This window comes from Rheinheimera sp. NSM (assembly GCF_052380015.1).
Lineage (GTDB): Bacteria > Pseudomonadota > Gammaproteobacteria > Enterobacterales > Alteromonadaceae > Alishewanella.
Map to the genome: position 1 here is coordinate 1 of NZ_JBQTCI010000011.1, position 57,671 is coordinate 57,671.

Annotated in this window: 44 protein-coding genes, 1 tRNA gene and 1 pseudogene (1 of these 46 running past the window's edge); 12 read left to right on the plus strand and 34 right to left on the minus strand. The window is 52.1% G+C overall.

Features of this window, described 5'->3' with window-relative positions:
• Both ACTZWV_RS19300 and ACTZWV_RS19305 read right to left on the minus strand, forming a co-directional pair.
• Positions 1–5,460: chitobiase/beta-hexosaminidase C-terminal domain-containing protein (locus ACTZWV_RS19300; protein WP_444788162.1), on the minus strand; the 5,460-nt coding region annotated here is incomplete at its 3' end.
• Positions 5,461–5,769: 309 nt separating this feature from the next.
• Positions 5,770–6,918, minus strand: a pseudogene (locus ACTZWV_RS19305) (fibronectin type III domain-containing protein); the annotation flags it as partial.
• A gap of 259 nt (positions 6,919–7,177) precedes the next feature.
• Here ACTZWV_RS19305 and ACTZWV_RS19310 point away from each other — a divergent pair.
• Together ACTZWV_RS19310 and ACTZWV_RS19315 are read left to right on the plus strand one after the other, a co-directional pair.
• Complete coding sequence (locus ACTZWV_RS19310) at positions 7,178–7,795, plus strand: TetR family transcriptional regulator (RefSeq protein ID WP_444788120.1); 618 nt, start codon at positions 7,178–7,180, stop codon at positions 7,793–7,795.
• Between the two features lie 170 nt (positions 7,796–7,965).
• The gene (locus tag ACTZWV_RS19315; protein ID WP_444788121.1) at positions 7,966–10,659 is read left to right on the plus strand and encodes an Ig-like domain-containing protein; all 2,694 of its coding nucleotides are present in this window, start codon (positions 7,966–7,968) and stop codon (positions 10,657–10,659) included.
• A gap of 102 nt (positions 10,660–10,761) precedes the next feature.
• On the opposite strand, the gene ACTZWV_RS19320 is transcribed toward ACTZWV_RS19315, so the two are convergent.
• On the minus strand, positions 10,762–13,878 hold the full coding sequence (locus tag ACTZWV_RS19320; protein ID WP_444788122.1) for an efflux RND transporter permease subunit: 3,117 nt from the start codon (positions 13,876–13,878) through the stop codon (positions 10,762–10,764).
• Between the two features lie 12 nt (positions 13,879–13,890).
• Complete coding sequence (locus tag ACTZWV_RS19325) at positions 13,891–15,036, minus strand: efflux RND transporter periplasmic adaptor subunit (RefSeq protein ID WP_444788123.1); 1,146 nt, start codon at positions 15,034–15,036, stop codon at positions 13,891–13,893.
• A gap of 201 nt (positions 15,037–15,237) precedes the next feature.
• Here ACTZWV_RS19325 and ACTZWV_RS19330 point away from each other — a divergent pair, with 201 nt between their 5' ends.
• Entirely contained in the window at positions 15,238–15,636 is a 399-nt protein-coding gene (locus ACTZWV_RS19330; protein WP_444788124.1) for an OsmC family protein, read from the plus strand.
• Positions 15,637–15,685: 49 nt separating this feature from the next.
• Here ACTZWV_RS19330 and ACTZWV_RS19335 read toward each other — a convergent pair whose 3' ends face one another.
• Positions 15,686–17,380 (minus strand): methyltransferase domain-containing protein, encoded by a 1,695-nt coding sequence (locus tag ACTZWV_RS19335; protein WP_444788125.1) that lies wholly within the window; start codon positions 17,378–17,380, stop codon positions 15,686–15,688.
• Positions 17,381–17,842: 462 nt separating this feature from the next.
• On the opposite strand from ACTZWV_RS19335, the gene ACTZWV_RS19340 reads away from it, so the two are divergent.
• Positions 17,843–18,349, plus strand: a complete 507-nt coding sequence (locus ACTZWV_RS19340) for an AAA family ATPase (RefSeq protein ID WP_444788126.1) — start codon at positions 17,843–17,845, stop codon at positions 18,347–18,349.
• A 125-nt stretch (positions 18,350–18,474) separates the two neighbouring features.
• On the opposite strand, the gene ACTZWV_RS19345 is transcribed toward ACTZWV_RS19340, so the two are convergent.
• Entirely contained in the window at positions 18,475–18,624 is a 150-nt protein-coding gene (locus tag ACTZWV_RS19345; RefSeq protein ID WP_444788127.1) for a hypothetical protein, read from the minus strand.
• A 139-nt stretch (positions 18,625–18,763) separates the two neighbouring features.
• On the opposite strand from ACTZWV_RS19345, the gene ACTZWV_RS19350 reads away from it, so the two are divergent.
• The 4 genes from ACTZWV_RS19350 to ACTZWV_RS19365 all read left to right on the plus strand — a co-directional run bounded on the left by ACTZWV_RS19350 (position 18,764) and on the right by ACTZWV_RS19365 (position 20,765).
• Positions 18,764–19,051 (plus strand): hypothetical protein, encoded by a 288-nt coding sequence (locus ACTZWV_RS19350; RefSeq protein WP_444788128.1) that lies wholly within the window; start codon positions 18,764–18,766, stop codon positions 19,049–19,051.
• 275 nt (positions 19,052–19,326) lie between these two features.
• Positions 19,327–20,121 (plus strand): hypothetical protein, encoded by a 795-nt coding sequence (locus tag ACTZWV_RS19355; protein ID WP_444788129.1) that lies wholly within the window; start codon positions 19,327–19,329, stop codon positions 20,119–20,121.
• A 110-nt stretch (positions 20,122–20,231) separates the two neighbouring features.
• The gene (locus ACTZWV_RS19360) at positions 20,232–20,471 is read left to right on the plus strand and encodes a type II toxin-antitoxin system ParD family antitoxin (protein WP_444788130.1); all 240 of its coding nucleotides are present in this window, start codon (positions 20,232–20,234) and stop codon (positions 20,469–20,471) included.
• 3 nt (positions 20,472–20,474) lie between these two features.
• Positions 20,475–20,765 (plus strand): type II toxin-antitoxin system RelE/ParE family toxin, encoded by a 291-nt coding sequence (locus ACTZWV_RS19365; protein ID WP_444788131.1) that lies wholly within the window; start codon positions 20,475–20,477, stop codon positions 20,763–20,765.
• Positions 20,766–20,875: 110 nt separating this feature from the next.
• On the opposite strand, the gene ACTZWV_RS19370 is transcribed toward ACTZWV_RS19365, so the two are convergent.
• Positions 20,876–21,502 carry a hydrolase TatD gene (locus tag ACTZWV_RS19370; protein WP_444788132.1) on the minus strand — a complete coding sequence of 209 codons (627 nt, stop codon included), beginning with the start codon at positions 21,500–21,502 and terminating at the stop codon, positions 20,876–20,878.
• Positions 21,503–21,686: 184 nt separating this feature from the next.
• Here ACTZWV_RS19370 and ACTZWV_RS19375 point away from each other — a divergent pair, with 184 nt between their 5' ends.
• On the plus strand, positions 21,687–21,872 hold the full coding sequence (locus ACTZWV_RS19375; protein ID WP_444788133.1) for a YgaP family membrane protein: 186 nt from the start codon (positions 21,687–21,689) through the stop codon (positions 21,870–21,872).
• A 412-nt stretch (positions 21,873–22,284) separates the two neighbouring features.
• Here ACTZWV_RS19375 and ACTZWV_RS19380 read toward each other — a convergent pair.
• A tRNA-Arg gene (locus tag ACTZWV_RS19380) sits at positions 22,285–22,361 on the minus strand.
• A gap of 168 nt (positions 22,362–22,529) precedes the next feature.
• On the opposite strand from ACTZWV_RS19380, the gene ACTZWV_RS19385 reads away from it, so the two are divergent.
• Positions 22,530–24,461 (plus strand): ATP-binding protein, encoded by a 1,932-nt coding sequence (locus ACTZWV_RS19385; protein ID WP_444788134.1) that lies wholly within the window; start codon positions 22,530–22,532, stop codon positions 24,459–24,461.
• Positions 24,462–24,599: 138 nt separating this feature from the next.
• On the plus strand, positions 24,600–26,768 hold the full coding sequence (locus ACTZWV_RS19390; RefSeq protein WP_444788135.1) for a M3 family metallopeptidase: 2,169 nt from the start codon (positions 24,600–24,602) through the stop codon (positions 26,766–26,768).
• Positions 26,769–26,945: 177 nt separating this feature from the next.
• On the opposite strand, the gene pmbA is transcribed toward ACTZWV_RS19390, so the two are convergent.
• Positions 26,946–28,292 (minus strand): metalloprotease PmbA, encoded by a 1,347-nt coding sequence (pmbA, locus tag ACTZWV_RS19395; protein WP_444788136.1) that lies wholly within the window; start codon positions 28,290–28,292, stop codon positions 26,946–26,948.
• Between the two features lie 116 nt (positions 28,293–28,408).
• Here pmbA and yjgA point away from each other — a divergent pair, with 116 nt between their 5' ends.
• Positions 28,409–28,927: a ribosome biogenesis factor YjgA gene (gene yjgA, locus ACTZWV_RS19400; RefSeq protein ID WP_305556639.1), complete on the plus strand. Its 519-nt coding sequence runs from the start codon at positions 28,409–28,411 to the stop codon at positions 28,925–28,927.
• Between the two features lie 227 nt (positions 28,928–29,154).
• On the opposite strand, the gene ACTZWV_RS19405 is transcribed toward yjgA, so the two are convergent.
• The 25 genes from ACTZWV_RS19405 to ACTZWV_RS19525 form a co-directional block, all read right to left on the minus strand.
• Entirely contained in the window at positions 29,155–30,150 is a 996-nt protein-coding gene (locus ACTZWV_RS19405) for a branched-chain amino acid aminotransferase (protein WP_444788137.1), read from the minus strand.
• A gap of 175 nt (positions 30,151–30,325) precedes the next feature.
• Positions 30,326–31,765, minus strand: coding sequence for a metalloprotease TldD (gene tldD / locus ACTZWV_RS19410; protein WP_444788138.1), 1,440 nt, complete (start codon positions 31,763–31,765; stop codon positions 30,326–30,328).
• On the minus strand, positions 31,762–32,607 hold the full coding sequence (locus tag ACTZWV_RS19415) for a carbon-nitrogen hydrolase family protein (RefSeq protein ID WP_444788139.1): 846 nt from the start codon (positions 32,605–32,607) through the stop codon (positions 31,762–31,764). The genes tldD and ACTZWV_RS19415 overlap by 4 nt, the downstream gene beginning before the upstream one ends.
• Complete coding sequence (locus ACTZWV_RS19420) at positions 32,600–36,475, minus strand: YhdP family protein (protein ID WP_444788140.1); 3,876 nt, start codon at positions 36,473–36,475, stop codon at positions 32,600–32,602. Before ACTZWV_RS19420 ends, ACTZWV_RS19415 begins: the two co-directional genes overlap by 8 nt.
• On the minus strand, positions 36,475–37,941 hold the full coding sequence (rng, locus tag ACTZWV_RS19425) for a ribonuclease G (RefSeq protein ID WP_305556650.1): 1,467 nt from the start codon (positions 37,939–37,941) through the stop codon (positions 36,475–36,477). The genes ACTZWV_RS19420 and rng overlap by 1 nt, the downstream gene beginning before the upstream one ends.
• Positions 37,938–38,567, minus strand: coding sequence for a Maf family protein (locus ACTZWV_RS19430; protein ID WP_444788141.1), 630 nt, complete (start codon positions 38,565–38,567; stop codon positions 37,938–37,940). Before ACTZWV_RS19430 ends, rng begins: the two co-directional genes overlap by 4 nt.
• Complete coding sequence (gene mreD / locus ACTZWV_RS19435; protein WP_444788142.1) at positions 38,510–38,992, minus strand: rod shape-determining protein MreD; 483 nt, start codon at positions 38,990–38,992, stop codon at positions 38,510–38,512. The genes ACTZWV_RS19430 and mreD overlap by 58 nt, the downstream gene beginning before the upstream one ends.
• Entirely contained in the window at positions 38,992–39,849 is an 858-nt protein-coding gene (gene mreC, locus ACTZWV_RS19440) for a rod shape-determining protein MreC (RefSeq protein WP_444788143.1), read from the minus strand. The genes mreD and mreC overlap by 1 nt, the downstream gene beginning before the upstream one ends.
• A 29-nt stretch (positions 39,850–39,878) precedes the next feature.
• Entirely contained in the window at positions 39,879–40,922 is a 1,044-nt protein-coding gene (locus tag ACTZWV_RS19445; RefSeq protein ID WP_008219881.1) for a rod shape-determining protein, read from the minus strand.
• A gap of 228 nt (positions 40,923–41,150) precedes the next feature.
• Positions 41,151–45,407, minus strand: coding sequence for a DUF6701 domain-containing protein (locus ACTZWV_RS19450; protein ID WP_444788144.1), 4,257 nt, complete (start codon positions 45,405–45,407; stop codon positions 41,151–41,153).
• A complete protein-coding gene (locus ACTZWV_RS19455) occupies positions 45,404–45,817 on the minus strand; it encodes a type II secretory pathway component (protein ID WP_444788145.1) in 414 nt (137 codons plus the stop codon). The genes ACTZWV_RS19450 and ACTZWV_RS19455 overlap by 4 nt, the downstream gene beginning before the upstream one ends.
• Positions 45,807–46,601, minus strand: coding sequence for a PilW family protein (locus ACTZWV_RS19460; RefSeq protein WP_444788146.1), 795 nt, complete (start codon positions 46,599–46,601; stop codon positions 45,807–45,809). Before ACTZWV_RS19460 ends, ACTZWV_RS19455 begins: the two co-directional genes overlap by 11 nt.
• On the minus strand, positions 46,601–47,152 hold the full coding sequence (locus ACTZWV_RS19465; protein WP_444788147.1) for a type IV pilus modification PilV family protein: 552 nt from the start codon (positions 47,150–47,152) through the stop codon (positions 46,601–46,603). The genes ACTZWV_RS19460 and ACTZWV_RS19465 overlap by 1 nt, the downstream gene beginning before the upstream one ends.
• Complete coding sequence (locus tag ACTZWV_RS19470; protein ID WP_444788148.1) at positions 47,146–47,589, minus strand: prepilin-type N-terminal cleavage/methylation domain-containing protein; 444 nt, start codon at positions 47,587–47,589, stop codon at positions 47,146–47,148. The genes ACTZWV_RS19465 and ACTZWV_RS19470 overlap by 7 nt, the downstream gene beginning before the upstream one ends.
• 103 nt (positions 47,590–47,692) lie before the next feature.
• Positions 47,693–48,205, minus strand: a complete 513-nt coding sequence (locus ACTZWV_RS19475) for a prepilin-type N-terminal cleavage/methylation domain-containing protein (protein WP_444788149.1) — start codon at positions 48,203–48,205, stop codon at positions 47,693–47,695.
• Between the two features lie 15 nt (positions 48,206–48,220).
• Positions 48,221–48,769, minus strand: a complete 549-nt coding sequence (locus ACTZWV_RS19480) for a prepilin-type N-terminal cleavage/methylation domain-containing protein (protein WP_444788150.1) — start codon at positions 48,767–48,769, stop codon at positions 48,221–48,223.
• Between the two features lie 93 nt (positions 48,770–48,862).
• Entirely contained in the window at positions 48,863–50,089 is a 1,227-nt protein-coding gene (locus ACTZWV_RS19485) for a type II secretion system F family protein (RefSeq protein WP_444788151.1), read from the minus strand.
• A 4-nt stretch (positions 50,090–50,093) separates the two neighbouring features.
• Positions 50,094–51,824, minus strand: a complete 1,731-nt coding sequence (locus ACTZWV_RS19490) for a GspE/PulE family protein (RefSeq protein ID WP_444788152.1) — start codon at positions 51,822–51,824, stop codon at positions 50,094–50,096.
• Positions 51,825–51,828: 4 nt separating this feature from the next.
• Entirely contained in the window at positions 51,829–52,941 is a 1,113-nt protein-coding gene (locus tag ACTZWV_RS19495; protein WP_444788153.1) for a hypothetical protein, read from the minus strand.
• Entirely contained in the window at positions 52,938–53,825 is an 888-nt protein-coding gene (locus tag ACTZWV_RS19500; RefSeq protein WP_444788154.1) for an ExeA family protein, read from the minus strand. Before ACTZWV_RS19500 ends, ACTZWV_RS19495 begins: the two co-directional genes overlap by 4 nt.
• 32 nt (positions 53,826–53,857) lie before the next feature.
• On the minus strand, positions 53,858–55,522 hold the full coding sequence (mshL, locus tag ACTZWV_RS19505) for a pilus (MSHA type) biogenesis protein MshL (protein ID WP_444788155.1): 1,665 nt from the start codon (positions 55,520–55,522) through the stop codon (positions 53,858–53,860).
• Positions 55,512–55,835 carry a hypothetical protein gene (locus ACTZWV_RS19510; RefSeq protein ID WP_444788156.1) on the minus strand — a complete coding sequence of 108 codons (324 nt, stop codon included), beginning with the start codon at positions 55,833–55,835 and terminating at the stop codon, positions 55,512–55,514. The genes mshL and ACTZWV_RS19510 overlap by 11 nt, the downstream gene beginning before the upstream one ends.
• Positions 55,813–56,463: a hypothetical protein gene (locus tag ACTZWV_RS19515; RefSeq protein WP_444788157.1), complete on the minus strand. Its 651-nt coding sequence runs from the start codon at positions 56,461–56,463 to the stop codon at positions 55,813–55,815. Before ACTZWV_RS19515 ends, ACTZWV_RS19510 begins: the two co-directional genes overlap by 23 nt.
• Complete coding sequence (locus ACTZWV_RS19520; RefSeq protein ID WP_444788158.1) at positions 56,460–57,056, minus strand: PilN domain-containing protein; 597 nt, start codon at positions 57,054–57,056, stop codon at positions 56,460–56,462. The genes ACTZWV_RS19515 and ACTZWV_RS19520 overlap by 4 nt, the downstream gene beginning before the upstream one ends.
• Positions 57,053–57,671, minus strand: partial view of a hypothetical protein gene (locus ACTZWV_RS19525; protein ID WP_444788159.1) — the 3' portion only. It continues 296 nt past the right edge of the window; 619 of the gene's 915 nt are visible here — the last part of the coding sequence; its start codon lies beyond the right edge, outside the window; its stop codon occupies positions 57,053–57,055. The genes ACTZWV_RS19520 and ACTZWV_RS19525 overlap by 4 nt, the downstream gene beginning before the upstream one ends.

A 57,671-nucleotide genomic window follows, 5' to 3' on the forward strand; every position in this document is an offset into this window, starting at 1 on the left:
ACCCGCTTTACTCTCAGTAACATTACCAAAGGCATCCATAGCAATAATGTTCTGGTATCTTACACTGTAAGCCTTGTCGATACCGTAGCGCGCTTCCCATACCGCTTTGCTGTAGCCATTTTGGTACTGGTACTGCGTGCCGTAACTATTGCCACCGGCATCAAATAGCTGAAACACCCGGCTGTACTGGTCATAGGTGGTGCGCTCAACCAGCGTTTCCCCCTCGATCACCAGCTCGTTGCGTTCCAACCGGCCCAGTGCATCGTAGTCAAAACGGCGTAAGGCACCGCCCGCTACCTCTTCGCTTACCACCAGGTTGCGCACTGTGTGGCCGGCTTCATCACTGTAACCCCACTGCGTGCTGCGCAGTGTTGCGGTGCCATGCAGGATATTTTCCGTTACTTTGCGGCCAAAATCATCATACCAGGTCTGGGTGATATGCATTTTAGGGCTGGTTTGCTCAACCAGCTCACCCAAGGCATTGTATTTGTACGACCAACTGCCGCTATCCGGGTCAACCATAGTTTGTTTATGGCCACGGCTGTTGTACGTCATTGTCGTAGCTTCGCCGTCAACACCGCTAACGTGCAGCAAATTGCCCGTTGCATCATACTGGTAGCTCATGGTACCGGCTGCATCTGTTACACTACGCAGTTGACCAAAAGCGTCTTTTACTTCTGTTTTGCTTTGTGCTGATGCCCCGGCCCAAAAGCCACTCACCTTAGACGTAACCGCCAAACCACTGTAACTGATATCGGTGCGGGTACCGTCTGCGGCCAACAGCAATACCGGCCGGCCAAAGATATCGTAGTCACTCTGGTTCCAGACAACGCTACCGGCGTTAAAGGCTGGCTGTGACACCCGCATCGGCCGGCCCATTGTGTCATATTGCGTCTGGCGCACTATGTACTCATCGCTGTTAAAGGCTTCGGTTATCGTAGCCAGCTCGCGGCCTGCCGCATCGGCTACTTTCCATTGTGTCGGTGCGCCGCCCTGCTTCACTCTTTCATAGCTGTAGCCGCTGACCCCAACTGACGGCAAGCCCACAGCCGTTGTTGTATAACCGCGGGTAATAATGCTGTAACGGCCGCTAACCGCGCCGCTCGGTGTTTGCTCGCGACTAAACACCGGCTGACCAAAGGCATTAAAGCGTAAAACACTGCGGATACCGTTTTCGGTAACCGTTTGCGCCTGACCCAAGGTATTAAAACTGCTGTAACTGGCTACAGTTTGGTCATTGATATTTTTCGAGATGAGGTAGCGACCGGCACTGTCATAAATATTCTCGCTATATCGGCTAATTCTGAACAGTTCGCCAGCGCCAGCTTTACTACTAACAGTGGTTGTTTCCAGATTACCCAAGGCGTCATAGGTATAGCTGGTTTTCAGATAGCTTTGCGCATCGCCATCAGGCTCGGTGATTTCGTCTTTTAATAAACCGCTGGGGTAGTAGTCAAAAGCGGCTGTACGCATTACCGTTGCGACAGGGTCTGCATTCATGCTATTTGTTATAGTGAAATTGTTTCCTGGCTCAGTACAAGTTACACAATTATCATATGCTGACAACGTCCCCTGGCCTTGTTGATGTGTGACGGCACTTCGGGACACACGGTTAATCAACCATTTGCTGATATCATCATGGTCGTAATCATTAACGGTTTGCACCGTCCTGACCAAGCCGCTGGCTTTGTCGTAAGTTGCCACGGTTATTTCATCAAGGGCAACATACCGGCCCGCTACAGCAGAGTAGCTGTTTTCGGTAGTGACTTTCGACACAAACACCGGATTACTGTAGCTGCCATTGAGGTAGTCAACAGCATATTTGTCCTCCGCAGAGCGTTTCAGGTAGGGGTATACTGTTTTTCCACTATTCAGCGCAATTTTCTCGTACATATTTCTGGCAAAACTGATTGTCTTACCGTTGTATTCTTGTTTTGTATACGAGGGCATACCAACGAATGGAAAATGTTGCAAATATTTAGTCGTGCTTATAATGCCTGTTTGACTGTCTACTGACGTCAACTTTTCATAACCAAGAAAGCCTCGCCCTCCGGCTTGAATTCTTGCACCTTCATATTTATATGTTACCCCCACCGCCCCTTGGCCAGTGTCAGATTGCACGGCAGATACAACAGGTATGCTGCCACCAATGTTGAAGACTCGCGCCAGATCTGTACTACTGGCCAGGTTAAGACCAAATCCGCGTGTGTATACCTGGCTGTTAGTTAAAAAGCTGTAGCTCACTGCTGTACTTAACCCATGACCATCGATAAATCGACGGACTGTGTCCTGAGTGCGGTTTGTCACGCCCTGGTGCTGCACCGCCGCCTGGTTTGCAGCCGACATGATATAAGGCTGCGCCGACGTGCCCTGTATTATTTGGCAATCCTGGCCCGGCAGACAGGGCGGCAAGCAATCAGGCAAACAAGGATCAGCTTCAGGCGCCTGTGCACCAAAACCAAACCATTCCAATCTTTTATTGCCAAAATCGGTTACCGCAATGCCTGGTTTTCCCTGCCCGCGCAGATCCGAAAAAATGGCGCTTTCAACGTTGACATTAATGACTGGCCCAGCCGTAGCAACCGGCGCACCCGAATATGGATGCCGTAGCATGCGCCAGCCACTATGGTAGTACACCAACTCATTGATGCCGTTACCGGTGACATCTACTGCCTGGATAAATTTGGCATTGTCTGCATTTGGTACTGAGCTTGGCAGTGTAACCAACTCAATGATCTCAGCTTTCTGATTATAAAACCGTATGTGCCATCTTCCTGCTTCAAAATACAGCAGGTCTGCCAGACCATCACCATTTAAATCGGCTAATTGCAAGTTTGCTGCCGTATTGATATCCGTTGTTACACCACCCAATGTGCCGTTCAACCTGAATCTGACACTGTTGCCAGCCAGTTGCTCAGCCAAAAAAATCCCCCAATACCTGGCAGCCCGGTATCCCCGACAGTCTTCGGTTTGCGGATTACATTTTTCACGGATCTCTGCAACAAAGTCGTTTAAACCATCGCCGTTGATATCAAAAGCAGATAATTGCTGCAACGACGTTAGCTCTGTCGAACAAATAATATTGGAACCTGTCTGACCAGAGCACTTAATAGGCCCTCCTTCCTGATTTACCAGGGATAACGGAGCATTAGCACCAAACTCTGTATGAAAAGAATTACAACCGGGCGATAAACAAAATACGTTTCTGGATTTATTAAGTTTGTAATAAGTCTTGGTAATAATATCAGCCTGGCCATTACCGGTAATGTCGTGCAATGCAATATCTTTTTCTGTGATATCGGTGGCAAAACAAGTTACTGCCCCTAAAGCACAAATAAACCATTTATTGGTGTAGTACAGCAGTGATGTCGAGCCGTCACCATAAATATTCGCCAACCGGAATTCCGGCGCCGCTGTTGATGAAAACGCACTGCTCATTGATACAGCTGCCCTGAAGCCAGCGCCGGTTCCTTGCAGATAATAAGCCTGATAAATATTGTGACTGCCTTTGGTTACATATACCCAGTCGGTCAAACCATCACCGTTAATATCTGCAGGCTGACTAAAAACAATCTCATTTGAACCCAGGGTTTGGCTTATTGCGACGTTAGTCTTGAAACCCGGGGACGATTCAGCTGCTTCATTCCATTCGAGCAGCAGGGGCTTCAAACAACTGCCGCCAACACCGCACTCGGTAATTTTCAGCATCCTGGCAACGCCTGACAACGGCGCAGTATCATGCTCCAAACGTAATTCACGTACCAGAGCATTAGTGTGGTTGGTAACCGATATGCTCTCCAGCAAAGACGACGGCATAACATTGACACCAAAAATGTGCATCTTGGGTCGATCTGTTCTGGCTGCAGTATCGTAATGGAATCTAACTTCGTTACCACTGTAGATGACTGAAGAAATGAGCTGCTCGTTGCCTTCATTAACATAGTTGTAATAAATTTTGTTGCTCTGGACACCCAGAAGATCTGTCACTTCACTTATTGCCCAACTAATAGCCGGCCCGCTGGCTGCACTAAAACGGCTGTCTTCAGCATTACCGTAGTAACTAATAGAGCCATCTGGTCTTCGCACTTCAAAGTACTCCGGCCCACCATGCAGGTTCCCCACGGCTGTTACTTTAACCTGACTATCAATTTCGGTAGCATACACAGAACCTGCTGCACCATAGCTGCCGGAAACCACCACCAGCCGCTGCCCGTCCAGACATAAACGATCACTATTTGTTAACGTTACCGCCTTAAATGCGCCATCCTGTACCGGCGTTTGCCGACAACGTTCAATGCTGGACAGCCCGCCAATACTCCAGCCAATCCCCACCGGCCCATTCCCGGCACTGGAATGGTAGTTTAACGACAGTTCCGGCGTATTACCGGCTATCCCTGTCGGTAACTGCAACGCAATGCTGTAAGTCGCCGCGCCACTTTCATCAACCCGGAACGCACCGCTGGTACCGCCAATAACAGCATTGTCGGTAACAACATTTTGAATGTGGGCTTCCGGCGCTTCATCAGGTGTTGCCGGAGGCAGTGCCGTTGTATCAATTAAATCTGTGGTTGCAGAAACTGCAGAACAATTACCCGGCACTGGGTTGCAGGCTCTTACCCGGAACTGATACTTACCAGGTGCCAAACTGGAGTAACTGTGCCCAGTGCCGTTATTACTGGTTACAAAGGCGCTCCAATCTGTAGTTGCGCTTTTATACTGTATTTGATAACCCAAGGCGCTGGTAACGTCATCCCATACCACATTGATCATAGTGCCAGAAACATTGACCAACGGCTTTGACGGTGCCGGCGGCACTATGGTAAACACTTTGGTCGTTTCACCACTATCAGCCATCCCGGCTTTAAAGGCTTTCGCACGTATAGTCGTGCTCTGGCTTAGCGGTATGGTCGCTGTATATTGCGCAGAACTTGCCGTGACGGCAGTATTATTCAGCGTATAACGTATTACCGCGCCGGCTGTTGCCGTACTCAGTGTTACGTTAACTTGCCCACTATGAGTACCGCCATTAGGCGTAGCAGCCGGTGTAGCAACCTGACTAATCGTAACCGTGTTGCTTAGAGCGGTATAAGCAGAGCAACCACTGCTGTTACAGCCGCGGACTTTGAAGGTATAAGCTCCGGGCTGACTCCAGGTGACAGAGCGCGAGAAGCCGTCAATGTTGATAATTTCACTGCCCCAAACTGCGCCATCCTTATAACCTTGTAGCCTGTAACTCACCGCACTGCTTTGCGCCGTGACCGACTGTTCGCTGTCTTTTAGCGCTGCAATCTGCGGCGGTTCCGGATTGTCCAACGGCTGACAAGGGCCATAGTCATCACAATGACAGGTGCCGGTGATCTGACACGGCTCTGGCTCTGGACCCGGTGAGGTATTGCTATACCAACTTACAGTTATACTGTTAGCGCTTGTCACTAAACCAGCGCTTGGTACTCGCGGCACAGCAGGCACCTGCGGTGGCGTCACACTGCTTGTCGCTGCAGACCAGGCTGAGCAGCCACTGGTACCACAGGCCCTTACCTGATATTGATAGCTGCTGCCCGGTGTCACTGTAAACGAATGGCTGCGCGTGCTTCCCTTATTAATTTCAGTCTGCCAGCTACCGTTCACACTCTGCAGGATACGATACGAGGTAGCATTGCTCGCTGCATTCCAGGCCGTATTTATTGTTAATGCTGATAGCGGCGCAGTTAAACCACCCGGTACCGCAGGAACTGCCGGCGGCGTAATCGACGCTGTTGCCGCTGACCAGCCGGAGCAACCACCGGCATTACAGGCTCTTACCTGATATTGATAACTGCTGCCTACCGCCACATTAAATGCATGTGTCCGGTTGATGCCTTTATTGATTTCTGTTTGCCAGTTGCCATTAACACTTTGCCGGATGCGATATGACGTAGCGCCTGTCGCCGCATTCCAGTTGGTATTTATCGTCAGGAGATTTTGTGTTGCGCTAAGCCCTGTCGGTACAGCTGGCGGCGCAACAATCGTAGTGGCCGCACTTATACCCGACCAATTAGAACAGCCACTGCTGTTGCAGGCCCGGACACGGTAAGTGTAACTCCCTACGGTTAAGCCGGTGTATGTATGGCTTGTTGCGGTACTCTTATTAATTTCGGTTTGCCAGGATCCACTTCCTAACCGTTGCTGGACGCGGTAACTCACGGAGGTACTTTGAGCAGTCAACACATCATCGTCTGCTTTAAGGGCCATCACCTCTGGTGTCGGCTCACCCAAAGGTATACAAGGTTGTCCATCCTGACAATGGCAAGTACCGGTAATCTGACATGGCAGCGGCGTTCCACCGCCGCCACTGCCGGCCCAACTGACACTGATACTATTACTACTCTGTTGGCTGGATGAAGGTGTCGGCGGTACAGTTGGCACGGGGGGCAAGCTTACTGCACGTACGGTTGAGTACGCTGAACAAGCATTGGCATTGCAAGCCCGAACCCTGTATTGGTAGCTGTTACCGCCTGTACCACTGAAAGTATGGGCTCGTGTTGTTCCCTTATTTATTTCAGCTTGCCAGCTACCGCTATTGACCCGTTGCTGAACACGATACGAGGTCACCCCACTAACTGCACCCCAACTAACGTTTATATTGGTGCCACTAATGCTGGCTGCCGGCTGCGAAGGCGTTGCCGGGCCCGGAGGAGGAGGTGGTGGTGGAGGTTCCCAACCGGGATCACACAACGGAGTGTAGTCATTTTCCGCCTTTTCTTTATCCTGTTCTGACAAAGGAATACACGGCGGATTGTACTGCACACCCGGATCAGTAGCGCTTTTTAGTGTCGAAGCAAAAGCAGGTATATGAGACGAGAGCAGGTAAACAATAAACAGTACTACCTTAACCAAACGAAAATCATCCATGACAACATACCGAACATAAATTAACATTTGAATGAAAATTAAACAAAATAAAAAAATAAATCAACTTAAATAACATTGAAAAAACAATAAAAATACAACATAAGCGATAGAGCTGCCGAATTCACTACTTCAGGTTAATTACCGCCTGAAGACACCCTCAGGATAATTAACAAATAAAATTGCTGATTTTTAAACATCTCATCTCAGGTTGGGTTAGGCCGAAGCTGTTAAGTTATGTTAAAATTGCTGCCGTATTAAGCAGATAACATGGTTAAGAGACAGCAAGATGGTAAGACGTACTAAAGCCGAAGCCGAAAGCACCCGCGCAGCTATTTTAGATGCGGCAGAGGTGTTGTTTTTTCAGCACGGTGTATCCCGTACTACGTTGGAAAAAATTGCTGTGGCTGCCAATGTTACCCGCGGTGCCATTTACTGGCATTTTCAAAATAAAGCGGATTTATTCAATGCCATGCTGGAGCGGGTGCGCTTGCCGTTTCAAACCATGCTGGCCGAAATAGATAACAATGTCACCGCAGAGCCGTTTGCACAGTTGCAGCAATTATTTACCAATGGCCTGCAACTGATTGCCGCCAGCGAACAAAAACAGCGCGTGCTTACTATAGTGTTTCACCGCTGTGAATATATCGACGAGCTAAACCCCGCCGTAACCAAACAAGATGAATTAGACGAACAAACGGTCGCGGTTATGCAACGCGCCTTTGAACGTGCCGCCGCGGCCGGTACTTTGCGTGACGGTGTGTCGCCCAGGTTAGCGGCCAACGCTATGCATATGTACGTTGGCGGTATTATCAGCACTTTCTTATTACGGCCACAACAGTGTGATTTGCAACAACACGCGGCAGCACTGATTGATACCATGCTGCAGGGTCTGAAGCGGATTTGAAACAGACCGGCAAAAAAGTAATTTCCACGCCATTTACTTGACATTATTTAATTGCTAGCATTCCGGCAGCTTTAATAAGCTACATAACAATAAAATGGACGCCCTTTGCCAATGATGGCGAATGCACTTTGTTTCGGCTCCGCAGTTAATAACCAATATCAGGATTTCAAATGATGCGAACCGTTTTTCTAGCCGGTGCGTTGCTCGCACTGTTGCCAGCGCAGGCAGCGACAACGTTGGCCCCGCAGTTTATTGCTAACCATACCGCACAAAGCCAAGACTATCTGGGTGAGTCTATTACCTTAACGCTGGACAGCGAACTGACGGAAGGCATTCTTGGCTACGCCAATATTGTGGCTCAGGGCAACAAAGTAACGGCTATCGCCAGCCAACAAGGTATAGCCATCTATAGTGTAGAAAACAATAAATACCAGTTATTACACGAAGTAAGGCTCGCGGAGCTTGGCCTTAATTATAATGACCACATTGAATCTCTCATCATATCAGAGGCTGATTTATGGCTGATTTACGTGGTAAATGGCAAAGCCATTACCTTAACTTTGGATCAGCAGTATAAGCCACAGCTTAATTCGCGCAGTGAGTTTGAAATTGGTTACGTCAATAATATACAAATCAGTAATGGCGTTTTAGCGCTTAATTACGGCCACCAGATAAACACCTTTGCCATAGACAATAGCACTGGCGTGATAACGACGCTGGATACATTAAATTTGTCAGATTATGCCTCACACATGGGCCTGGCAAACGGCGTATTAACCTTTACGCAGTATGATTCAGACACCTCACAGCATAACCTGCAGTTGTACCGCTTAGACAATAGCGGGCAATGGCAACAAAGTGCCAGTCACACCCTGCCGCAAGGGCCTCATGGCGGCTATAGCCCGAATTATGCCATTATCAGCCCCAGCGGACAGAACATCATTTACGGTAACAGTGAATTAAGCATTGCCTTATCATATGCCGCGGAGACCAATCAGCTTAGCGAAACATTTTCCGGCGATTTCCTTACCGGATATTATTATGATATCCGCTTCCTGGACGAGGTGAATATTTTACTGTCCACAGGCGACCAACTCGCTGTTTTTGATAGCCAAACCTTACAAACCAAAAGCAGCTATAACCTGGATCAGTTTAACAATAGCTTTAATAACGTAGCCGTTCACAACGGAAGTATTGTACTGTTAAATGAATCGGGCCTTACACAACTATCACCTGATACGCTGCAGGTTAGCGCGGCCATAACCGCCAGCCAACAAGGCCGGATGCTGAACTTTGTCAACTATGATGATTTAACTGCACTGAACAACGACTTCATGCTGAAAATTACCGGCAATCAGGTTCAACTGTTTCAGCCAGATACAACCGGAATACCCAAGCTGACGCAAAGTGGTTCAACACTAAAAATGCTGGGATTTGATCGGTATTATTCGCGCTATAGCAGCCACCATTTTGGCGATAATGTCTATGTCATCTTAGGTAACAACAGCTATTCGGTGCTGAAACTTAATACCGAAACAGCACAGCTGCAGTTACTGAACAGCGGAACTTTACGCGGCAGAAATGCCAGCCTGCTTTACAGCTATCGCGATAATGTAACGCATAGCGGCAACTATCTGCTGCACGCCCACTACGACACCTTAACCTTGCTACAGCTAACGTCAAATCACCAAATACAATTTGTTGACGCCGCGGTAAATGGCGCCTCGGGTATAAACGGCATTACCAATATACAGCTGTTGTTTAGTGTTGATAATCATATTTACGCTGCAGATGCGCAAAACCAACAAATTGCTCACTTCACTATCGACAACAACCGTTTACAGCAGAAAAATCTTTACTCTGACCTGTACTTGCCTTACCTGTCCGGCAAGATAGTGCACGGTAATGTTGTCACCTTACTTGGCTACCCCGATATACATAGCTTTAGCGTTGCCGCAGACGGCACACTGTCGCTGAATGCAAACCAGAATCTGCCGGAAGCCATTACACAATGGACAACGATAGGTCAGCGTTTTATGGCGCTGAAGTTATATACCACCATACAGATTATGGAGCTGGATCACACCTCCGGAGTTTGGCATACCGCCTTGGTGCTGAATAGCCAGCAGCTATGTGAGGAGTATAATTTATCGCAATCCTCGCTATTGCCACTGGCTAACAATCTGAGCATCTATGACGCCAGGCAAAAGCGCCTGATACGGTTAGCACACAATAGTTCGCCTTATGTGCCCAACCAGGCTGCGCTTAGCTTGTCATTTAATCAGGGGCAGCCAACCCAATTGGCGGTATCCAGCCTGTTTGCTGACGAAGAAGACGCAACCTTAACCTTTAGCCTTAGCAACGCTGCCGACAGCTTTAGTTTAACTGACGATAACCTGCTGCATTTTAATGGTCAGGCCGCCAGCAGCGGCAGCATGAATATCACGGCAGAAGATGAGCAAGGCCTGGCAGTGGCAGCACAAGTTAACTATCAGGTTAATTTAGCCCCTGTTGCCAAAGCCACACTACCGGTATTCAGCACCACAGCAGGCGACGCTATCCAGTTCGAACTGGCACAGCATTTTACCGACCCTGAAGGCCAGGCATTGCAGTTTGCCCTTGCCTCAGCCCAAGCCGGGTTAACCTTGTCCAGCACCGGCTTGCTAACCGGCACCCTGAACAGCGCCGGCGAACTTAGCTTAAGCGTCAACATCAGCGACTCTACCGGAGCAGTTAGTAACCACACTGTACAAATCTCAGTAGCCGCTAAGCCTGCGGAAAGCTCAGGAGGCGGCAGCTTACATTGGTTGTTATTAAGCTTACTGGCGTGCACTGCGCTTTGCAGAGTAACCAGCCGGCGCTAAGCCTGCGGGTATAAAAAAACCGGCAAGTCAGCGTGGGACTGAAATGCCGGTAAGGTACAAACTGTCGGGCAGCTTAGCTGCCCTTATTTATTCAATAGCCTGTTATTGCTCTGCCTGCGGTTTCGCTGCCGTCTTTGTGCCAAAAAAGCGCATTATCACCAGATAAAACACCGGCACTAAAAACACCGCTAATACCGTGGCCGAGATCATGCCGCCCAGTACCCCGGTACCAATAGCATTGCGGCTGGCCGAGCCGGCACCGCTGCTGATCACCAGCGGCAACACGCCAAGTGAAAACGCCATAGACGTCATAATAATCGGCCGCAAGCGCAGGCGTACTGCTTCGAGTACCGCTGCGGTCAGCTCTTTACCCTGCTGTTGCAGCTCGCGGGCAAACTCGACTATTAAGATGGCGTTTTTCGACGCTAAGCCCATAGTGGTTAACAGCCCCACCTGGAAGTAGACATCGTTACCCAAACCGCGCATATAGGCAGCAATTAAGGCACCGATAATGCCCAGCGGTACTACCAGGATTACCGCAAACGGCACGCTCCAGCTTTCATACAACGCCGCCAGACATAAAAACACCACTAAGATTGACAGCGCATATAACGCCGGCGCCTGAGAGCCGGACAGCTTTTCCTGATAAGAGGTAGCCGTCCACTCAAAACCGATACCTGTGGGCAACTGGCTGATTAATTGCTCCATCGTCGCCATAGCATCGCCTGAACTGGTGCCCGGCGCCGGTTCGCCCTGAATCTCCATCGCCGACACGCCGTTATAGCGCTCCAGCCGCTGCGGGCCATATACCCAGTCGCTGCTGGCAAAAGAGGCAAAACTGACCATCTCACCGCTGCTGTTGCGCACATGCCAGCGGTTGATATCTTCCGGTGTCATCCGAAATTCCGGCTCGGCCTGTACATACACCTTTTTCACGCGGCCGCGATCGACAAAGTCGTTAACGTAAGTAGAACCCCAACCAATAGACAAGGTTTGGTTGATATCACTCAGCGATACCCCCAGCGCCTGCGCTTTGAGTTGATCCACGGCGATTTTCAGTTGCGGCGCATCTTCCATGCCGTTCGGGCGCACGCCCACCAGGTTGGCTTGCTGCGCCGCCATACCCAGCAACTGGTTGCGGGCATTCAGCAGCGCTTCGTGGCCTACACCGCCGCGGTCTTGCAAGAACAACGAGAAGCCGGTCGCCCGGCCCAGCTCAGCTATCGGCGGCAGGTTAAAGGCAAATATCTGCGCTTCTTTTACCGTAGCGAAAAAGCCCCAGGCGCGGCCAATAACGGCCTGCACGCTGTCGGCATCACCGCGCTCATCCCAGTTAGCTAAGCGCACAAAGGCCAGGCCCATATTCTGGCCACGGCCGGCAAAGCTGAAACCGGATACGGTAAACACCGACTGCACCGCGTCTTCGCTGAGATAGTGGGCCGACACTTTATCTAATACCGCTTCAGTACGCTGCTGGCTGGCACCGGTAGGCAACTGCACCATGGATAAAAACACACCCTGATCTTCTTCCGGTAAAAACGAAGTAGGCAAGCGCATAAACATCACCGCCATTACCAGCACTATGGCGCCATACACCAGCATGGAACGCTTTGGCCTGGCCAGCATACCGGCCACACCGCGCTGATAATTGCGGTTGGTGCTGTCAAAGCCACGGTTAAACCAGCCGAAAAAGCCGCCCTTAGCATGGTGGTCGCCGTTAATCGGTTTGAGCATAGTGGCACACAGCGCCGGGGTAAAAATAAGCGCTACCAGCACCGACAACGCCATGGCGGTAACGATAGTAATAGAAAATTGCTGGTAAATGGCACCGGTGGCGCCACCAAAGAACGCCATCGGCACAAATACCGCCGACAGCACCAAACCTATGCCCACCAAAGCGCCGGTGATCTGGCCCATCGATTTACGCGTGGCTTCTACCGCGCCCAAGCCTTCTTCCGACATAACCCGTTCCACGTTTTCTACTACCACTATGGCATCGTCTACCAGCAAGCCGATAGCCAGCACCATACCAAACATGGTTAGCGTATTAATGGTAAAGCCAAACAACGACATTATGCCAAAGGTGCCCAGCAACACTACCGGCACCGCCAGCGTAGGAATAAGCGTAGCGCGGAAGTTCTGTAAAAACAGATACATCACCAGAAACACCAGAATAATGGCTTCTATCAGGGTTTGTACTACCGAGCTTATCGACACCTCAACAAAGGGCGTAGTGTCATACGGAATAACCGTGGTTAAACCTTCAGGGAAATAGGGTTTAAGCTCTTCCAGCTTGGCTTTTACCGCTGCGGCGGTATCCAGCGCATTAGCGCCGGTGGCCAGCTCTATTGCCAAACCGGTGGCCATCTTGCCGTTGTAGCGCGCTATTACCGAGTAGTCTTCACCACCCAGCTCTATCCGCGCCACGTCGCTGAGCTTTACCATAGAGCCGTCGGCATTTACTTTGAGTAAAATTTGGCCAAATTCTTCTGCCGACGTCAGCCGGGTTTGCGCCAAAATAGCGGCATTAAACTGCTGGCCGGGTAAGGCCGGTGCCCCGCCCAACTGGCCGGCGGTAACCTGATTATTCTGCACCTGAATGGCCGACGTTACATCCGCAGGGGTCAGTTGATACTGGTTCAGCTTGTCGGCATCCAGCCACACCCGCATCGCATACTGGCTGCCAAACACCTGCACATTACCCACACCTGTGGTGCGGCTTAGCGGGTCTTTTACGTTGGCTACAACAAAGTCGGCAATGTCATCACGTTCCAGGCTGCCGTCTTCGGAGATAAAGCCCACCACCATCAGGAAGCCACCGCTGGATTTGGCTACCCGCACGCCGTTTTGCTGTACTTCCTGCGGCAACAGCGGCAACGCCTGCTGCAGTTTGTTTTGCACCTGTACCTGAGCAATATCGGCATCGGTACCGGTTTCAAAGGTCAGGGTCAGGCTAACATTACCGGACGAATCCGAGTTGGCCGACATATACATCAGGTTATCCAGGCCATTCATCGCCTGCTCTATTACCTGGGTTACCGCATCTTCCGCGGTTTGCGCCGAGGCACCACGGTAAGAGGCACTGATACTGATCGCCGGTGGCGCAATACGCGGGTATTGCTCTATCGGCAGTTGTTTAATCGATAATAACCCGGCCAGCATAATCACTATTGCGATTACCCAGGCAAAAATGGGCCTGTTTATAAAGAAATTCGCCATCTGCTACCCCTGTTATTCTGTCGCAGTCTGGCTGCCGGCTGCCTGTGCGTTTACTACCCGCACTGCAGCTCCCGGCCGTACTTTTTGCAAACCTGCCACTATCACTTTGTCACCGGCTTGCAGCCCCGACAATACCTGCCAGCTTTGCTCTACCGAGCGGCCGGTTTCAATAATCCGCGCTTCAACCTTGTTGTCGCTGTTCACCAGCATTACCGATGCCTGGCCCTTTGGCGTGCGGCTTACCGCCGCCTGCGGCACTAACAGGGCATTGTCATCAGTGCCATGGTGCAAGCGCGCCCGGACAAACATGCCCGGCAGTAAGTCGCCGCTTTCATTCGGAAATACTGCCCGCAGCGTTACCATACCGGTGCCCGGGTCTACATGTACTTCAGAAAACTGCAGGCTGCCCCGGTGGCTATATTCGCTGCCATCATCCAGCAGTAAGTCCACGCTTACCTCGCCGCTGGTATCGCCGCGCATTTGTTTTTTCAGCTTTAACAACTCAGAGCTGGACTGGGTTAAATCAACATAAATCGGGTCTAACTGGCGAATAGTCGCCATTACCTGGGTTTGGTTGGCGGTTAACAGCGCGCCCTCGGTTACCAGCGAGCGGCCAATCTGGCCGGCAATCGGCGCGGTAATGTCGGTGTAATCCAGGTTTATTTGCGCGCTTTGCACGGCTGCTGCGCTGCTGGCTACTGCAGCATCGGCCTGCATCAAGGTAGCTTGGGCATCATCAAAATCCTGTTGGCTTACAGCCTTGCTGCCTAGCAAGCCTTTAAAACGGTCGGCTTTTAATTTAGCGTTATGCGCCAGCGCCTTGCTGCTGGCCAGGTTGGCTTTGGCATTGGCCAGCGCCGCCTGATAAGGCGCAGCATCAATTTTGTATAACACCTGGCCGGCTTCTACCAGCTGGCCTTCGGTAAATAAGCGCTGCTTTAAAATGCCGTTTACCTGCGGGCGAATTTCCGCCTGGCGGTAATCTGTGGTACGGCCGGGTAATTCAGTGGTTAACGCCAACGCCGTGGTGCTCACTGTTACTACTTCTACTTCTGTCGCAGCGGCCGCTCCTTGCGCAGCGCCCTGTTGTGGCTCACTGCAGGCCACCAGTACCAATGCCGCCAGCGCAACAGTTAACAGTTTTACATTTACACGCATACAAACTCCTGTGAGACACTGCCCGAACAAGCCGTGCACAGCTTAGGCAGAATAAGAACGGCAATATACATACAAGCTTGTATGTATTCAATAAGGCAGCGGCGTTGCCGCGACCAATGGCAGAAAAAAGCTGACCAACAACCGTCAGTGCAGTATAGACTGTCAGAATCCGGATACCGTTTTTACAACCACAGGTGATATATGAGTATTGAACTGCGTAAAAGTGACAGCGGCATTTACCGCCAAACCATTCGAATCAACCAACACACAGTGTTTGCCGATGTCGCCAAAGATTTAGGCGGCGATAACAGCGCACCCGACCCGCACGACTACTACGACGCCGCCCTGGCCGCCTGCAAAGCCATTACGGTAATGATGTACGCCAAACGCAAACAACTGCCGCTGGATTATATCGATGTAGTAATAGAGCGCGACAACAGCCGCGAAGCGCAGGGGGTATATGTGTTAAACGTGCAGTTAAGCCTGCTGGGTACTTTAACCGACGAGCAAAAAAGCCAGCTGACAACCATCGCCGGCAAATGTCCGATCCATAAGCTGATGACAGAAGTCAGTACAGAAATTAATACCAGCTATAGCTGATCACGTACTGAGTACTGAAAGGTTTACCGGCTGTACAGCAGAGTAATAATTACCACTCTGCTACCTGCAGCCGTTGTTTTACGCCAATCACCTGAAATTGCAGTGCATTAAAGACTTCATCAAAATCACAGCAGCCGCCGGAGATATTCGGTAGAGATAAGCCGGCTTCAATAAAAAACCGTTGTTGCTCGGCTTCACTTTGCCAGGCCTGCTGCCACCAGTTTTTAATATGCCAACTGGCAGCCTTTAGCCGCGCCTGGCTGGGCAGGCGATCACGCTTAACACGGTTTTCGCCACGGCTGGCCGGCAGCAGGTTCCATAAATCGTTATTCGGCCAGTAGCTAAACGGCACGCAGTGATCAATATCGTAGCTGTACAACGGCTCGCCACTCCACACGCTGCGTACATCCATGCCCTGCCGGCGTAATGTTTCTACTTTTTTCCGCACCATAGCAGTGTCGTGTTGCCGGTCCAACCAGCGCAGCTGGTTGTGGTAACTATCAAGTGATATGTTTTGTTGTTGGTTCAACTCATACTTTTGCATCTCGGCAATCCACTGCTGCACCAGCAAAGGCTCGATCCAGCAGCCGTATTGACGAAAACAATTCCACATATCTTCGCGCAGCACAAAGCTGCCGTAACTATCGAGAAAGCTTTTATCCAGCAACACTGCGCTTTGCCGTTTGGTTTTACTGCGCTGCATATCAAACAGGCGGTTGTCTTTATTACCCTGCCAGATATAAGTCACCGGCCCGGCTTTAATCGTTGCAAGGGTATCGCTGAATAGCTGCTGCAAAGCCGCGGCGTCCTGGCCGGTGTAAAAGTTACCTATGGCAAAATCGTCTGCCGTAAGATGCTGCAACAATCTCCAGCCGTTATCAGTGACAAAACCCAGGCCTTTGGCCGGGTCAGAGCTCTGCTGAATATTGTTATCTACCAAGCGTTTAAACAGCCGGATCCAATACAGCGCTACTAAGCCCAGCGAAATAGCGACAGTACCGGCTTGCTTATCCAGCACAGCGCCCGGGTGAGCATCGGCAATACGCACCAAAGTGCGCAGCAACGCCAGTTTGTAGGTAGAAGATTTATTGTCGTTAACGACGATATGCCGCACTTTACTCAGGCTGCCGCTGCCATCATCCGGCAGTTCCAGCACCAGGGTTTGCCACTCTACCCCCGCCCGGCCACCGGCATCTGCGGTTACCTCGCTGACAAAGCGCAGCAACAAACCAAACTGCCGCGCCAGCGCAGCTATTTCATCAACACTTACCGGGTAAGCTGTGCGCTCATCGTTAAAATCGCCAAAGCGCAGGCTTAAAACAAAGCGGCCACCGGGCGCCAACAGGTTGGTAATTTTACGAAACGCCCGCTCGCGCTCAGACGGCAGAATATGCATCCACACCGCACTGAGTAAAATGGTATTAAATTGCAGGTTTAACTGATAACAGGCTTTCAGCTCCGGCAAGCTGTCTTGCAGCCATTGTACTTTTTCAGCCGTTTTTAACTGACCGAGTCGCAGTAAATCTGCAGCCGGTTCCACAGCAATAACCTGGCAGCCCTGCTGTGCCAGCCACAACGAATCACGGCCACTGCCCGCGCCGATATCCAGCACCAACTGCTGTTGCTTTGCACTCTGCGGCCAAAACTGCTGCCAGCAGGCATGCACCTGCTCAAAGCTAATCGCATCGTACTGGGCAGCAAATAACTCTGCGCCCTGGTGGTAAATATCAACGGTTTTGCTCATTCAGTTGGTAAAAGCCTTTCAAACGGTTGCGAGTGTTGTAGCAATATTCCAGACGCGAGGCAATGGATATAGCTCAACATATGCCGCGCACTGTGCTACCGGGAGCGCAATATTCTTAATACCAGCCCGCAGCCAACGAAAGCCTTGCACAGAATAACTATTTGTTGCCTTTAGCGTCGCCAATCTGGCAGCTAAGTGCCAATAGCTGACATTCTTTTGGCTATCACACTCGAGACTCTATAACTGTACTTATATCCAATTCGTTGCTACAGCCACACGATCTTTGTTAGACGGGTTAACCCGTATTTGTCGCCTGCATAAGTACCCGCTGTACCTATAAGTTGTTGTAACTTTTAAAGAGGTGGTGTAATGTTTTGTACATTAAATTTACAAATACGGGGCACCCCGTGTTTAATTACGGGGCGACCCGTCGAATAAGCGTTATATACAAGGAATAGGCATTTGAGTAGTCCGACGCTATATATATTTTCCGGTTTACCTGCGGTTGGAAAATCTACACTTGCTCAACTGCTTTCCAAACATCTACGCATCTTATATGTCCGTATTGACACGGTCGAACAAGGATTGCGGGATTTATGTGATCTGGATGTAGAAGGTGAAGGTTATCAACTCAGTTATCGGATCATTCAGGATAATTTATCGCTGGGTCTTAGTGCGATTTCCGATTCTTGTAACACTGAGGAGTTTGTTCGTCGGGAGTGGGAGGCTGTTGCCACGAATGTAGGTGCGAAATTTGTAAACATTGAAGTCGTTTGTACCGATCCAAAAGAGCATGAGCTACGAGCCATTAAACGAAAAAGCACTGTAGCAAATCTCAAGCCTCCTACCTGGGATAAGATTAAAAATCGAGTTTACGAATCTTGGGACTCAGAAGTTATAACGATTGACACAGCGGGTTCGAGTGTTGACGATTCATTAAAGAAACTTTTGGCAAAGTTGTGTGTGTGACGATTGTATATAACAAGTTACTGCACCGGAAAAATTACTCGCTGGCGCTCCCAATTTTCCGGTGAGCAAAGCGTTATGCGAAAAAAAGGGCAATTTAATGCCCCGACTTGTAGTTGGTAAATGCGTTAGTTTTTACAGCCATTTTTATCACATGTGATCTTTTCATGTGAATTGACCCAATGATCTGAATTTTTCTTCGTATCTGTTCCACATCCAGTAGTTCCGCCTTTAGAGCCACTGTGAACAACACCTGTTGGGGTATGTTTTACTGACATATTATTACTATCCTTAGTTATTTGATTTTATTAGCCAAATGGCCAAGTTAAGGATTAGTATTTCAACTTTGTTATGTCAAGGTTCGTATATTTATAGTTGTCAGGTAACATTGGAAAATTCGCATAACAAGGAGTTCAAATGGAAATAAAACGAGATACTAAAGGACAGCCATACATAGAGTGGGCGCAATGTTCAAACGGATTCAAAAGAGCATGGATACAGCGTAAGCCAGGTACAGACCGTGATTGGGCAAAAGCAAAAGATGGTAGGTATCTTAATGTAGTGAGAATTGAAGCGCTAGGTGAAGGACCTGCAGGTAATGCTACAGACTTCCCAATCTTCTCTGACCTATCAGATGAGCAAATATTGGTTGCGTTTGTAACTTCTGTATCAGCGATAACAGGCACTCCTCTTGAGTCCAAGTAGTGAAATCCTACATAACAAGGCAAAGCAGCAGAGCACAAGCAAAATTCGCTTGTGCTGGGCCTCACTAATGCTCGACCGCTGTTTGCGACGTTAATGTCCGCAATTCGCTCATAGCGGTCAATTGAGGTAGCTGAATAATTTGAAAACTAAGGAGCCAGTGAAAGTAAAGTATCTGTAGTTTTACAATTAAAAGCCCACACCAATACCACTGCAACTTTAAGCAACACAGGTATACTAGCCTATTTCGCTTATTCCCTCAGACTTATGAAGGCCCGATGACTGCCGATACCCACTACCACCTGCTTGTACCTACCCGTAGCAACCACTTTAACACCTGCTTTTATTGCGGCTGCATTGCCGCTACACATGACTATGCGCCGCCGTTGCAGTATCTGGAGTTTTACCTGGCCACGCGCGAGGCCAGTGAGTTTTTAAAAATTCCGGTTTGTAATGAATGCCATGAGCTGGTTAAACCCTGTAAAGCCGGCACGCTGGATGAGCGGCACAAATTTGCCAAAACCAAACTGGCTAAAAAGTATGCCAAGGCGTTGAGCATTTACGACATGTGGACGGTGGATGAGTTAGCAGCGTTAGATTTTAGCCTGCGCCACAGTATTGAAGCCGGCTTAAAATTGGGCGCGGAAACTACAGAGCGGCTTAACTTTTTTGGCTTTGACTATGAAGCCGGTGGTGTTAGCCAGCAGGTGCAAGATAGCGCCCCGTTGCACTTTGAGGTGTTTGGCGAGAGCTTTGATACGTTTCGCGAAGCGCTGGATTTTGCCAGTAAAGCCTACCGGATACCGAAAAATGCCTTAAAAGAAGCCTTTGCTGATAACGGCAACAGCTTTGAACTGGCGATCCAGGCCATTCACCAACAAGTGGCAGAAAAAGAATTTAACCAGCAGCTAAAACAGCAATGCGCCGCCTTTGCCAAGCAGCATAAACAAGCAGTTATTTTTGTGCATAAACAGGTAGAGCGTTACCTGAGTGAAAACGCCGATATGACCATAACCGAAGCGCTGCAGCATTTCTATGACACCAGAGTAAAACCGGCAGCAGCCAGGCGTTAAATTTAATTTAAGCCATAGTTGTGCCTGGTTAGTCTGAGACTGATGAGCAAACTTGACAAAGTTTGCCATAACAGCACAATTAGCTTAATTGCAGTAACAGAGACAAGCCAATGGCAACCATGAACGTATCGCTACCCGATGGCATGAAGCATTGGGTAGAACAACAAGCTGAAACCGGACGCTACAGCAATGCCAGTGATTATGTACGTGACCTTATTCGGCGTGATCAGGAACGGGCAGCCAAAGTTGCCCACCTGCAGCAGTTAGTTGATGAAGGCATTAACAGTGGCCGGGGGCAGCGCACTATGGCGCAGCTGGAAGCAGCTGCCAAGGCGAAACTGGCGCAATAACGCATGGCTTATATTCTTAGCAACAAAGCTGAAGAAGATATAATTGCTATTTTTGTTGCCGGTGCAGAACAGTTTGGCCTGATACAGGCGCAGCGTTACCACCAGCAATTAAGCACTACTTTTGAGTTTTTGTCTGACAACCCGCAAGCCGCGCCTGTGCGTGAAGAACTTATCCCACCTGTGCGGCTGCATCCTGTCGGTTCACACCTGGTTATTTACCAACTTGAAGCTGACAACAGTATTTTTATTATTCGCGTGAGGCACGCGCATGAAGATTGGTTAAATGATACCTAACAACTAGCCACGCTTCTTTCCATATAGCGTCTAACATATCAGACAAAAAACTGCGTTATATAGCAACATTGCGCCTTATGTTAGACAGCGCACTGAGCTGGATAGCTTGCTTAAGCACCCTGCTGAAGTTTAACCATAAACTGCCGGGCGCCCAGGTCAAGCGCCAGGGCGCGCAGTTCGCTTTGCTGAGTTACCGGCGCATAGGCAAAGCAGGTTACCTGCAAGCCCGCCTCAGCGGCAGTATGAATAAACTGGCAGACGTCACTAAAACCATATTGTGTTGGCTTTACCGCTTGCTGATAGGCCGGCGGATTAGTGGCCGGCAGGTAAATTTCTAACTTTTCTACTTCCAGCTCAAGCAGCTGTTGGCACAATGCCGGCGCGTCGTTTGGTGCCACCAGGCCATAGCTGACTAAGGTTACCGGCACACCATGGCGTTTGGCTTTAAAGGCCGGTAAAAACTCAGCCAGCAGATCCATATGTAACAGCGGATCGCCAATGCCGGCAATGGCCAGACCCTGCAGCTCAAATTCGGTAGAGGCCTGCTGCTCGTAACCGGCCTGATACGCCTGCTCTGCCGCGTCCAGCAATTGCTGCGCCGTGGGCGCCGCTGCCAGTTGTGCCAGCAGCGGTGCGTTACCCGCCAGTTGCAGCAACGATTGCGCGGCCGGTAAACGGCTGCCGCATTGCAGGGTTAAGCGTTGCTGCTCAAAATAATGGTAAGGCGATAATGACATTGCGGTGCTCCATTTCAGGCTGAGCTGAAAGTAACACAAGCCGGTTTGGCTGTCTTGTTGCAGACACTATTAGCCTATTGCGCGATAGCTTGACGCAGCGCAGGTTTTGCCACGATAAAACTGTCGCTATACCCGCGCGGCCGGACTACCATAAATAAGATTACGCTAATTTATGAGGTGGGTTATGCAAGCTAACGTAGGTGGAATAGATAAAGGCATACGTATTGTTGCCGGTATGACATTAATGACGCTGGCCGCAACCGGCACCATAGGCCTGTGGGGCTGGCTGGGTATAGTGCCGCTGCTGACCGGGTTATTTAACTTTTGCCCGCTGTACAGCCTGCTGGGGATTAAAACCTGTAAGGTGTAAATACAAAAACCGCCGAATTGGCGGTTGCACCCGCGAGGATTGATTCGGTGCTTCCTGCACCTCATCCTGCGGGCGTCGCTGGCACGACGTCAAAATCGGCTGTCCTGCCGATTTTTCGAACCCAGGTTCTCATCCACAGGTACACAAAACAAAAAACCGCCTGATTGGCGGTTGTTTGTTTTGGTGCACCCGATAGGATTACCCGGGCTATCCTGCCCTCGCCCTGCGGGCCAGCGGAGCTGTTCCAAATCGTTCCCGACTTAATTACTCGTATCATCCTGATACTCGCCCCGATGGGGCCAGCTAAAGCTGTTCCAATGTGCTCCGGGCACATTGGTGGTCGAACCTAACGGTTCGCCTCCTATAGGGGCTATAAACGCAAAAACCGCCGAATTGGCGGTTTTGACGTTTATGGTGCACCCGATAGGATTCGAACCTATGACCTCTGCCTCCGGAGGGCAGCGCTCTATCCAGCTGAGCTACGGGTGCACAATCTGCAATACTGCAGAAGCTGCGCATTATAGACAGCCTTGCTCTGTGTGTCTATCGCCTTACTGCCTGATTTTTCAGCACTCAGTTTCACTGCCCGTATTTACATTGTTGCGGCGTTAGCGCTAGAGTGAGGGCTGGCTAATTTTCCGGCATTCCTTCGCTACGATGAATACAAAATTTTTGCTGTCTTTTGGGCACTGGCTAATACTGCTAACCTTGCTGCTATTGGCGATGTTTGCCACTGAAACCATAGTGCAGCACGAGCAGCAGCATGCGCGCAGCCAGCAGTTGCGCCATGAAATAGCCAGCGCCGGCCAGCTGCGGGCTTTGTTGGAGTCGGAGCTGAATATTCCGCTGTACCTTACCATTGGCCTTACTGCTTACGTGCAGGCGAACGATGGCGAGATTTCGCCGGCAGAGATCCATTTGCTGCTGCCGGAGCTGGTGCATCAGGCGCGGCATATCCGCAATATTGGCGTGGCGCCAGGCAATACCCTGCGTTATGTCTATCCGCTAAGTGGTAATGAGCAAGCCATTGGCCTGTATTACCCCGACTTGCAAGAACAATGGCCCGACATTGCCGCCATTATTGCCCAGCGCGAAGCGCGGCTGGTCGGCCCTATTGAACTGGTGCAGGGCGGCACGGCCTTTATTTACCGCCTGCCGGTGTACCTTAATGCCGACAGTTACTGGGGCATTATCAGTACCGTAGTCAATATCGACTCGGTTTGGCGCCTGCTGGAGAAACAAACCACCGAACAGGAAGTGCAGGTAGCCATTCGCAGCTTGTCGGCGCAAGGCCGTGCCAGCAGCGCTTTTTATGGTGATGACCGGCTGTTTTATGACGACAGCCTGCTGCTGGGCATCAGTTTGCGCGGCGCACTGTGGCAAATGGCGGTGCGCTCTTTGGCGCCACTGCCGGATCGCGCGCAGCAAATCCGCTTTGCCGCCTATGGTATAACCGCCCTGTTGTTGGGCTTGCTGGGCTGGCTGCTACTGTCACGCCAGCGTTTGCGCGACAGTGTGGCAGAGCAACAACGCAGTAAATTATATTTGCGCAGCATGATGGATAACGTGGCTGATGCCATTATTACCACCGACCCGGACGGCATTATTGAGCAGGTAAACCTGTCGTGCTACCCGATGTTTGGCTATGCCACCTCTACCCTGCCAGGGTTGCATTGGTCGGCGTTATTGGCCGACCCGCAGCGGTTGGACGAAGTATACAGCGCCACCTCTAATGGTAACGCCGAATACGAAACTGCCGGCCGGCGGCGTGATAACAGTACCTTTCCGATGGCGGTACACCGCAGTCATATCCGCTTGCAACAGCAATCGCGCCAGCTACTGGTATTAAGCGACTTATCCGAACGGCGGCAAACCGAGCAGTTAAAACAACAGTTTATCTCTACCGTAAGCCATGAACTGCGCACGCCGCTTACCTCGGTTTCAGCTGCGTTGGGCCTGGCGGTGGCCGGTGCTTTAGGTGAGTTGACCGCGTCGCAACAACGCATGTTGCAACTGGCGCATACCAATTGTCAGCGCCTGAGTGCGCTGGTGAGTGACTTACTGGATATCGAGAAAATTACCAGCGGCAATATGACACTGGAACTAAGCGCAGTAGCGCTGCGGCCGCTGGTGCAGCAATGTATTGACGAAATGCTGCTGCTTAACAACAACCGTGTGATCACCCTGCAGTGTGATGCCAACCTGACAAAAGTAAATGTTGAGGCTGAACCAAACCGGCTTAGCCAGGTAATAATGCACCTGTTGTCTAACGCAGTGAAGTTTTCATCGCCCGGCCAACCGATACTGGTTAACATTAACATGGCAGGCGACCGCGTACGGGTAACCGTGCAGGACAGCGGCCAGGGTGTGGCCGCACAATTTGTGCCGGGTTTATTCAGCCGCTTTAGCCGGGCCGACAACAGCGACAGCCGCGAACATGGCGGTACCGGGCTGGGGCTGGCGATCAGCCGTAGCCTGATCATACAAATGCACGGTAGCATGGGCTATAAACCGGCACCGCAACACGGCAGCTGTTTTTACTTTGAACTGCCGTTTATCGCCACACTGCAACCACAAACGTTGCCCTAAGCCGGTTTTTATCTTAATTTGTTGGCATCTGGCTGCAAACGCGGGGCTTTGCCAGGTTTTTTTGGCATACTCCGGTAGCCATGCGCTTGCGCGCAACTATTACAATAAGCTTTAACATCATCTTCCAGGGAGATATCCATGCGTAAAACACTGATTGCCACCACCGTTGGTGCTGTACTGGCGCTTAGCGCCTGTTCTGATAATACGGCGCCGGCTCAAACCAATACTCAACCAGGCTCTGCCGCGGTAACCGAAGTGACTTCTACTAACCCATTATTCGTAAAAAGCATGCTGCAATATGAAGCGCCCAATTTCACGGAAATAAAAGACGAGCATTTCCTGCCGGCCTTTGAAGAAGGCATGAAGCAGCATATGGTTGAAGTACTGGCCATTGCCAATAACCCGGAGCCGGCCAACTTTGACAACACCCTGGTAGCGCTGGAAAAAAGCGGCGAGCTGCTAACCCGTGCTTCACGCATTTTCTATAACCTGGCGGGCTCTGACTCTAACCCGGAGCGGCGCAAAATTCAGTCTGAACTGGCACCGAAAATGGCCGCACACTCAGACAACATTAACTTAAACCCGCAGTTATTTGCCCGCATTAAAAGCCTGTATAACCAGCGCAACGAGCTGCAACTGGACAGCGAGTCGGTACGCTTAATTGAAGTGTACTACGAGCGTTTTGTCCGTGCCGGTGCCGAGCTGACAGAAGAGCAAAAAACCGCGATTCGGGCGCTGAACGAAGAGCATTCTAAACTGACCAACCAGTTCTCACAGAACCTGCTGGCCGAAACGAAAAACATCGCCGTAGTGGTTGAGACCAAAGAAGAACTGGACGGTTTGTCTGACTCGCAAATTACTGCCGCCGCCAATGCCGCCAAAGAAGCCGGCCATGAAGGCAAGTACCTGTTAAGCATTACCAACACCACACGCCAACCGGTGCTGGCCCAGCTGAGCAACCGCGAGCTGCGTAAGCGCGTATGGGAAGCTTCGGCTAACCGCGCGCAAAGCGGTGAAACCGACAACCGCCCGCTGGTAGCCCGCCTGGCCCAGCTGCGTGCTGAACGCGCCAAACTGTTAGGCTACGACAACTGGGCCAGCTACGGCCTGGAAGCGCAAATGGCGAAAACGCCACAAGCAGTGTTTGATATGTTAGGCAGCATGGTGCCGGCAGTAATTGCTAACACCAATCAGGAAGCCGCAGCCATTCAGCAAATGATTAAAGAAAAAGGCGGTGATTTTGAGCTGCAGCCGTGGGACTGGGAATACTATGCCGAGTTTGTCCGCCAGGCTAAATTTGATCTGGACGAAAACGAAGTTAAACAATACTTTGAGTTTAACCGTGTTTTAAAAGACGGCGTGTTTTTTACCATGAACCGTTTGTACGGCGTAACCTTTAAACCACGGCCGGATTTACCCACTTACCACGCGGATGTAGATGCGTATGAGCTGTTTGATGCCGACGGCACCAGCCTGGCCATTTTCTACGCCGACTACTTCGCCCGCGAAGGTAAACGCGGCGGTGCCTGGATGAGCTCTTTTGTCGGTCAATCACACCTGAAAGGCCAAAAGCCGGTAGTGGTTAACGTGATGAATATTCCAAAAGCACCGGATGGCGAGCCTACGCTGGTAAGCTACGACCACGTGACGACGATTTTCCACGAACTGGGCCATGGCTTACACGGCATGTTCTCTGACGTGAAATACCCAACCCTGGCCGGTACGTCAGTATCACGCGATTTCGTTGAGTTTCCGTCTACGTTCGAGGAAGACTGGGCCGCGCACCCGGAAGTAATCGCTAACTACGCCAAGCACTACCAAACCGGCGACGCCATTCCGGCTGAACTGCTGCAAAAAGTGATGAACTCACGCAGCTTCAACCAGGGCTTTGATACGCTGGAATATATGTCTGCTGCCCTGCTGGATATGGAATGGCACTCGCTGTCTGCCGACGAGCCGCTGCAGGATGTAAACGCCTTTGAAGCGGCTGCACTGAAAAAGCACGGTGTAGATTTAGCGGCGGTACCTCCGCGCTATAAGTCGACCTTCTTCTCACACTCTATGGGTGGCGGTTATTCTGCCGGTTACTATGCCTATATGTGGAGTGAAATTCTGGCGGCGGATGCCTTTGCCTTTGTGCAGCAACAAGGTGGTTTAAAGCTGGAAAACGGCCAAAACTACCGTAAGAACATTTTGTCTGTAGGTAACTCACGAGCGCCAATGGAGTCTTACAAAGCCTTCCGTGGCCAGGAGCCAACCACAGATGCGTTGTTAATCCGCCGCGGGCTGAAAACCAAAGTAGATTAATAACCAGGCGGATATTGGTTTGCTCTAAATCAACCGTTGAAGGCATGGATGCCTGAGTCGAGCCTACAGGGATGTATTTACGGCGCGTTGATGTGAGCAAACCAGTTAGCCGCTTGCCGCTGATGCATAAAAAAAGCCCCGCTAAATCAGCGGGGCTTTTTCCTGGTTGCCGCTTAATTAACTGCCGGCTACCTGCATCTGGTTTATCAAGATTGAGCCGGTTAATACGCCGCCACGGCGATCAACGTCGTTACCTACCGCCACTATGTTCATAAACATATCTTTTAAATTACCGGCAATGGTCACTTCAGACACCGGAAACTGAATTTCGCCGTGCTCTACCCAAAAACCGGCTGCGCCACGCGAGTAATCGCCGGTTACGGTGTTAACACCCTGGCCCATCAGTTCGGTTACCAGCAGGCCTTTGCCCATGCTGCGGCATAGCTGCAGTAAGTCTTCATCGCCGTGCTGCACCAGCCAGTTATGAATGCCGCCGGCATGGCCGGTACTGGCCATACCCAGCTTACGCGCCGAGTAACTGGTAGTCAGGTAGGTAGTCAGTACGCCCTGCTCTATTATCGCCAGATCGCGGGTTTTTACTCCCTCGCCGTCAAACGGGCTGGAGGCCAGCGCCTGCTTTAAATGCGGCTGCTCAATAATGCTGACGCCGGGCGCCATAATTTGCCGGCCAACCTTATCCATTAAAAAGCTGGATTTACGGTAAATGCTGCCGCCACTGATGGCCGCAACTAAATGACCAAACAGGCTGCTGGCAATATCGGCACGAAACAGTACCGGCACTTTTTGCGTGGTAATTTTACGCGCATTAAGCCTGGCCACGGTTTCCAGTGCGGCTTCGCGGCCAATTTGTTTCGGGTCCAACAGCTGGTTATAACGCCGTGCAACGGTAAAGCTGTAGTCGCGCTGCATATCGTCGCCATCTTCACCTATCACCACACAGCTGAAGCTGTGGCGTGAGCTGGGGTAGCCAACTAACTGGCCGTGGCTGTTGCCGTACACTTTTAAGCCCTGATGCGACGAGAACGATGCGCCTTCAGAGTTGGTAATGCGTTTGTCGGTAGCAAAGGCGGCTTCTTCGGCGCCGGCACACAAGCGGATGGCTTCGTCGGTGCCGATGCTGTCGGGGTAGAACAGATCCAGATCCGGCGGCGACATTTCCAACCAGGCTGCTTCGGCCAGCCCGGTGTGCGGGTCTTCCGAGGTATAGCGGGCAATATCGGCCGCGGCTTCTACCGTGCGGCGCAGCGCGTCGTGGCTTAAATCGGCAGTAGAGGCTGAGCCTTTGCGTTGGCCAAAGTACAAGCTGATGCCCAGGCCACCGTCCTGATTAAACTCTACCGTTTCCACCTCGCCGTGGCGGGTTTCTACACTTAAGCCTTTGGTGCGGCTCATCGACGCTTCAGCGCTGCTGGCGCCCAATTGCTTTGCATGGGCCAGCACTTCAGCTACGGCCTGTTTTACTTCGTCAATTTCCTGCCAAATAGTACTTTGGGTTACTTGCATAATGTCTGTTCAGCTAAATTATTTGCCACAAGCTTATCATAGTCTGCTTATGCTGGCTGCTGCTGTGCATCACTATCATGTATACTTAGCGCATTATTGTTAAGAGTGAAGCAAGCATGACAGATTTTATTAACGGCGATACCTGGGACGAAGAAGAAGGTAAGAGTAAGTCTCAGGTTAAGCGTGAAATGCACGAGCTGCAAAAACTGGGCGAAGAGCTGGTGGAATTAAGCGCTGCATCACGCGCCAGGGTGCCGCTGGATGACGAATTAAAAGACGCGCTGCAATTGGCTGACAAGCTGAGCAACAAGCGCGAAGCGCTGCGCCGGCATATTCAGTTTATCGGCCGCTTAATGCGCACCCGTGATTTAGAGCCGATTGAGCAAGCCTTAGCGGTACTGCGTAATACCAACCAGGCGGCAACGCGGCAGTTTCATAAAGTGGAGCAATGGCGCGATAAACTGTTGGCGAAAGACGACAGCTTAACCGACTTTATTGCCGCCTACCCGGAAGCCGATGTACAGCAACTGCGCCAGCTGATCCGCAATGCGAAGAAAGAGCAGGAAAAGCAGCAGCCGCCCAAAGCCTACCGCGAGCTATTTCAGTTGATTAAACCGTTGATTATCGAAGAATAATCTAACTCAGGTGGCAGCTACAACTTCCGTTGTGCTCGCCTGACAGATTAGGTTGGGATGCCGTTGCGCACAGCCACAGACCATTTTCGCGTTAGCGAAGGCGGGCGAGGCATTCGTCGGGAACGAATGCCGTCAGCGCCAACTGGCCCGCCAGATGAGGGGCAGGACAGCCCCGAATTCCGCTGTGGCGGGCACAGCGGCATTTCAACCGGAACCGGCCGGTTTGCTTAACAAACTTTCGTTAGCCAGCCGTGTTTATCTTCGGCCTTGCCCCACTGAATATCATTCAGTGCCTGGCGCAGTGCATTGGTAGTAGCGCCGGCCACACCGGAACCCACCTGATATTCTTTACCGCCATGAATTAAGGTGCCCACGGGGGTTAATACGGCTGCAGTGCCGGATAACGCGGCTTCGGTGCCTGGCTTAGCGGCGCGCTGTAACAACTCGTCTACCGTAAGCTCACGCTCAGATACCGTCATACCGCGATCGCGTGCCAGGGTTAGGATAGAATCGCGGGTAATGCCATGCAGGAAGGAGCTGTCCAGCGCCTTGGTAATAACTTCATTGCCGTCGATCAGCAAAAAGTTGGCGGCACCGGTTTCCTGTACATCGCCGTTGGGGCAAAACAGTACCTGGTCTGCCTGCACGCTGGCGCGGGCTTTCATTATCGGTTGCAACGCACTGGCGTAGTTACCGCCGCTTTTTACCATGCCCATATGCGGCGCACAGCGGGCGCTGTCTTCCAGTAATAAACGCAGCGGTTTGGCACCACCGGCAAAGTAATCACCTACCGGCGACAGTAACACATACAGCATCGACTCCAGGCTTGGCGCGGCGGCTTTGCCGATTGAGGCTTCAGTGCCGATATGCGTTGGCCGGATATACATAGAGCCCGGTGGCACCGGTACGTCTGCCGCATAGCGGCCGACGATATCCAGAATCATTTTAGTTAACATGGCCGGGTCAAATTTTGGCAGCGCCAGCAGTTCGCTGCTTTGCAGCAAACGTTTGATATTGCGGTCGATGCGGAAAGTGTAAATGCCGCCGTCGGCATGACGAAAGGCTTTTAAACCTTCAAAACAGGTGCTGGAGTAATGCAGCACATGCGCGCCAGGGTGCAGGCTGATGCTGTCGGTGGCGACAATTTCCGGCGTGCTCCAGCTGTTATTGTTAAAACGGGAGATGATCATCTCCGGAGTAAATACGGTGCCAAATGCTGCCATTTTTTACTTTTAATCCCTGTTGATGTTGTTAGTTAAGCACTGAGTGAGCTATCCGGTCTGCCCTAAACCAACCGTTGAAGCCCCGGATGGGCGGAATCGAGCCTACAGGGACGTATTTACGGCGTGTTGGTGTGGGCAGCCGGTTTGCTCACGATCAGTAGTTTAATTCATTCTGTTACTGCGTGCCGCCTACGGTCATCGCGTCCAGCTTCAGTGTCGGCTGGCCGACACCTACCGGCACGCTCTGGCCCTGCTTACCACACACACCCACGCCGGCGTCGAGGGCTAAATCGTTACCGACCATCGACACCTGTTGCATTGCTTCCGGGCCGCTGCCAATTAAGGTAGCACCTTTAATTGGTGTGGTAATTTTACCGTTCTCAATTAAGTAAGCTTCAGAGGCGGAAAAGACAAATTTACCCGAGGTAATATCTACCTGGCCACCACCAAAGTTGGGCGCATAAATGCCCTTTTTCACGCTGGCGATAATTTCTTCCGGCTCGTGCTGGCCGGCCAGCATATAGGTGTTGGTCATACGCGGCATCGGCAAATGGGCGAAAGACTCGCGCCGGCCGTTACCGGTAGGGTCTGTATTCATTAACATGGCATTGTGCTTATCCTGAATATAGCCTTTTAAAATGCCGTTTTCGATTAACACATTGTATTGGCCCCGCACGCCTTCATCGTCAATATTCAGTGAGCCGCGCCGGTGCGCTAAGGTGCCGTCATCAACAATAGTACACAGCTTAGACGCTACCTGCTCGCCGATACGGCCGGCAAAAGTAGATGAACCCTTGCGGTTAAAATCGCCTTCCAGGCCATGGCCTACCGCTTCATGCAGCAGCACACCCGGCCAGCCGCTGCCCAGCACCACCGGCATAGTGCCGGCCGGTGCATCAATAGCGGTTAAATTGACCTGCGCCTGGCGCACTGCTTCGCGCGCATATTGCTGCCAGCGTGGCTCGCCGTTCACCGGCTCCGAGAAGTATAAATAGTCGGTGCGCCCGCCGCCGCCGGCACTGCCGCGCTCGCGCCGGTCGCCCTGCTGCAGCAATACCGAGCAGTTCAGCCGCACTAACGGCCGGATATCGCTGGCAAAGGTGCCGTCGGTAGCGGCGACTAAAATCTCTTCATACACCCCGGTTAAACTTACCATTACCTGTTCGGCACGGTTGTCCAGCGTGCGGATATAAGCTTCAATCTGATGTAACAGTGCCACTTTGTCGGTGTTGGTTAAGCTTTGCAGCGGCTCGCACGGCAGGTAAATATCGCTGTTACCGCTTTTGCTGAAAGCTTTAACTTTGCCACTGCTGCCCTGCGCCGCAATGCCGCGCGCTGCCGTGGCGGCTTGTTTTAACGCTGCAGCACTGATGGTATCGGCATAGGCGAAACCGGTTTTTTCCCCGCTAACAGCACGTACGCCGACGCCGCGTTCAATATTAAAGGAGCCGTCTTTCACCAGGCCGTCTTCCAATACCCAGGATTCATGCACGCTGGACTGAAAATACAGATCGGCAAAATTCAGCTGATGATCAAATAAATACCCCAGCGTTTGCTGTAAATCATCGGCTGTCAGCCCGGAGGCGGTGATCAGGTTCTGCTCTGGTGCAGTCATGGTTTGGGCTCACTGTTAAATCGGTTATGGTGCGCCAGCGGCATGCTCTGTTTCAGCTGCGCGCAGTCGGATAAATCTATTTCGGCTGAGATCCAGCCGGTCGCCGTACCGGCATCTGCCAATACGCGGCCCCAGGGGTCAATGATCAGGCTGTGGCCATAAGTTTCGCGGCCATTGGCGTGTACCCCGGTTTGGTTCGGCGCCAGCACAAAGCACTGGTTTTCTATCGCCCGCGCTCTTAGCAGCGTATGCCAGTGTGCCTCACCGGTAACCTTGGTAAAGGCCGAAGGTACGCTCAGCAGATTCATACCCTGTGCCGCTAATGCCTGCATCAGGCCCGGAAAGCGCACATCATAGCATATTGACAGGCCAAGCTTTAACTGGTCGATGTGGGCTACACTGATTTTTTGTCCCGGGTAAGTGCTGGCCGACTCGCGATAACTGCCGGTGCTGTCGCTGATTTGCACGTCAAACAAATGCATTTTCTGATAATCGGCCACTATGCTGCCGTCGGGCGCGAACACTATGCTGCTGGCGCTGAAACGCTGTGGATCCGGGCTGGTGGTGGGCAAAGAGCCGGCCAGTAAATACACGCCAAACTGCTTTGCTAACGCGGCACAGCCCTGCTGAATGCTGCCCTGGCCCAACGCGGCCTGATACTGCAGTTGCAGGCCGTCGCGGCCGCCAAATATGGCAAAACACTCGGGTAACGCCACCAAATGCGGTAAGCCGTTGCCATAAGCCGCACTCAGTTGCTGCAGATACAGCCCCACCTGCGCCAGGTTTTGCTCCGGCTGCGGCACGCTGTTCAGTTGAATGGCAGACAGCCGCCAGTTAGCCATGGGGTTGTTTTCCGTGCGGTTGGTCCGGCGCCGGCAGCTTAATAATGGCCTCCGGCTGTGCTACCCGCACCGGTACCGGCACTTCGGTACTGTGGCGGTTTACTTCGGTCACTACCGGCTTATCAAAGCTGCCGGTAACGGTAAAATTAATTTTCGAAATCACTTCCGCGCTTTGAAATACTTCATCCAGCGCCAGCGCGGCCAGCCCGGTGGCGGGGTTAACCATCCAGGCAATAATTACCGGTAAACTGGAGGTTACCTTAGGCGAGAACGCCATTTGGTAATCCAGCTCTTTACTAACCAGGTCAGCATAGCCCTGTATTTGTAAATTGCCCGGCACGCCATCTATGGCCGCATCGCTGGTTTGTGCCACGCCCTGCGCAATAGCCAGGTTACCACTCATACTGTTATAGAAAAAACCTTTGGCGAACACATCGCGAAAATCCAGCCGCAATTTGCGCAGCAATGAGTCGAGACTGAAAATAGAGAATAAACGCGAGCCCTGGTCGCTGACTTCTGTTAGTGCACCCTCACCTAAATTGAACTTAACCTGGCCGGCAAGCTCGTCCGGCGCAAACTGCTGCGGGGCGCCGGGCCAGTTTAGCGCGAAATCAATTTCGGCACTGCTGCCGGAAATCGCTGACGTTAGCTGAAACTCATCCAGCATGGCGCCCAGGTTAGGCGTTTGCAGCCGGCCGCTGAAATTGCTGTGACCGGCACTGCTGTTGTCATTCTGCCAAACGCCGTTGGCGGTTAAGCGGCTGCGTTTATAGTCGGCACTGAACTCGCTTAACAGCCATTGCTGACCATCGCTATGTGCTCTGGCATTAACCTTACCAAAGCGATAGCTACCCAGCGAACAATCGCCGCAAGTCAGCTGTATTGGCGGCAATTGCAGCAGCCAACGCTGCGGCTGCTGCACCAACTCTGCTACCGCCGGCGGCAACGCATCCGTATCAACCACAGCGTTACTCAGCGGCAAATGCAGGTAATCCAGCGCCGCGCTGATGCCTTTGCCCTGCCAGTCTTTATTGAACGACCAGCGGCTGGCAATCTCAGTACCGTTTAGCTGCAACTGCCAGCTGTCCGGCAAGGGTGTTAATTCAAATACGGTATTGTGCAGCACTATACCCGGTGCCATATCCAGCCGCGCCACTTTACCGCGCACCAGGCTTAGCGCCGGGAAAAACGGCTGCTCTGCGTCAGTATTGCCACTTAATTGCTGCTGTAACAGTTCAAACCAGGGCAAAAATTCGGCTTGCGCCAAATCAATACTGACGTTAAAACCGGCACCATTCAGGCCACTGTCTTTGTGACCTAAAATCAGATGGGCACGGTTTAAGCGTTGTTGTTCGTGCGTCAACTCGGCGTGAAAATGTAACTCGCCGTTATAGTGCAGCGCTAATAGTGAGCGCAGTTCATTGCCTTGGGCGCTAACGCTGAGTTTGCGCTTGTCAGCCGCCGCTTTGCCATAAGGTGCCGGTAATAGCAAAGCCGTTTGCTGTAAATCAGTTTGCAGCTCAGCGCTGTAGGTAAAACCGCTTTGCGGTAAGCTCAGCGCCAGGGTTAACTGCCAATCGGTGTCGCCGTTAACTAACTCTGTCAGCGGTTGATGCAGTGCCTGTGTCAGCTGCTGCGCCTGATGCGTGCCGTTTAACTGCAGTGCTAACTGATACCCCTGCGCACTGTTCTCCCCCTGCAGCGCCGCATTAAGCGGCAGACCGCGCCAGCTCAGGCTGAGGTTGTCAGCACGAATTTGTTCATTATCAAATCTCAGTTGGCCCTGTAACCGGCTCAGCTGCATCGCCGGCGCCGCCAGCGCCAGCTCAGTGTCGTTAAAGGTCACAGTACCGCTGGCCTGCACAGTCGGCTGCTTCAGGCCAATAGCCAGCAATACATCGCCCTGTACCGGCCCGCTGGCGCCAAGGTGCTGCAGGGTTTTGCCCAGATTATCCGCCAGCGGTGATTGCAGCATCAGCGCCGTTAAAACCGATGCTTCTACTGTCTGTTTGATGCGGATATCCAGGGTGTCGGCAGCAAATAAGTCGGGAATCTCAGCACTGACCGTCTGCTGCAGAGCGATACCGGCCAGCTCACCGGCCTGAGTGTGAATTTGCATATTGGCATTATCAAACAGCAATTCGGCGCTTAAACCGGTGAGCTGCGGCCATTCCGGCGCAAACTCAAACTGGCTGTCGTCTAACTGCGCCCGCACCTGAAACACCCCCTGGTGTTCACGGTAAGGAAATTCTGCCGGCTTACCATGCCACAGCATCGTCGCTTCGCTAACGGTGCCACTGACAATGGCCTGGTCTAAATAAGACCGTACTTTGTCCAACATATAAGGCGCCGGGAAAAACCGCCCGGCCTGACCGGCGTCAGCCTGCTGTAGTTTTGCCAGAATGTGTAAACTGTCATCCAGTTGCAGGCTGGCATCCAGTTGCATGGTTCCGGCTTTCAGCTGTAACTGCGGCGCGCTTAACCGCCAGTGCCGGCCATCCGTGCCCGCCTGCCAATATAATGTTGCTGCCAGCTCGTCATAGTCTGTGGCTTGATTAAACAGCCTGTCCCAGCTTAACTGCGATGCCTCACTGTGCAGCCGTAGCCGCGCCAGCCCTGCACTGACGACAAAATCACCGTTTACCTGCTGCAGCCCCGGCACATCGGCCACCGCCACGGTATTCAGGTTATTAACAGCGCCGCTGAATTGCCACTGCCCGGCGCTACTGTGCCATTGCAGCTGTGTCAGCGCGGCATCCGGTTGATACTGCATCAGCTGTTGTAACGGCGCTATATCTTCGGCCAGCAACTGTGCCAGTGGCGACAAGGCCGCCAGCGAAAACTGATTCAGACCGGCTTGCCACTGCGCATCGCGGCGGTGCAACTGAAACTGCAAGCCCGGCCAGGTTTGCTCTGCCGCGCTCAGGGTTAAATCGCCGGAAGAGATCGACCAGCCATTCTCAGCCGGTTGCCATAGCAACTGCCCCTGACCCAATTGCAGGCGATGCTGTTCGCCCTGATATTGCCAGCTCAGGCTGTTATCGGCCAACTCTACCTGGATACGTTGTAACAGGCCATTATCTATCCGGCCCCAGGCCGCAAAATTAATGCTGGCCTGGTCCAGCTTGCGACTGGGCGGTAATAACTTAGCAAACCAGGGTAGTACATCGAGTTTTTCGCTTTGCAAATACAGTTGGCCAAAGGCTTGCGCCAGGCTGTCACCGTGCAAATCCAGCACAAAGGACACGGTGTTGGCCGTTACGCCGGCGAGGGATAAATCACCGTAGCCCTGGTGGCGGTTACCGCTGTTTACCCAGTCTAATTGCTTAATATTGATCATCAGATCCGGGTGGTTATCGTTTTGCAGGATCAGCTGGCTGTCGACTACCGAAAAGTACTCTAACTGGCGGAAAAACAGCGTTTCCAACGCATCCAGCACCGGCGCGCTGTCCAGCGGCTCGTCCTGTTGCGCAGACAGTACAGTGTCGGCATCGAGATAATACTTCAGGCCGCTGAGTTCAAAATGTTGAGCCGTCAGCTGCCGGCTTAGCAAGCTGCGCCAAAAATCTACTCTGACACTGGTTTGGGCAATACTCAGCTGCAACTGCTCAGTGCTGTCATGCAATTGCACGTCTTTGAGCAACAAGGCCGGGCCATATTTTTGCCAGCCGGCACTGAGCTCGCCAATGCTGACATTGGCGCCATAGCGGTTGTAGATTAACTGTTCAAGATGATGTTTGTAGCCGTCGGCATACGGCAGGCTGTAGCGCAACACGGAAATCAGCACAGCAAGCAGCACCAGCCCCAGTGCTAATGCCAACCAGAGTTTATGTAAACAATAAAAACAAACCCGCTTTGTGCCTTGCACTACATCATCACCACATCAAATTGCTCCTGGGTATACAGAGGTTCGGTATGAATACTGATTTGCTTACCGATAAACACCTGCAACTCTGCCAGATTATGAAATTCATCGTTAGTCAGGGCATCTTTTACTGCCGGCGACACATAAACCACAAATTTATCAGCGGCATAGGCCCGGTTTACGCGTACTATTTCGCGCAACACTTCAAAACAAACCGTTTCTACCGTTTTTAAACTGCCGCGCCCCTCACATACAGGACACTCAGAACAGAGAATATGTTCCAAACTTTCGCGGGTTCTTTTGCGCGTCATCTCAACCAAACCCAGCGCCGAGAAGCCATGAATATTGGTTTTTGCTCTGTCGCGTGCCAACGCCAGCTCTAAGCTGTGAAACACCCGTTTTTTGTGTTCGCTGCTTTGCATATCGATAAAATCGATAATAATAATACCGCCCAGGTTACGCAGCCGCAGCTGCCGCGCTATGGCCTGGGTGGCTTCAGCATTGGTATTAAAGATAGTTTCTTCCAGGTTGCGATGGCCAACAAAGGCGCCGGTGTTAACGTCTATGGTGGTCATGGCTTCGGTTTGGTCGATAATCAGATAGCCGCCGCTTTTCAGCGGTACTTTGCGCTCCAGCGCGCGCTGAATTTCGTTTTCCACGTCAAACATGTCAAAGATCGGCCGCTCGCCGGGGTAGTACTCCAGCAACGGCGATAAATGCGGAATAAACTCTTCGCAAAAGGCAGTAAGCTGCTGAAAGGTTAACTTGGAATCGACCCGTACCCTTTCTAACTCAGTGCCGACAAAATCGCGCAAAATTCGGTAGGTCAGGGTGAGATCTTCGTATACCACGCCTTCTTTGCGGGTTTTTTGCTTGCGCTTAATAATCTTGGCCCAGAGCTTTTTCAGGAATTTGGCATCCTGTGCCAGCTCTTCTTCCTTCGCACCCTCGGCCGCGGTGCGCACAATAAAGCCACCGCTGTCATCCAGATAATGGCTGACAATATCTTTCAGCCGTTGCCGCTCGCTGTCGCTTTCCAGCCGCTGTGATACACCAACATGCGGCGAGCCCGGCATAAACACCAGATAGCGCGACGGCAGAGTAATGTCGGTGGTCAGACGCGCGCCCTTAGTGCCTAAAGGGTCTTTTACTACCTGTACCAGTAAGAACTGGCCTTCATGCACCAGCACGCGAATATCTTTACTGACTGCCGGCTTGCCTTCCAGCTCGGCTACGCTGTCGGGTTGCACTATGTCAGAGGCGTGCAAAAACGCGGCTTTATCCAGGCCTATATCAACAAAAGCGGCTTGCATACCGGGTAACACGCGGCTGACTTTGCCAACATAAATATTGCCTACCAGGCCTAACTTAGCCTGGCGCTCTATATGCAGCTCCTGCAATACGCCGTTTTCGATCAGCGCCACCCGGGTTTCACTGGGGGTGACGTTCAGCAGTAGTTCTGCGCTCATAGCTGCTCCTGCCACTGTAATAATAATTGTTCGGTCTCGCACAGCGGCAAACCCACTACCGCGGTGTAGCTACCGTTAATGCGCTGAACAAACTTTGCCGCCAGGCCCTGAATACCATAGCCGCCGGCTTTGTCCTGTGGCTCACCGCTGTGCCAGTAGGCACTGATTTCTGCTGCGCTCAGGCGACGAAAACACACTTCAGTACAAACAAGTTGCTGCAGCTGGCGGGCCGAGTTTACCAGCGCGATGGCCGTCATAACCTGATGGCAGCGGCCGGACAATAACTGCATGGTGCGTTCAAACTGGGCAAAATCGGCCGGTTTACCAAGGATTTCGCCATCGGCTACCACCACAGTATCGGCACCCAGCACCGGTAAATCACTGTTGCTCCGCGCCAGGCCTGCCCGGGCTTTTTGCAGCGCCAGCCGCTGTACATAGTCGGTTGCGGCTTCACCCGCCAGCGGGGTTTCGTCTATATCGGCGCTGACGAGGCTGAAACTCACACCAAGTTGTGCCAGCAGTTCACGCCGGCGCGGGGAGGAAGAGGCTAAAACGATATCGGGATAACTCATTGGATTTTTAATTGCCGCCTGTAGCGCCGCAGTAGCCAGAATAACCAGGGCCACACCAACATACCGGTCAGCACCGGCCACAAATATTGCGGCAAAAAATACACTCCGGTTAAGAAGTGGCTGAGCCAAAATAACAGTAAATGATACAGCGCCAGCAATAAGCCCAGTAACAGCGATTGCTGCACAATGGAAAAATTGCGGATTTTAAGATGATGCAGTGCCACAACAAAAATAACCACGGCAAAGGCCAGCGCATTGACGCCCAATACGGTGCCTACCAACACATCGACAATAAAGCCGGTAAAAAAGGCCGTACCCACGCTAATCCGTTGCGGCAGTGCCATGGTCCAATACATTAATACCAGTAAGGCCCAATCCGGCCGCGCTAACTTCACCAGTTGCGGCATCGGCATCACGGTAAGCAGCAGCGCGACAAATAGGGTCAGATAAATAAAAGCTGAACCTTGGGGTTTGCGCATCAGGGCTGCTCCTGCGGTAGTTCCGTGGCAGTAACTTGGCTGCTGTCGGTTAGCAACAACACATGCCGGATGCGATCCAGCTGTGCATAAGGCTCGGCATAAACCAGCATAAACGGCTGACTGGCATCCTGGCTGATCCTGACCACCCTGGCCACCGGATAGCCTTCCGGGAAGCGGCCGTCCAGGCCCGAGGTTAATAAACGGTCACCTTCACGGATATCAGTGCTGTGCGGCAAATGCATGACCCTAAGCACATCCCATTGCCCGAGGCCTTCGACAATAGCCCGCACTCCTGTGCGTTCCGCCCGGACGGCCAGCGCGTGGGTGTTATCAGAAATAAGCAAAGCGCGGCTGCTGGTAGGGCCGACACTGACAATCTGCCCCACTATGCCCTGATCATCAATTACCGGCTGATGCTCTGTGACGCCATCGCTGCTGCCTTTGTTTAATACTACCTGGTGGCTGAACGGGTGACTGTATACTGCCAGCACTTCGGCGACCAGGCGCTCGCCTTCAATCACCGAGGACGAGCCGAGCAAGGCGCGCAGCTTTTCATTTTCCTGCTGAAAAAAGCGCAATAACTGTAACTGGCCGCTTTGCTGCAACAGAGTTTCTTTTAACCGGGCATTTTCTTCCAGTACGGCTTGCTGCGACATAAATTGGGCAGACGCGCCGGAAAACAGCGTTTCCGGCAAGCTGGCGACATAGAATAACGGGCTAACGGCGGTAGTAAGGTAACTGCGCAGTTGGGTGGAACTGTCCGTGTAGCGGTCGAGAAACATCAGGCCAGCACTGCACACCACGGCTAAAAACAACCGCAGTGGCAATGACGGGCCCCGACTATAAATCTGGTTCATACAGGTGCAGACACAGCAGACAGGTTCAGTTAGTCATAACTGAACACATCACCACCGTGCATATCAATCATCTCCAGTGCTTTACCGCCGCCACGGGCGACACAGGTTAACGGGTCATCAGCCACCACCACCGGAATACCGGTTTCTTCCATCAGTAACCGGTCAAGGTCACGCAACAGTGCGCCACCACCGGTTAATACCATACCGCGTTCAGAAATATCTGACGCCAGCTCGGGCGGTGATTGCTCCAGCGCCACCATTACTGCACTGACAATACCGGCCAGTGGCTCTTGCAGCGCTTCTAAAATTTCATTACTGGTCATGGTAAAGCTGCGTGGTACGCCTTCAGCCAGGTTGCGGCCGCGCACTTCAATTTCCAGTACGTCGTCGCTGGGGTAAGCTGAACCAATTTCAGTTTTAATCCGCTCTGCGGTAGCTTCGCCAATTAAAATGCCGTAGTTACGGCGGATATAGTTGACGATAGCGTCATCAAATTTGTCACCACCAATGCGCACTGACGAGGAATACACCACGCCGTTCAGCGAGATAATGGCAACTTCAGTAGTACCACCACCGATATCCACCACCATAGAGCCGGTGGCTTCTGATACCGGTAAGCCGGCGCCGATAGCGGCGGCCATAGGTTCATCAATTAAATACACTTCACGAGCACCGGCGCCCTGGGCCGACTCTCGAATAGCCCGGCGCTCTACCTGCGTAGAACCGCAAGGTACGCATACCAGCACGCGTGGGCTGGGGCGTAAAAAACTGTTGCTGTGGGCCTGGCGGATAAAATGCTGCAGCATTTTCTCAGTTACATAAAAGTCGGCGATTACGCCGTCTTTCATCGGCCGGATGGCTTTAATATTGCCGGGCGTGCGGCCTAACATACGTTTAGCGGCATGGCCCACAGCGGCAACGCTTTTGGGCCCACCGGCGCGTTCCTGACGGATAGCCACTACGGAGGGTTCATTCAGCACTATGCCCTGATCTTTTACGTAAATCAGAGTATTTGCTGTACCCAAATCGATAGATAAGTCGTTTGAAAAGAGGCCACGTAATTTATTAAACATGAAAGAACCGGATCCTTATAAACCTGAGTGTCGCACGAGCACTCAGCACTGCGTCGCCTTAGCATAGCAGCGTTGGTAAACATAGCGAGAGTTATTCTAAGTAACTCCCCGATAAGTGAATAGCTTTATCTTACATTTTTGTGCAATTAAACCAAGCCCCCACCGCATTTATCTATCTGCTGTACCGAATTGCACCTAAGTAACCCGGCACGGCAGTAAGATTAGCAGTTACTGAAATAGTTCACGCCAGGAAATTTGCCGTGGATTACCTCTAAAGCGACCAAACATTACCTCTGCTGAAGGGTTTTGTTGATAGTCCGGCGTGGCCCCCCGCCAGTAGTACTGCAGCCAGGGCGCTGTTTCATACTGCACTTGCCAGGTCCCCACTGCTGAGGGCGGATTAAGCCATAATGTCTGCGCCGGGAAGCGGCCCAACTGCACAATACCGCTGTTGCCAACCAGGCTCAGAGCCGGCGAGCCGCTGATTGTAGTCAGCAAAGCTGAACTGTTGCTGATTAGCGTGCAACTATCAGCCGCATTGAGCAGAAAGTCGCTGCCATCCCAATATTCTGTGGCAAACACCAGCGGTAACGGTTCATCTTCCGGCCCGGCCAGGTTTTGCATACTTAAACGGCCATAACGCAATGCCGTGGTGTCGTTGTGCAGCGCGCTGATAACCTCTGTCGACACGCCGTCGGCATCGGTTGGTTGGGCATACACTGTCAAATCAAGCGGTGCCGCCGGCAGCGGCGGCCGGCTGGCATAGTGTGACACTGTCATTTGTGCTACGCCATCTTGCCAACTACCCAGCGGGCTTATCGCCCCTTCACCCAGCACGGAGCCGGCAGGTAAGCCCGGCGCGCTGTAGCGCATACCCTGTGCCGCAGTAGCATCGCCCCATACCGACAGATCCAGCCTGGCAAAGGCATCGCGGTAATTCTGTGTAACCATGCCGGCCGTATTAAGCGCCTGCAAAGTAAAAGCCGTGCTAAAACCCTGCTGGCCAAAATAGGTGAAGCTGCCGCATGCTGCAATAGCACTGCCGGCGTTAAGGTTGAACCTTTGCGGAATAAAGCGCCCGGTTGGCGCACTGGTGGCCGCCGGAATGGGATCGGCCATCCCCAGGTAACTCAGCGCCGGAACAGCAAAACGAAACACCCCGACTTCCGACACACTTTGCGCCACTACAGTGGTAGCGTTAACAGCGCGTTGGTGCTGATATTGACTCAGCGCCAGGCTGCCGGCGCTGCCGTCGGCTGGCGCCAGCAACTGATGCGTAATGGCAATATCGCTGCGGCTGAAATTAGGTGTTACGGGGTTTTGGCAAATATCAGTGCTGTTTTGGGCAAAAGCGCGCGCGCTGATGCTCAGGTTAAAGTTTTCCCCCGCGCGGCGAAACACCGGGCAGCCGGCATCGGCGGCACTGCACTCACCGCCGGTTTGGATACATAGTCCGGCCGGGCGGCGCTTAAACTGATCGGCACCATTCATTACCAGGCCATTATCTTGCGTTGCCGCCGACCCGGTATAACGGGCATTAAGTTGCAACTGGCCGGCATCGGCATAATTCAGGCTGAAAGCTGCCTGGCCCTGCGCATTAAAATTCAGTGTTAATGCTTGCCGCGTCGCTTCTGTCCGGCCAATATCGGTATTATTAATCTGTACCGGCCAGGACACCGGCCGGCCAGCGCCGTCCGGACTGATATAGTCATTCCAGAACGCCACATTTCTGCTGACATTGGCAAATTGCGGCACACATTGCTGGCTGTTGTCGTCTTTACGTACAGCACTGAGCAGAATATTCTGCGTTGGCTGGTTGGCAACGCCGTCCGGTACATCAAACACCAGGCCGCTGTCAGCAAAATTAACATTGCAGGCCGCTGCACTAAGCGCACCGTTGCCGGCGCGGCACAGCGTTTGGCTCAGCGGCCGCGTTGTCGGCACAGAGCCACTGACACCTATAGTAGTGCTGCCGGTAACACTACGGCGCAAGGCGACAGTGGTGCTGCCACCGCTGAAATTAATCACATTGCCACCAACCCAACCACCGTTAGCTATGGTTGCCGGGCTTAAATTAGCGGTTACCGCTTCAGTTACCAATTCGCTGCAAGCCGCATTTTTACACGCGCGTACGGTAAAGGTTTCCGGATTACAGGTAAGCGCGCGGCCGCTGTAGTCAAACTCGAAGTGATCAATTTGCTGACCTACCGGCGCGGAGCGCAAAGCACAAATGCTGAGGTTATCCAACTCATGGATATTAGTTGAGCCACCGGTAGAGCCGGTAAGCGATAAGAAAAAGTTTTCCGGCACCGGCGCCTGGCCGGTCTGATTTTGCGCATTAAAGGGCGCAATCAGGCTGACAAAACCGCTGCCACTGTCGCGCTCTACTGACACCAGGGTAGTGCCGGCCTGACGCGAATCTACGGTAAAACGATAGCGATGCGGACTGTTTTGGTTGCCATCCACCGCCGGCGACAAACAGTTGCCATTGGGGTTAATACTACCATTATTACAGGTGCCACGCAGGTAGCGATAGCCATTGGTGCCCTCACCCGAGCCGCGCACTACCACACTTTGCTGGCGCCGCCCCACATTGGTACTACCGCCTTCATTAGAGAAATTGCCGTATTCATCCAGACCAAACCCCAGCCAGCCACCGGCAAAGCCGGGAATACCCGGTTTAAAGCCATAACCCAGCGGGCCGCCAAAAGCACCGGCCTGCGGCGTTACTGTCGCATCTGACAACACTAAGGCTAAACCGTCGGCACCGTTACCACCGTAAGCGCGATAATCAAATTCCACAATGACCAGATTATCTGCTGCCGGGTACAGCCGCTGATAAGTAGCAGACGTGGCCTGGTTACCGACAGCCTCCGTCATCCGTAGCCGGCCATTAACAACCTGCGGCGTAAAGTTGCCACTGCTGCGGCTGGTTACCCAGTTATCCGGCGACAAAGTGCCATTGAAGTTGTCGGTGAGACATTGGCCACAAGCACTGCTGCGTGCCGTGCCATCATAACTTAGCCCGGCACTTTGATTTTGATACATCTGGCTGATCTGCACCTGGCTAAGCGCCTGATTAAACAGCAGCACTTCATCGATATCGCCGCGAAAATCATCTGTCTGGTTGCCATTGGCCTGCCACCAGATCCCGACAGCGGCACGTGCTACAGACAGCCCTGCACTGCTGCTGGCAGTAACACAACGCACCAGGTTGTTGTTCAAATACAGGCACAGTTGGTTGCCATTACGGGTCAGCGTGACCTGGCTCCAAACATTGTTAGCAACCACCGGGCTACTGCTGCCACCGCTAAAGGTGTAGTAAGCGCCCTTCAGGCCGGCACGAATTTCATTGTTACCATTAATGTACAGCTCCAATTCGGTATTGGAACTGTTGCTGCTGGCCGAAAACAGCTCGCGAAAACTGTTACCGGCATCCAACCGGAACCACATCGACAAGCTAAAGGTAGTCAGCCCGTTGAGCGCTGCAGCCGGTACATTAATATAATCATTGCCGGCCGCAGAAAAATCGCCAGCCTCCAGCACCTGACCGTCGGCAACAGCGCCAACATTTATGCCCGAGGCCGGATAATTACCGGTTAGATCAGCAATAACCCCGTTATTTACCGCTGTACATAGATCAAGCGGGTAATGCGCACGGGCCTGCTGCAACGGCTCATAAAGTGTACAAGCACCTGCCGGTGAGGCATTGGGTAAACACTGGCCAAACACCTGGCTGCCACCCTGCACATTAACCGTCGAATACCCCGGTGCCTGCAGCACGCCGTATACTGTGCTGTCATTAAGAGTAATGGCACCGCTATTGCTGCTGATATTCACCATAGCGCCGGCTGAACCGATGTTACTGTCATTTATTGATACGGTACTGGCGCCGCTGATACTGCCGCTTTGCATAGTGACACCGGACAGCGTCATACTGTTGTTTGACAGCATGACAAAATCACCCGCCAGGGTGCCGCCGGTCAAATTCATTCCCGAGCGCGCAGTAGCGCCGCCTGATAAATCGGTACCGTTAGTGGTAATAGTATTATTGCTGCTGGTGACCAGGCCGGTAACACTACCGCCGCTCAGATTAATGCTGCCGCCGCTGCTGATGCTGCCATTTACTGCGGTATTATTCAGTGTTATTTCCGCACTGGAGGCCGTTATATTGCCCCAGACAAGGTTAGTGTTAGTACTGTTAATACTGCCGTAATCACTTTGCAGGTTAATCCGCGTCGCCGCACTGCCTATCGTCGCGCCATTCAGGCTGAAACCGTTATTAGCAACAAGTGTTGCAGCGGCATTTGCCACAACAATATCGCCGTTATTTAACGTAACACGGCCGTTACCGTTGCAGCGGAAGCTATTGCCGTTGACCGACCAGTTGGTACTGCACGGCGGGTAATTGCCGCTGCTGAGGTTAAAGGTTGCCGCACTTAGCGGCATTGCACACAGCAACACTAACCACAAAGCTTGTTTCATTGCCGCACCTCTATTTGCACCGTGCGGCTGGTCAGGAAACCGGCGGCCACGCAGTTTGCCGTGCTGCTAAGCTGAAACAGCGGTACGGCACCGGGTGTGGTGGCGGTATAGGCCTTACAACTTAAACTGGCACTGCAGCCCTGCAAAGCCGGGCCGCTAAAGGTATGCGCAGCGCTGATGGCCGCGCAGCCGGCGCTGTTGTTGTCTAACGGAAATAACTCTGTCAGCGCCAGCTCCAGGCCACTTTGCGCGGCAAATAAACTGCGGTTGCCCTGCACTTCATATACTACGGTTTGCGCACTGCCGCTAAGCAAGCGCGCCATACTCAGTGCCAGCGCCAGCATTACTACAATAACAAAAACTGCGATAACCAGCGCACTGCCGCGCTGCGCATAATAGTTAAGGTACATTGGGCAGGTGCACCTCATAGTTAAAAAACATATCAGAACCGCTATCGGCACCAAACTGCAAAAACATATTAACCACCGCATTGCGGGTTAGTACCGCCTGCTGCACCTGGAATTGCGCATTTTTAACCTGCTGTGCCATTAACACCCCGGCACCGGCCGGCGGGTTGCCGGCTGAAAAATCGTAGCCCACCAGGCGGCGGATCTCACCATCACGGGCACAATAGCTGACACTATTTTGCAAAATATAAAAGCGCCGCTCCGGCGAATCCGTAGCAAAGCTGTTGGCGGCTGCCAGCTCCAACTCCACCGTAGCGCCTTCTGCCGGGTTGGTTATTGCGGCCGCGTTCGTTACCGAAGCACCTTGCAATGACACCCGCCTATCGCTCGGTGCATAATAATGCGCCGGCTTGGTGGGATACACGATAAACTGCTGCGCCAACAAGCTGTTGTTCCAGTCAAATAACTCCAGTTGTAGTTCATCACTGCTTTGTGGTGCCACCGGCAGGCGGCGGTATATACCGCTGGCAGCTACCGGAGTAAATTCGACACAACTGCTTAAACCGGCCACCTCATTTACCCGCACACTGTTTGGCGCCGCGTTACGCAGTTCGCGCACCAAACGCTCGGCGACAAAGCGGCTTTGGCCAAGAATTTGTTCACGCCCTGCCACATCGGCATACATTCTGGCACCCAGGCCAAGGTAGCTGCTTACCGCCACCGCCAGAATTGCCAGAATCACCAGGGTAATCACCAGCTCAACCAGAGTAAAACCGCGCGCACGCATTACCAGTTACCCCGCAGTGCAGCAAACTCAATCACATCGCCGGTGGGTGTGGTGATCTGCAACTGAATACGCTTAGTTTGCGCCGAAGCATAACTTACTTGTACCTGTACGCGGTAGGCACGGTAAATATCCAGCAGGCGCGCATCGGCGCTGCCGAAAATACTGTTAATTTGATCGCCGCTGACATCGAGGTTATGAAAGTCGTCTACGTCGTTATAGTGTTCGCGCTGCTCACGCTCTGCCGGCGCACAAAAAGGTGCGCCGTTGCGGCATTCCGGGCCAAAATCTGCCGCCGGCGTACAGGGTTTGGCGCCGGTTTCGTTGCAGCGCAATAAGCTGCCGCTGCGGCTGGATTGTTGATCAAAGGCTTTACCGAAGATTTCATTCATCAGGCTTTGGCCCAGCTCAGCGGCGCGCACCTGATGCCAGGGATCGGCGCTTTTTAACAAAATGGGGCCCAGCACCGAGGTAATAATGGCCAGGCTGATACCCAGCACAACAATACCGGCAATTAATTCTATTAAGGTCACACCGCGGCTGCGTTTTAGCATGGGTGTATATAGCCTTCACTTGCAATACACACCTTTAGTGTAGTCTGTCCCTGTAGCGTTATAGTACAACTACCGGTGCTGCAAGCCGGCCGGCCAAGGTTATCAAAACTAATACTACCGGCGGGCGCTAAGGTAACTTCATCGCGCGCAGCAACACACAATGCCGCGCTGGTATCAGCGTCATTACAACTGGCAGCGCCGATAAGGACAGAGGAAGCAGAGATATTAATAACAGGGGTAATACAATCTGTGCATTGCATTGCCTGAATTTGCACGCGACGCAGCAAATTAAGCAACTGATCCTGATACAGATATTCTGAGGTGCCGGCAGTAGTAAAAAAACGCGGGGCTATGCTGACGCTTAATACCGCCAGTACTACGATGACAACGATCAGCTCAATCAGCGTGTATCCGCAAAAGTTAAGCCTGTTACGCATAAACGGCCCCTTTAACAGCAACCCCGCCAACGGCATAATACCGCAAGCGGGGCTAACACCCGGCGCTGCAGATAATACAGCGCAGACTAATCAGCTAACAAACTTAGTCATCACAACCAGAGGTGAACACCGCTATCGCTGGTGGGGTATTTGCGTCGTCAGTATTGGTGTATTGCACATAACAACCTTTACCGGTAATACCCACTGCAGTTACAGCAGTGGGGGTGCCTATTACTGAGCTTTGGGCGATATAGATATCATCTGCGCCATCAGCGAAATACACCCAATCTGTTGTGGCTGCTGTAGCCACCAACGCAGAGGCGTCTAAAGTTACTGCTTTTATGATACCGTTTGCTGTAGCAGCCGGATAACCATGAATCACATCAACCGCGCCGGCCTCTGTAGTATCTGATGCACCTAACCGACCTTCGATAGCGGCTTTGGCATATACCGTTTGCGCGCCGCCTTGTATTGCACCTTTTAAACCGTTGACCACGCTAACGCGGGCGTCACCGGCAAAGTTAAAAAAGCGTGGTGCTGCCGTTACCGCCAGAATGCCCAGAATAACGATAACAATAATTAACTCAATTAATGTAAAACCTTGGTTACGTTTCATTTCACTGCCTTTCTATTACGGTTTATTTAAGAAAATAGCTACCTGGCCCGTTGATGGGTTATAGGTAAAACCATTGGTCGCGCCTATACCGGCAGCTGGTGCCGCCGTCAAACCGGCCGTTTGGTGAAATTCACACACGGGGGCGGCGTAGCGCACAAAAATACTGTCGTTTGCATCAAACGCTATGTCAGCAGTTGGCGGGCTTTGAAAAACACTCTGAAATGCGGCTATACATTCAGCTGCAGTTACGCTACCAACCACTGATGCTACCAGAGGTGTACCGCCTCCTGTGGGGTAACCAAAAGCACTGTCCACACCAACATTGACGCCATCATAGTTAATGGTGGCAACCCCGGCTGTACCTGCCGGACGGCCCTCAACTTCCCATTGCGCCCGCACTAAACCCACTGCTGAAGCAAAACCGCCGGCGATACCTTGCAGTGACGCATCTTCAGCCTGTGCTGTTACATTTAAAAAGCGTGGTAAAGCTGTAGCGGCTAATAAGCCTAAAATAATCACTACGATAATCAGCTCTATTAAGGTAAAACCTGATTGTCTTTTCATCTTTGTATCTCCCATCCGTTTGTTATCATTAGTATATCGTTAAAATCTGTAATTACACTTACTTTGTCAACCGCTTTACACTGCTGATGCGTATCAGGTGCCTTTGTAGGCGTTGAGCATATCCCACATTGGCGTAAAAATACCCAGTGCTAAAATCAGTACCATTACTGCCACTACGGCAATAAGAATGGGTTCTATTTTGGCAGTCAGGCTTTTTAAATCAAACGCCACTTCGCGCTCATAAAAACCGGCCACTTCTGCCAGCATTTCATCCATAGCGCCGGTTTCTTCGCCCACCGCCAGCATTTGCAGTACCAGCGGGGTAAACATGCCGCTTTGCTGACTTACTTTAAGTAAGCTTTCGCCACGCTCTATGCTGCGGCGCATTTCACGGATTTTACTGCCGAGGTGCTCATTATCTACAGCATCGGCTACCAGGGTTAGCGCACTGGTCATGGGCACGCCGGCCTTTAACATCATGCCAAAGCTGCGGGCAAAGCGGCCCAAAGTAGCGCGGTAAATTAAATCGCCTACCAACGGTACCGCCAGCTTCCATCTACCCCATGTTAAGCGACCCTTATCGGTCTTAACATAAGCGCGCAGCGCCAAAGCACCGCCCACAGCCAGAATTAACATTAACGGCCAGAAGCGGACAAAAAACGCCGAGCTGGCCAGCAAGGCTTTGGTGGACCAGGGCAGCTCGGCATTAAAGCGGGCAAACATAGCGGCGAACTGCGGAATAACCGCCAGGTTAAGAATAAACATCGCTACCACTAAGGTGAGTAACACAAAAATAGGGTAACGGGTGGCCTGTTTAATTTGCTTGCGGGTTTCCAGCTCCTGCTCAAAGTAATAGGTCAGTTGTAAAAAGGCCTCATCCAGCCGGCCGGTGTTTTCCCCCACGTGCACTATGCTAACCATCAGCCGGCTGAATACGTCGGGGTGCAACGCCAGCGCTTGCGACAAATTCCGGCCGCTTTCCAATTGCTCTACCAATTCGGGCAATAACAGCTGCAGACGTTTTGACGCTGTGCTTTGTGCCAGACCTTCTATAGCGCGGATAATAGGAATGCCGGCTTTCATTAACGAGTACATCTGGCGCGAAAACATAATTAAGTCGGTTAGCGACACCTTGCTTTGCCACAGCACTATGCCTTTAACACCGCTGCGGCTTTGTTTTTGCTGCTGCCGTTGAATACTCAGTGGTATATAGCTACGCCGGCGCAATAAATCGGCTGCGGCGCCTTCATTGCCGGCTTCTACTTCGCCGCTGACGGCCTGGCCGGCAGCATCACGCGCTTTGTAAGCAAATAGCGCCATAGGCTTAGCTTTCCTCCGCCGCTGGCAGTGGGTCGGTATCCAGATACTCTGATACGCGGATCACTTCATCCAGGCTGGTAACGCCCTGCTGGGCATACTGCAAGGCCATAGTGCCCAGGCTGGTAAAATCTGCACTGTGATGCGCCAGGTTAGCAAAAGCTTCAGTGTCGCTGCGCCTTAAGGCATCGGCCAGCGGTTTGGTGATCAGTAACAGTTCAAACACACCGAGCCGGCCTTTATAGCCGCTGTGGTTACAAGACTGACAACCCGGCGCATGCCAGTACTTTGCCGCTACACTGGTTTTATGATGCCGCAGCCAGCTGCTCTCCAGCTCGTCCGGTTGGTACGGTTGTTTGCAGTAGTCACACAGCCGCCGCACTAAGCGCTGCGCCACTATGGCGCGCAGGGCAGATGCTACCAGATAGGGCGCCGCGCCCATGTCAATTAAGCGCAAGGTACTGGTGACTGCATCGTTAGTGTGCAAGGTCGATAGCACCAGGTGGCCGGTTAAGGCACCGCGCAGGCCCATTTCAGCCGTTTCCTGGTCGCGCATTTCCCCTACCATGATAATGTCGGGGTCCTGGCGTAAGGTGGTACGCAGTACATTGCTGAACGTCAGGCCTATCTTATGATTCACCTGCACCTGGTTTATCCGTGGTAAGCGGTATTCTACCGGGTCTTCTACGGTAATAATTTTACTGCCGGCCTGATTTAACTCGCTAAGCAAACCATACAGGGTAGTAGTTTTACCCGAGCCGGTGGGGCCGGTAACCAAAATCATGCCGTGCGGACTTTGAATAATACGGCGTAATTTGGCCAGCATCGGCGCCGGAATACCGGTTTCTTCCAGTCGCAGTAAGCCGGCAGATTGGTCCAGCAAGCGCATTACCACAGACTCGCCGTATTGCACCGGCATGGTGGAAATACGCACATCTATCTGGTGTTTTTTTACGTTGATTTGAAAACGGCCATCCTGCGGCAAACGCTTTTCCGAGATATCCAGGTTTGCCATCAGCTTTAAGCGCAATACCAGCGCCGAAGCGATACTGACCTGGTTGAGGATATTTTCCTGTAACACACCGTCTACCCGCTGACGAATGCGCAGCACCTTGTCATCCGGTTCAATATGGATATCTGACGCTTTAACCTGTACTGCATCTTCAAAGATCGATTGCAGTAACTTGACAATGGTGTTGTCGGCGTCAATTTGCTCGTCCAACGCGCTGACATCCAGCCCGCTGTCGTCACCGTGCTCGGCCTTCAGCTGAGTGGCAAAGCTTTCAATTTGCCGTGTGCGACGATACAAGGTATCAAACGCCTGAATTAACTGGCTTTCCCGCACTACAGCCAGCTCTATTTGCCGTGGCGCCAGCAGTTCTGCCAGTTGATCCATTGCCGCTAAATCGGCCGGGTCACTCATACCCAGCAGTACAGTGTCATCACGGTCTTCCAGCACCAGGGCACGGAAGCGCCGCGCCTGCACTTCCGGCAATAATTGCACGGCTTTAGGATCTATCGGCTTTTGCGCGATATCCAAAAACGGCACATTCAGCTGCTGCGCCAAAAACTGCAACAGCTGGGCTTCTGACAGAAAATTCAGCTCGGTCAGCGTGGAGCCTAATTTACGGCCACTTTGCTGCTGTTGGGTTAACGCTTGTTGTAACTGTGGCTCTGAGATAATGCCCTCATGCACCAGTAAATCACCCAAACGCATTTTCAAACGAGGTCTTTGCATCAGGTTACTCTGTAGCAGCTAAACGCTGTTGAATGTAATTCCGGCTGGCAACAGACAGCGCTTCACTGTGTTGCCATGCCTGACGATAATAATGCTGTGCCTGAGCGCGCTCGGCCTGTGCATCAAATGAAATAGCCGCCCCCAGCCACCAACGCCCCTGCTGTGGTTGCAGCACCACCAGTTGCGAAAACCAGTGCAGTGCCGCCTGGTGCTGCCCCAATTGCTGCAGCGCGGTAGCCTTCATAGCGTAGTAATCCGGTTGCTGCGCCAGGGGAAATTGTGGCGGTAACAGGGCATCTACCGCTTGCCATTGTTGCGCTGCGGCAGCGTGCTGCGCCAGCATTAACTGAATATCGGCATGCACTATGCCTTGTGCCACAGCTTGTTGTAACACCGCACGGGCTTGTGCCGGCTGTCCCAGTTGTAACCACAGCCCGGCCTGCGCCAAATACAACTCAGCATCTTGCGGCGTTAGCTGCTGCAGTTGTTGCCAATACTGCAACGCCTGCTGCAATTGGCCGTTTTGCGCAGCGCCCAGCGCTTGTTGCCGTAACGCGGCTTTACGCTGTGCTATGGGTTCGGCCGCATGTTCAATTTTCATCTTGCCGGCCGGTGCTGCGGCTTTAGCAACCCGGGCCGGCACCTCGTTTAGCGCCATAGCTTGCTGTGATGTTTGTGCTTGTGCTTGTGCTTGTGCTTGTGCTTGTGCTTGTGGCCCGGCTACCGGCAACGACTGCTCAACTGTGTTCTCTGTGCTTGCTGCATTGGCAATATTTTCTGCACTGGCGCTATTGGTTGCTTCTACGCTACCAGCCGCTGAGCCATCAGCCGCAGCTGCTACTACGATATCCGCGGTTAAACGCTGCGCTATCTCCACAACATCTGTGGCAGCTGCCGGCTGTAGCAAAGGCGTTGCCGCGGCAGGGTTATCCGCGGCTACATCGCGGGTTAAAATGGCGTACACCGCAAAGCAGAGTAAGCAGAAGCTTAGCAACAACAATATACTCAGCCATAATGGCCGATCCGGCCGGTAGGCCAATTGCGCCGCAGGCTCTGTGGCAACAGCTGTGTGTTGGCGCTGCTCTAAATCGCGCAGCATTTTATTTAATACACTCATAATGCCGCCAACCTTTGCAGCCAGCTGCTGTTAGCAGCTACCGCATAGCCGGCGATTCCGGGCAGCAATAAACCAGCAGCATACCACCACCAACTACGTGGCTTAGGCTGCACATCTTCGGTATCCAAGGCGGCCAGCCGCACGTGCTGATAGCTGGCAGCGGCTTTGCCTTCACCAAATGCCAGCAACAGTGCTTTGTGCGCCAGTATATTTACCAAGCGCGGAATACCGCGGCTATAACGGCTTAATGAGCGCAGCGCTGCGCCGCTGAACAACGCCTGACTGGCGCCGGCCTGTGCCAACCGCTGCTGTAAATAGGCGGCCACTTGGGGGCGGCTCATTAAGGCCAGCTCGCTGGAAAAGGTAATACGCTGACGCAACTGGCGAAAGCGATAGCTTGCCAGCTTTTTATTCAGCTCCGGCTGACCAAACAACACCACCTGTAACAGTTTTTGCTGCTGGGTTTCCAGATTGGTCAATAAACGCAGCGCCTCTAAAGTATCGTCCGGCAGTGCCTGGGCTTCATCTATCAGCACTATGGTTTTTTTTCCCTGAGCTGCCAACAGCAGCAATTGCCGTTGTAATAGCTGCAATAATTGCGGCGCATCAATATTGGCCGAGTGTTTTAAACCCAATTCCAATGCCAGTGCCCAGCGCAACTCCAGCGGCGTTAAACAGGGATCCGGTAAATACGCCAGCTGCCAGTCGGCGCCGGCCTGTTGCAGCAATTTACGACACAGCAGGGTTTTGCCACTGCCTACTTCACCGGTAATTTTAATAAACCCCTCGCCGGCAGCCAGTGCGGTTTGTAATACGGCTAACACATCCTGATGCTGTTGCAACGGCACAAAGAACGCCGTATCCGGCGTTAGGCCGAACGGCATTCGGTTCAGTTGGAAATGCCGTTGATACATCGCTAATTGGCCGACCAGTCTGACAGTTGCACCGAAGACTGCTGAATTTGCTGCCGCCATACACCGTCACCAACCACGGTGGGTTTAAGCAGAATAACCAGCTCTTTTTTCTTTTCTACCTTGCTGATACTGGTAAACAACTTACCCAGTATTGGTATAGCGCTAAGCACCGGCGTGCGTGACTCACTGTCGCTGGTAACGGTTTGCATTAAACCGCCAATAACCACTATTTCGCCGCTGCGGGCACGGATAATGGTATCGGACTCACGGATATTGCTTTGTGCCAACGGCAGGATCACTTCGTCGTTACTGAAACGGATGGTTTTACTTTGCTCCGCTGTTTCCGTTACCGAGGGATGCACATGCAGGATCACACTACCATTCTGGTCAATTTGCGGTGTGACATCCAGCGCGATACCGGAGAAAAACGGCTGCAAAGAGATATTCGGTGTACTGATAGTGCCGCCCACACCGGATATGGTATCGCTGCTGATGTTAGTAACAAAGTATTCGTCCTGGCCGACTTTAATTACCGCTTTTTGGTTATTCATTGCGGTAACCCGCGGGCTGGACAATACCTGCGCATTACCCTGAGTTTCCAGCAGGCTAATTACACCGTTAAAATCGGCATTATTAAATGAAATGGTGGTAATGCCACCTAAAGAGTTGCTGATAGCATTACCGGTCGCCCCGGCAGTGGTGCCGAAATTAAAGCCGGTACTGCGCAGGTTCATAATGGCGTTTTGCCAGTTGATACCTTGCTGATACTCATCATTGAGGGTAACTTCAATGATCTTGGCTTCCAACACCACCTGACGTTGCAGGTGTTGCTCAGACTGGCCCAGATAAGCTTTTACAGCGGCAATTTCTTCCGGCATACCCCGCACGGTAACCAAGCCAGCTTGTGGTGTTACCACTACCATACGTTGCGGCCCGTTGCCCAGCACCGTACTGACGGCTTTTTCCAGATCTTTCCAGAAGTCGGTCTGGCTTTCACTTTTTATCGTGCTGCCGTTAAATTGCTGTTGGCCGGATTGGCCCTGGCCATTCTGATTGTTTTGGTTATTGGCCCGGTTGTTGTTCTGGTTATTGTTACTATTGTTGTTGCCGTTATTCTGATTGTTTTGATTGTCTTGCGACACGCCACCGGAATTTACCGCAATGGAGGAAAAGCCATGGCGCTGCAGCATCAGATAATTTACGGCAATGCTCTCGGTGCGCAGCCCTGCCGGATACACTTTATACACCAAGCCTTGCAGGCGGATATCAAAACCATACAGTTGCTGCACAATGGCCATGGTTTCGGCCAGCGTAACTTGCTTTAACTGCAGGCTGATATCGCCGCTGACACCCGGGTGCAATACTACGCTATAGGGTGTATCTGTAACCAATGATTGAAAAAAATCCACCAGATCTGCCTGTACCGCGGCTACGTTAAAGCGTGGCAACTGCGGCTGCACCGGGGTATAGCCGGCGCTGAGTAAATCTTGTGTTACTGCTGCCGGCACCGGCGGTGCAGCTTGCGCTTCGACATGATTATGTTGCGCGGCTTGGTGCAAATCTTGTTTAGCTTGCTTTGGCACCGTAGTGGGCGTAAAGGCCTGGCAACCGGCCAGCAGTGCGCTGCTGCATAGCCACAGTATTTTGTGTCCTGACTTATTCTTCATATTGTTTTATCGCTGTGTTAAGTAACGGCAATACCCGCTGTTCACCATTTAATTGCAAAACCACCTGTGCCTGCTGAATGTCTGCTACCCGATACTGCTCAAACCGATCTCCCTTGCGTACCAACTGGCCGTTTATCAACGCAACCAGCCCCTGTTCAGTATTTTTAATCAGTTGCAACCGCAAGCTGGCCGGCGCTACAGCACTTTGTGCCGCCCTGCCGTCAATGTGCCAGCCGCTGGCCGGCCTGGTAGGATCAGCCTGCAACGGGCTACTTAGCAGCAAGGCTAAACTACAAACGAATAAAATCTTCATATTCACTCACTGTGCTCAGCTTTAACGACAATTCTGCCTGAGGATACTCCAACACGCGATACTCCAGCCCGGCGCGGTTTACCAAGCCGGGCAGTTGCTCAATACGTTGCAATACTGCATACAACTTAGCGTAACTGCCGCTCATTACCAGCGTAATGGTATGCTGATATAACAAGGCAGCTTCATCATCAGCCTGGCCTGCAAGCCTGACCGGCTGCGCCGGCGGGGTAGACAAGCGGGTTACCTGCACACCGCTGCTGCTTTGCAGTATGTTTTGCAGCAAGCTGATCATTTGCTCTGAGCCGACAAAATGGGCAGCACTTAGTCTTATTTCGCTATTAAGTTGCTGCTCTTGCTGTTGCAAGCTGGTTATTTGCTCCAGATATTTTTGGTCCATATTAACGCTGAGTTGGCGCCTCAGGGTATCGGCCCGCGCTTTAGCGTCATGTTGTTGCTGTTGCAAAGTGCTCAGTTGCTTTTGCCCTTGCTGAGCAGCCAGCAGTACCGGCTCCAGCAGATAAATCAGCAATAACCACAGCGTAAGAAAGATGCTCCCCAAAGACAGCAGCAGTTTTTCCCGTCGCTGCAACTGACTGAATTTGTCTGATAATAGCTGCCATTGCGTCACAAGCCGGCTCCTTGTTGGGCTACCAGCTGAAAGCTTACTGCGCTCTGTTGCGGTACCTGCAACATATTAACCTCGCTAAAGCGCTGCCCTTTGAAATAGCTGAGCTGGCGTAAATCTTCCAGCCATAACGGCACTTTGTCCGGTTGCAGTGAAATACCGCTGAAGCTGCTGTGCTGTTGCTGCAAACTAAAAGCAGTTAACCACAGCTCCTGCCGGTCTATCTGCAGCAAATGCGCAAATACCGGACTGTACAGTTGGCCGGCTTGTTGCTGCTGTTGAGCAAGGTAGCCTAACAGTTGCTGCTTTTGCCGCACCCTGTGCTGCACCTGTTCATACTGTTTTATCAGTTCTGTTGACGGCTGACGTTGCTCCAATGCTTGTTGGTACAACAGCACTTCCTGTTGCTGCACATCCAGTTGTTGCTGCTGTGCTGCAAGCTGTGCTGTCAATTGTTGTTGCTGATGTTGCAACCAAAACCAGGCCGACAGCAACAGCCCAACCAGCAACAGCCAGGCAGATAATACACGCTGCAAGCTGAGGCGATCCGTTACCGGATAAAGCAGCGGTTGATACAGGTTTACCTGCTGTTTCATGCGGCCGGCCCCTTTATCTGTGCGCTAACCGCGGCCACTGCGGGCCAGCAGCGTAACAGCTCGTTGTCGTTTAGTGTTGCGGCCAATGGCAGCGGTTGTAACGGTTCAACACGATTAAAACCGCTTTGATTGAGTAATTCCGCCATGACCTGTGGCGCCGTCATCAGTAAGCGGATATCGCGTACCGGCGGCTGTTTCAGCTGGCTTTCGAAATAATCCATTGAACGCTGCAGTTCCAGCTGCAAGCGATCCAGGGTGCCATTGCGTAAATCTGCTTCGCTGTTTAGATGTAACTTACTGAAACCACGGGTGCGCCTGGAGAAATACAGCAAGCCATCACGCACAATTTGGATCAGCACTTCCTGCTCCGGCTGATGCACCACCAACATGCAAGCCTGAGTACTTAGCGGCAGCAGTTCCGTGGCCAGCCACTCTTCCGGCTGTATTGACACTATTGCCGGGCCGGCGTTGTTTACGGTATTAACCAACTGCTTTAACCAGGCAAGGCTGGCCACTACCACATTAATTTTAGCCTGTGCGGTATTATTACCGGGCAAATCAATGTAATCCGCGACGATATCTTCCGGCGCAATACTAACCAGATCTTTTACCTGC

Bases quoted from the DNA above. Each gene is read 5' to 3' on its own strand.
- ACTZWV_RS19390 (WP_444788135.1), top strand. From the start codon at position 24,600: ATGCGTAAAACACTGATTGCCACCACCGTTGGTGCTGTACTGGCGCTT.
- ACTZWV_RS19405 (WP_444788137.1), bottom strand. From the start codon at position 30,150: ATGGCAGCATTTGGCACCGTATTTACTCCGGAGATGATCATCTCCCGT.
- ACTZWV_RS19310 (WP_444788120.1), top strand. From the start codon at position 7,178: ATGGTAAGACGTACTAAAGCCGAAGCCGAAAGCACCCGCGCAGCTATT.
- ACTZWV_RS19365 (WP_444788131.1), top strand. From the start codon at position 20,475: ATGGCTTATATTCTTAGCAACAAAGCTGAAGAAGATATAATTGCTATT.
- mreC (WP_444788143.1), bottom strand. From the start codon at position 39,849: ATGAACCAGATTTATAGTCGGGGCCCGTCATTGCCACTGCGGTTGTTT.
- ACTZWV_RS19500 (WP_444788154.1), bottom strand. From the start codon at position 53,825: ATGCCGTTCGGCCTAACGCCGGATACGGCGTTCTTTGTGCCGTTGCAA.
- ACTZWV_RS19470 (WP_444788148.1), bottom strand. From the start codon at position 47,589: ATGCGTAACAGGCTTAACTTTTGCGGATACACGCTGATTGAGCTGATC.
- ACTZWV_RS19475 (WP_444788149.1), bottom strand. From the start codon at position 48,205: ATGAAACGTAACCAAGGTTTTACATTAATTGAGTTAATTATTGTTATC.
- ACTZWV_RS19385 (WP_444788134.1), top strand. From the start codon at position 22,530: ATGAATACAAAATTTTTGCTGTCTTTTGGGCACTGGCTAATACTGCTA.
- ACTZWV_RS19445 (WP_008219881.1), bottom strand. From the start codon at position 40,922: ATGTTTAATAAATTACGTGGCCTCTTTTCAAACGACTTATCTATCGAT.
- ACTZWV_RS19355 (WP_444788129.1), top strand. From the start codon at position 19,327: ATGACTGCCGATACCCACTACCACCTGCTTGTACCTACCCGTAGCAAC.
- rng (WP_305556650.1), bottom strand. From the start codon at position 37,941: ATGAGCGCAGAACTACTGCTGAACGTCACCCCCAGTGAAACCCGGGTG.
- ACTZWV_RS19485 (WP_444788151.1), bottom strand. From the start codon at position 50,089: ATGGCGCTATTTGCTTACAAAGCGCGTGATGCTGCCGGCCAGGCCGTC.
- ACTZWV_RS19320 (WP_444788122.1), bottom strand. From the start codon at position 13,878: ATGGCGAATTTCTTTATAAACAGGCCCATTTTTGCCTGGGTAATCGCA.
- tldD (WP_444788138.1), bottom strand. From the start codon at position 31,765: ATGACTGCACCAGAGCAGAACCTGATCACCGCCTCCGGGCTGACAGCC.
- ACTZWV_RS19480 (WP_444788150.1), bottom strand. From the start codon at position 48,769: ATGAAAAGACAATCAGGTTTTACCTTAATAGAGCTGATTATCGTAGTG.
- ACTZWV_RS19330 (WP_444788124.1), top strand. From the start codon at position 15,238: ATGAGTATTGAACTGCGTAAAAGTGACAGCGGCATTTACCGCCAAACC.
- mreD (WP_444788142.1), bottom strand. From the start codon at position 38,992: ATGCGCAAACCCCAAGGTTCAGCTTTTATTTATCTGACCCTATTTGTC.
- ACTZWV_RS19345 (WP_444788127.1), bottom strand. From the start codon at position 18,624: ATGTCAGTAAAACATACCCCAACAGGTGTTGTTCACAGTGGCTCTAAA.
- mshL (WP_444788155.1), bottom strand. From the start codon at position 55,522: ATGAAGAATAAGTCAGGACACAAAATACTGTGGCTATGCAGCAGCGCA.
- ACTZWV_RS19490 (WP_444788152.1), bottom strand. From the start codon at position 51,824: ATGCAAAGACCTCGTTTGAAAATGCGTTTGGGTGATTTACTGGTGCAT.
- ACTZWV_RS19370 (WP_444788132.1), bottom strand. From the start codon at position 21,502: ATGTCATTATCGCCTTACCATTATTTTGAGCAGCAACGCTTAACCCTG.
- ACTZWV_RS19325 (WP_444788123.1), bottom strand. From the start codon at position 15,036: ATGCGTGTAAATGTAAAACTGTTAACTGTTGCGCTGGCGGCATTGGTA.
- pmbA (WP_444788136.1), bottom strand. From the start codon at position 28,292: ATGCAAGTAACCCAAAGTACTATTTGGCAGGAAATTGACGAAGTAAAA.
- ACTZWV_RS19360 (WP_444788130.1), top strand. From the start codon at position 20,232: ATGGCAACCATGAACGTATCGCTACCCGATGGCATGAAGCATTGGGTA.
- ACTZWV_RS19460 (WP_444788146.1), bottom strand. From the start codon at position 46,601: ATGCGTGCGCGCGGTTTTACTCTGGTTGAGCTGGTGATTACCCTGGTG.
- ACTZWV_RS19465 (WP_444788147.1), bottom strand. From the start codon at position 47,152: ATGCTAAAACGCAGCCGCGGTGTGACCTTAATAGAATTAATTGCCGGT.
- ACTZWV_RS19510 (WP_444788156.1), bottom strand. From the start codon at position 55,835: ATGAAGATTTTATTCGTTTGTAGTTTAGCCTTGCTGCTAAGTAGCCCG.
- ACTZWV_RS19495 (WP_444788153.1), bottom strand. From the start codon at position 52,941: ATGAGTGTATTAAATAAAATGCTGCGCGATTTAGAGCAGCGCCAACAC.
- ACTZWV_RS19415 (WP_444788139.1), bottom strand. From the start codon at position 32,607: ATGGCTAACTGGCGGCTGTCTGCCATTCAACTGAACAGCGTGCCGCAG.
- ACTZWV_RS19455 (WP_444788145.1), bottom strand. From the start codon at position 45,817: ATGTACCTTAACTATTATGCGCAGCGCGGCAGTGCGCTGGTTATCGCA.
- ACTZWV_RS19520 (WP_444788158.1), bottom strand. From the start codon at position 57,056: ATGAAACAGCAGGTAAACCTGTATCAACCGCTGCTTTATCCGGTAACG.
- yjgA (WP_305556639.1), top strand. From the start codon at position 28,409: ATGACAGATTTTATTAACGGCGATACCTGGGACGAAGAAGAAGGTAAG.
- ACTZWV_RS19315 (WP_444788121.1), top strand. From the start codon at position 7,966: ATGATGCGAACCGTTTTTCTAGCCGGTGCGTTGCTCGCACTGTTGCCA.
- ACTZWV_RS19335 (WP_444788125.1), bottom strand. From the start codon at position 17,380: ATGAGCAAAACCGTTGATATTTACCACCAGGGCGCAGAGTTATTTGCT.
- ACTZWV_RS19375 (WP_444788133.1), top strand. From the start codon at position 21,687: ATGCAAGCTAACGTAGGTGGAATAGATAAAGGCATACGTATTGTTGCC.
- ACTZWV_RS19350 (WP_444788128.1), top strand. From the start codon at position 18,764: ATGGAAATAAAACGAGATACTAAAGGACAGCCATACATAGAGTGGGCG.
- ACTZWV_RS19450 (WP_444788144.1), bottom strand. From the start codon at position 45,407: ATGAAACAAGCTTTGTGGTTAGTGTTGCTGTGTGCAATGCCGCTAAGT.